This window comes from Paenibacillus alginolyticus DSM 5050 = NBRC 15375 (genome assembly GCF_000422905.1).
Lineage (GTDB): Bacteria > Bacillota > Bacilli > Paenibacillales > NBRC-103111 > Paenibacillus_E > Paenibacillus_E alginolyticus.
This window is the reverse complement of sequence record NZ_AUGY01000034.1, coordinates 1-57,671: the sequence shown is the minus strand read 5'-3', so window position 1 is coordinate 57,671 and position 57,671 is coordinate 1. Positions and strand designations below refer to the sequence as shown.

Sequence of the window (57,671 nt, the reverse complement as noted above, 5' to 3'; positions counted from 1 at the left end):
CCTCTTTTCAATAATCCTAGTATGGAGTGATATCACTGCATGAAGCCTTCTGACACCATTGTTCGCATATTCCGTGGAAGCATAACAGAAAGTATTCACCGCGTCCATCTCGCGGTCGTTAACACTGGGGGGACGCTGCTGCATCAAGCTGGCGACCCGCAGCTGCTCACCTTCGCTCGTTCGACAGCGAAGCTCATTCAAGCATTGCCGGTAATAGAATCCGGCGCGGCTGATCATTTCGGCCTCACCGATGCCGAAATCGCCTTATGCTGCGCTTCCCACAACGGGGAAGCTGAGCACGTGAGCACGGCCCAGGGTATCCTGGGCAAGCTCGGTTACCACCATGAGCACCTGCAGTGCGGTGCACATGAGCCTTACCACGCGCCGACCGCACAGGCGATGCGCGTGCGAGGTGAATCCCCGAGCACCTTGCACAACAATTGCTCGGGCAAACATTCGGGCATGCTGGCGCTTAGCGCACATCTTGGCGCATCGCCGGATACGTACATGAGCATCCAGCATCCTGTTCAGCAGCTTATGCTGGATGCCGTATGTGCCATGACCGGCGTGCCGAAGCCGGAGATGCAGCTCGGGATTGACGGTTGCGGGGTGCCCGTATTCGGCATGAGAATTGACCAACTGGCACTTGCCATCGCCAGATTAGGCCGCCCTGACGAATTGGCGCAAGCACGTGCAAACGCTTGCCAAAGAATTGTCGCCGCGGTGCGGAAATATCCTCAATTCCTCGCGGGAAGCGACCGCTTCGATACGCGATTAATCGAGGTAACGGGTGGCCGTATTATCGGCAAGATGGGAGCCGAGGGCATCTTCGCCGTCACGATTCCTGAGCAAGGACTTGGCTTCGTCTTAAAGATCGAAGACGGTCATGTTCGGGCCTTGTATCCCGCTGTCGTCGAAGCTTTGAAGCAGCTAAGCTTGCTCTCGGAGTCTGAAGTAAGCGAACTTGCCTCCTATCACACCCCTACCATTCATAACTGGCAGGGAACCGAGGTCGGAATCATCCGCCCCGATTTCCAGCTTTAGTTCTTACCCGCAATTCCCGCTGCAGCTTCCACCGGAACTGCAGCCTTTGCCAGTTGGAAGTGGATTATTGCTTGGGACTTTAATCGTATCGGAGACCGCATGCGCGATCGTTGTAGAAACGGTAAACAGCAAATCGTCCAAACGGTCTTCTGCTTCTTTGAATCTACGCACCGCTTCCACAGCATGCAGCTTCTCCTGAATCTCATTCACTGCGGCTAATGCTTCGTGATAGCTTGGGTGGTAATGCCCGAAGCGTTCGCATTCCTCGAAAGCATCTTTCTTTCTGGCGAAAACCGCTTTAAGATCCCGAACTTCTGCGCTGTTCTCCACAGCGATCTTCCAATATAAATAATCTGCCACTTCAGCAGAGGAATTAATCATATCACCCATGTCATAAGCCTGCATAAGAACGGCCGACATATCTATTGTTTCTGCTTCCATTGTCTGTAACATAACTAAGATCAACATCCTTCCTCTCAAAAAATATATAACATCTCTACTATACCACAGTTCCTCAAGAGTTTCTTCCTTTTCTCTTTGCAGCGAAATCCAGGTCCATTTGCTCTCTGGCTCATTTAAGCCTACATGTAGACACCTTCATCGTTAATACCAGGCAAAATAAGCTTCATTTCCTCCCAGTCCTCGCTCGCCAATGAAATTTCCTGATATTCCTCCAGCCCTTCCAATATCCAGCCCGATCGTTCTTCGCGTAGAATTCGGGGGATAATCAAGCGATTTCGCCCTTCTTTTCGAAGTTGCAGAACGCTTTTCCATTCGATAGCTTTACGGATCATCTCTTTGCGTGTTGAGCCGTGATACGCTCGAAATTCCTTAATCCAGCTTACAGGAATATCCTGCATATCCGGATACAATTCGTCCCGCACCGGCAAATGGGTATCCATTTCATAAAGCTGGATGGTATCCCTTGAATAACAAAGGCCACCTGTCTGATTTTCGGACGAAATCAACGTATTGGAAACCTCTGCATGCTTGTCTTTTCGGCTGCTTCTTGGATTGAAACCCATTTTCTCTAGACACTTCGTGAGCAATGTCAAATGTTCACGCAAAACAATAAAGTCTGAGCCACCGACGCGTTCCCCTAGAAGTGGAAGGCATTTCTCATTTCTAAGCAAAGCCTCCGCAATATTCTCGGAGCGGCAGCGAAGCAGCGTTACTTCTTCGATATACAGCTTACCTGCTTGCTCTCCCCATTGCTCTAAAGTAATCGTTATATGTGCTGGCACTTCGTAAAGAGCATTCTCGTGCAGCATCCGAACCATCTCTTCGCTGCTCATCCCCTTTTCCCAAGCACGGCAGCAGCTTTCTTTGGTTATGCGATAGGTTCGAACAAGATCAGTCGTTTGGAGATCAGCGAAAGCAGCGATATTCCACTCTGTGTGAAGTGATACGTCCGGAGGGAGCAACATTTCGAAATCTGGCTGCACATAAAGCGAGGGACGCACCTCAACATGCGTTTCTGACGATCTGAGGTCATTCTCCTTATTATTATGTGAGGCCTGTTGAATCGGGGTGATTAACCAGCGAAACCATAGATGATCTTCCTTATCGATACCCAACTCTATGAAACGGAAAACAGATAAAGGAACCATCCATGTTGTCATGATAGCTTTGCGAAGTGACGCTTCATCCGTTACCTGCCCCCCTAAGGAACAGCAAGAACGAATTCCCTTCACAATAATGTCCACCTCATACCACTGCCCGTATTCCCCCCTCTCCATCCATGATATGCCATGTTCAAGCCAAACAGGTACAGGAACCAACAACTGACGCCAAATCTGGTATAATTGCCCCTGCTGCCTGTCGTAGGAGTCCTGAAGCCATTTTAGACAGGACTGTTGATTAAAGAGGTAACCGTCACCTTGGCTATTTATGGATAGGAAACCCATACGAATAGCTATTTCAATCATTAGCGCGGTAGGTTCGTCATAAACGTCTCTAAATGCGTAAGTAAGCCCAGATGAGCGTAATATGTCATTCGGCAAGGCCAGATGTTCCGTTAGCTTTTGCAGCTGCTTTTTATGTAAAGTCCCTTTATTCGTGAGCGGAAGAACTAATTGTTGGTTACAAGCCACCAGAAAATGAAACAGCTGCTGTGCCAAGCCTCTAGGATGAATCGATTTTGCTGGATCTGATATGTTTAATTGTCCTGCGCTCCCGGCTTCCCACAACTCAAGAGCCATATCTTCTTTACCTGATTGAAGCTGATCGGACGGAAACAACAACAGCTGCCATGCTGCAAAAGCATCCTCAGGCAGGATAAAAAGCTGCTCCCCCCATGCTTTGCGAAAAGCCGCAATAGCGCCAGCTCTTCTAAGTCCAACAAGGCCAAGAGCGACTTGCGCACCGGACATACGAAGAGCTGCTTGCTTTTCCAACGCCTCTCTTGTAAACGGTTCACAGCCAAATGCGGATACGATGAGACGCAGCGTATGCTTTTCATCCAATAACAAATGCCGGTTCAACTCAGCAAGGTACTTCTGATCCGTCATTAAATCAAGGAATGCCACGCCTTGCTCCAGGAAAGATGAGCACCATTTTTGTTCCATAATGAGCTCTTTTAGTTCTCGAGGCATTTTCCTATCGATATGTTCAAATCTCATCCTATGCTCCTTCTCATCATTTCGTCGTTTGATTCCAACTTGTTATGCTATATTCATAGCCCTGCTCAACTAGAAATAACTGCCTTTTCATAGCAAAGTCCTGCTCCTTCGTATCCTCACTAATCAGAGAATAGAAAACCGCTGCGTTCGTGCCGCTGCTCTTAGGACGAAGGATACGCCCAAGCCGCTGCGCCTCTTCTTGCCGCGAACCATAACTGCCCGACACCTGAATAGCTACGACGGCGTCGGGCAGGTCGACAGCAAAATTGGCAACCTTGGATACAATAAGGAGAGGCACCTGACCTTTTTTGAATTGGTCGTATAGCTCCTCTCGGATTTCATGCGCTACTCCGCCGCTGATCATGGGCGCGCCGGTATGGGCAGCGATAAGCTCTAACTGACTAATATATTGACCGATGATTAACGTCTGTTCGTTCGCATGAAGCCGCAATAAGTAGTCAATAACCTCTAGTTTAGCGGTATTTTCTCCAGCAATCCTGAACTGCTGCCTAGCACCCGAGGCTCCATAACGATCCCGATCGAAAGCCGATAGAGACACTCGAAATTCCTTACAGGCGACCTTTGCTATCCAGCCCTTCGACTCAAGCTCTTTCCAAGCCATATCATATTTCTTCGGCCCCACAAGTGAGAAAACATCTTCTTCTCGGCCGTCTTCCCTAATTAAAGTAGCCGTTAATCCGAGCCTGCGTGTCGCTTGTATCTCTGCTGTAGCCCGAAAAACGGGGGCTGGCAAAAGATGAACCTCGTCATAAATAATCAGACCCCAGTCTCTCTGACTAAACAGCCGCATATGCGAGAACTCGTCTTCTTTCTTCCCGCGATGCGTCAAAATCTGATAAGTTGCAATTGTAATAGGCCTTACTTCCTTCGTAGTGCCGTTATATTCCCCTACCTGATCTTCCGCTAAGCCCGTTTTGCTCAAAATCTCACGCTTCCACTGCTTCACCGAAGTCACATTTGTTGTCAGAATCAACGTTGCACAGTTGCATCTGGCCATCGCAGCTATGCCAACCACTGTCTTTCCCGCTCCACAAGGAAGCACTAACACACCGCTGCCGCCTTCTCCGACACGGTTAAAAGCATCTACAGCATGCTTTTGGTAATCTCGCAGTTGGAACGGGGCTTCCATCGTATCTTCCTTCCGAAGCTGAATCGGAAGAAACTCGCCGCTGCGATAAGCGGCCAAATCTTCTACGGGATACCCCAGCTTGATAAGCTCCTGCTTCAAGACACCGCGTGAAATCGGAGAAATAGCAATAGCGCGCTCTCCGCGAGTATCCTCTAGATACCTCTTCAACGAATCGTAAGCGCTAATTTCTTTTAACACGACTGTATCATCGCTAACTAGATAGAGCTCATTTCCAACATTCTCCATACGCAGTATGCCATACCGCTTCACATATTTACGTATGATGCTTAGTACCCCGGTAGGAACACCAAATTTGGCATTTCGTTGTAAAAAATCCGACATTTCTTCTATTGGCATCCCAGCAGCTGATGCATTCCACAGCGATAATGGCGTAATCCGATACGTGTGAAGATGCTCCGGGCTTTTGATCAAATCTGCGAACCGGGATATTGTCCCTCTAACCGTATCAAATTCAGGGTGATTCGTTTCCACTAATATCGATAAATCGCTCTGAACAATCAGAGGACGGGTAGGATCCATGGCAATCATGTGCTGCCTCCTTTTTTCCTAGTATGAAAGGAAAGCACTTGATTTAAACATCCCCGTCATGCTAACGTCTAAAACATACTTAAAGAAAAACACAGTTTATGCTTACGAAGAAAGTTTTCTTACGAAAACTCAGTCAATGCTTACGATGCAAGTTTTCCTAATGGAAAACTCTTAGGAGGTCATTCATGCGCAAATGGAAAATCTCTCTTGCTGTACTGCTTAGTCTAGTCATCTTGATGACGGCTTGTGGGACTAAACCCGCAGCTGTAGCTGGCAGAGAGCGTGTAAAAGTGGAACGTATCGTGGACGGAGACACACTTGAGGTCACAATGAAGGGGAAGAAAGAGAAAGTACGATTAATTGGTGTGGACACACCGGAGACGAAGAAGCCAAATACACCCGTTATGTTTTATGGAAAAGAAGCAAGTGCTTATACGAAGAAGCGATTGGAGAAGGAAACCGTCGAGCTTGAATTTGATGTAGATAAAAAGGATCAATATGACCGTTTGCTCGTTTACGTATGGATCGGTGAAGAACTGTTCAACCGTACCCTGGTTCAAGAGGGGTATGCGCGCATGGCTACATATCCTCCGAACGTCAAGTACGTAGATGCTTTTAAGAAAGATCAAGAATCAGCCCGTAATAAGAAGAAAGGCATTTGGCAGGATTACGATAAAGCATTCGATACCAAGAAATAACCGATTATTACCAAGGCAAGCGCCGATAGAACAAAACGGGCAGCTAGCGATAATACCGCTAAACTACCCGAATTTTATGCTAAACGTACAGTTGTGTTATCACGCCAAAAGGCAATTATCGATGCCTATGAGAGCTTTTGTCCATTTAATGTGCAAGCCTACTCCACACGGATTGCATTCGCCTGAGCAATCAAGCACAGCTCTGCTGCTTTGAACGTATGCGCCTGTGTCATGGCATGCTCGGTACGATTCAGACAGTCCAAGATCAACTGGCCGAAGAAAGGAAAGCCTACTTGCCCATGGAGGCTGTAGTGCTTTTCTCCTTGCTGGTTGACCAGGTATAACTGATCTCCCTGCGGATCGCGAGCGATGTCAATATATTTACGAAGCTCAATATAGCCTTCTGTTCCTAGAATAACTGTCCGTCCATCTCCCCAAGTCCCCAAACCACTCGGTGTAAGCCAATCCACACGGAAATAGTTTGTCGCCCCGTTGTCCCCAATCAGTGTTGCGTCACCGAAATCCTCCAGCTCCGGATAATCCTTCGCATGGTAATTCGCCACTTTGCTGCTTACAACAGTAGCATCCTTGCACCCTGCATAATGCAGAAACTGTTCGATTTGATGACTGCCGATATCACAGAGAATACCGCCATAATTTTCTTTCTTGAAAAACCAATCCGGGCGATTCGAATGACCCAATCGGTGCGGCCCTAAACCAATGACCTGCACGACACGGCCAATTGCACCCTCTTCAATGAGCTGTCCCGCGAAAACAGCGCTTTCCACATGGAGACGTTCACTGTAATAGACAGCGAATTTGCGCCCCGTCGCTTCAACTGTTGCCTTGGCAGCAGCCAATTGATCTAACGTTGTGAAAGGAGCTTTATCTGTAAAATAATCTTTACCATTCTCCATCGCTCGGACACCTAGCGCTCCGCGTTCAGAAGGTACAGCAGCTGAAGCGATTAGCTTCACTTCGGCATCGTCAAATATTTCTTGCTCAGACGCCGCTACTTTCACATGAGGATACCTCTCAACAAATGCCTTTACCTTAGCAGGGTCCTGATCATAAACCCATTTGAGCTCTGCTCCTGCTTCCTGCAAGCCATTACACATGCCATAGATATGACCATGATCCAAGGCAATAGCAGCGAAAACGAACTCCCCTTTTTGAACAACAATGTTCGGCTTCCCTTTTGGCGCGTAATTCATTCCATCACTTTTCTGCATGTCCCAATTCCTCCACCATCTTACCCCATGTACGCATTAGCGCGAGGTGTTCATGTTTTTAGACTACAAGTGTTTTAAAACCAGCCTCTTTATTGACAGTGGAATTTTTAATTTTATCTTGCAAATGCTGCTCGAACAGTTCCTCGTCGATCGGCAGATCTACCCAATTGTCTGTCCACGTCGACAACAGCATAGCATTGGATAGCATCAGTCCTTTGATTCCTTCTTCCCCTGGAGCGACCAATGGCGTGCCATGCAGAATGGCATCCACCCAGTTTTGCGTGATGCCTTTGTGGCCTGTTTCTTGCCCTTCAATTGGAATCTCGCATTTCCAGCACTCCGGTTGACCAAATCCACCCTTATAGGTTTCATTAAATTCTCTCTCGGATACACGCAAACGCCAAAATGTCAGCTTGCCATCCTCGATCACAATTTTACCGCGGTCACCAGACAATTCGAACCGGTTCGTTCCTGGAGCTTCGCCTGTTGTTGTAACGAATAAACCTGTAGCGCCATTCTCATATTCTACGAATGCGGTTACATCGTCCTCTACTTCGATGTTGCGATGCTTTCCGAAATAACAAAATGCACGAACCCGTTTAGGCATCATATCGATCGTCCACTGCCACAAGTCAAGCTGATGCGGATCCTGGTTAATGAGTACACCGCCGCCTTCGCCTGCCCATGTTGCACGCCAGCCGCCTGAATCGTAGTAGCTTTGGGATCTGTACCAATTCGTAATGATCCAGTTCGTTCTGCGGATTTCACCAAGCTCACCGGAAGAAACAAGATCCTTCAACTTTTTATATAATGGATTTGTACGTTGATTGTACATCATACTGAATACTTTTCCTGAAGCTTGCGCCGCTTCGTTCATTTGACGAACTTGTTTCGTGTAAACACCTGCTGGTTTCTCACACAACACATGGAGTCCGGCTTCAAATGAGCGGGCAGCTACCTCTGGGTGATCATAGTGAGGAGTCGCAATCAATACACCGTCAACGGTCCCAGAAGTAAGGAATGTATCGAGATTGTCGAATAATTGGACGCCTTCACCTAGGTTTTCTTTTGCCCATTCCAAGCGGTCAGCTCTGAACTCGCATATTGCGGTTAGCTGAGCACCCTTCACTTCATTGTTCACCAAATATTTGGCATGTCCGGTTCCCATATTGCCCAGACCAATAATACCAATCCTTACTTTCTCCATATGGTTATCACCTTTTTCTCGTTAGATTCACAATTATTGAACACGTTATCAATGTAGCATATTTAGAAGACTGCATCTTGTCGCAGATTGACCTCCTTATTGCGAACTTTGACAGTTACACCATATATACAAATGGAAAAAAGACCAGTTTCCTGGTCCATTCCCTCCTTTTTTCACGAAAAAGCTGGCAGTTGGATAAGGACCGTGGTGCCAACGCCAAGCTTACTTTGATATTCGATATGTCCTTGATGTTCATCGATAATCGCGAAGCTCACCATGACGCCAAGCCCAGTTCCCTTCTCTTTGGTCGTATAAAAGGGTTCCCCTATGCGCGGCAGCCGCTCCTCCGATATACCCAATCCCTGATCTGCGAAATAGAGCGCTACACCGCCAGCAGCCTTTTTCACAGAAACATCCAGGCCGCCTCCATTTGGCATCGCCTCAATGGCATTTTTAATCATATTCACGAAAACCTGCTTCAATTGATTTCGCTCACATTTAACCAGAGGAAGATCAGGTTCACAATCTAGTTCGATGATCACATCGCTCATGATTGCCTCTGTATTCAGTAATTCAATGACTTCACTTAAAATAGCCTTCGTATCGTGAGGTTTGAACGCTACGACCTGTGGCTTAGCTAGAATCAGAAGCTCGCCCAAAATCAGCTCGATACGGTTAAATTCTTCCTGCATGATCTGAAAATACCGAAGCTTGCTTTCTTCGTTTGCTTGACACATCAGCTTGGCAAAGCCTTTGAGTGCCGTAAGCGGATTACGAATCTCATGTGCGATTCCAGCAGCCAATTGTCCAGCAACATTCAATTTTTCCGTTTTGCGAAGAAGCTCTTCTGTCTGTTTTTGTATGGTGATATCCTGCATCGTTCCAAAGAGGCGCAGCGGTCTCCCCCATTCGTCATAGGTCGTTTTGGCCATGGTATGAATCATTCGGACCTCAGTCTCATTCACAATAATGCGATATACCAAATCTAGTAAACCGCCATGCAAAGAATCACGAATGGCCTCTTTCACTTTAACTGTATCATCCGGATGAACCGCATTAAAAAAAGCTTCTATTGTATTCCCAAAATATTCACGGCGCATATGGAACAGCACAAACAACTCATCTGACCAATACAAATCATTCCTGATCACATCCCAATCATAGTGACCCAATCCAGCTATTTCTTGCGCAATTTCCAAATTAGCTTTGCTTCTTTTAAGCTCTGTTTCAATTTGTTTATACGTTGTAATATCATGAATGAGTCCCCGTACAGCCGTGCGACCGTTATCGCGAATGACTCGCTCGATTTGAGATTTCAGATGGCGCACCTCTCCATCATTTCGAACAATCCTATACTCGACTTCTGATATTCCAACCTGAATCGCTGTTTCAAAAGCAAGGGCTACTTTATCGCGATCATCCGATACGATTGGCTTAATAGCTTCGCTTAATGCCATGGAATCTAAAGGATCAAGACCGTGGATACGATACATTTCCTCGGACCATATGCAATACTCATCGTTTAGATATCGTTCAAAGCTGCCAAATTGTCCAAGCCTTTGGGCTTGAACAAAACGTTCCTCGACCAGCTTACGTTCCGTAATATCGCGCCAAATGCCCAAGATCTGACTTCTTTTGCCATCCTCATCTAACATCCATTTGTAATTTTTCTCAAACCACACGTACCAACCTTTTTTATGTAAAAAACGACAGGTGATCATCCCTTGGTCTGCAGCAGTTGCATGGTTTTCATCCATTAAAATACTCCTCAGAATCTCCGTGTCATCTGAATGACAATACGTCAAGATCCGAGTACCGACCATTTCATCGACCTCATAACCAAGCAGAGGTTGAATTGCAGGGGATAAATATCGAAATTTACCATCTACGGAAGTCACTGTGATTAAATCTTGAAAATTCTCTGTATATTTTAGGTAATACTCACTTTCTAGCAATGAACTAATTTCAGCAAAATCCGGTTTATGGAGTGCAATATGCAAGCTCCCGCCAAATGGATATGCACTCACCCTTACCCACTGATTGGACGATTTTATGTATTCTTCAAAATGAACCTCTACCTTATTTTTAAAGGCTTTATGTAATTGGTCGTAACAAGCGTACCGTATCGCAGCTGGAAATTCTGCCCAAGCGACTTTACCCAACAATTCATCGGGCGTACGATTTAAAATTTTTGCTGCATATTCGTTGATATATGTATAATGCCAACCTGCGTCTAGAATAATTACACCAATAAATGCGCTGTGTTCGACCCTATTCATTCTAAGCTGTTAACCTCCCCTACCCTTTCGCATCATTATCTCTCATCACTTATCGGTAGTAAAGATGACAATTTTTTCTGACAAAAAAAGCAACCTACCTCCATCGAATGGAAACAGGTTGCTTACTTTTATATATGGATCATTCTTATTTACTGCCGACTAGTATTCTGTCAGATGAAATTTTACTAAGTGCTTCCCCTGCCTCATCCTCAAAGCTGCCGCGAACCGCTAGGTCACCGATGGCTACTATTCCGACAAGCTCGCCGTTCTCTACTACAGGTAAACGTCGAATTTGATCTTTGGCCATCATTTTGGCGGCTTCATCAACAGTTGTATCAGGAGTTATTGTCGCAATATCCTTCGTAATTACCTTCTCGACAGCAGTAGAACCAGAATGCTTTTCTGCGTATCCGCGAACAACAAGGTCCCGGTCTGTTACAACACCAATGAGCTTCTTGCCCTCTACAACGGCAACGAATCCGATATCGTGCTGTTTCATTTTCAAAGCGATCTCGTATACATTATCTTGAAGAGTAACGGTCACGCAATCTTTACTCATGATGTCCCTTACTGTTTTACCTGCCATGTCCCATAATCCCTCCTTGGAGTTAACTTACCTCTATAGCATTCTCCAAAGGAAGGACGACATTCATGCCATATAATCCAAAGCCATTCCTAATAATAAATTTGCCGCATTTAGCATGGATTTCTCGTCAATATCAAACTTCGGATGATGGTGAGGATGAACGATACCAGCCTCAACATTACCTGCACCCACAAACATAAAACAACCTGGTCGGTGATTCAAATAATAGGAAAAGTCCTCTCCGGCCATAATAAGTGGGGATTCGTGCACGGCTTCTGCCCCGAACAACTCGGTACCGACTTTGAAGAAACGCTCAGCTTCTTTCCCGTCATTAACAACTGTAGGGTAACCTAATTTATAGTTTATCTTATAGGAAGCCTGATACATCTCACAGGTGGCATGTACAATCCGTTCTAGGCGTTCCTTCACATCTTGTCTAAGTTCTGCATTGAAAGTACGCACAGTGCCATTCAACACACTCGTTTCGGCTATGACATTGAAGCTAGAGCCTCCGTGGAAGGATCCAACGCTTACCACACATGGTTCTATCGGATCTACTTGTCGACTTACGATCGATTGAAGATTTACAACTAATTGAGAAGCTACATAAATGCTGTCAATGGTTTGATGAGGCAAACCTCCATGTCCGCCTTTTCCTTGAATGTGAATGGTGAATTCGTCGGGTGCCGCCATTAAGGGACCTGCTTTGGAATAAAAATGGCCGACAGGAAATGGTGTCCATAAATGAACGCCGAACACGGCATCCACACCTCCAAGAGCCCCGTGTTGAATCATGGAATCAGCGCCACCGGGCGTAATTTCTTCAGCATGCTGGAACAGGAAAACCAGATTCCCTTTCAGTTGAGAGCGATGCTGACTCGCCACTTTGGCAATACTAAGCAGTGTTGCGGTGTGTGCGTCGTGTCCGCATGCATGCATAACTCCCTTCGTAAGTGAAGCGTATGCACAATTCATCTTCTCATCTTGAATAGGAAGTGCATCCATGTCTGCTCGAAGCGCGACCGTAGGACCTTCACTGCTGCCGCGGAGCAGTCCGACAATCCCATTGCCTCCTACATTTGTGCGAACTTCAATGTCCCAACTTTGCAAATGATTCGCCACAAATTCAGCGGTGCGATATTCATGGAATGAGAGTTCTGGATGTTGATGTAAGTAGCGTCTCCAGGCAACCATTTCTTCATAATTCGCTTGTAAGCTAGCTTGAAAATCGTTCATAAGGAAAATCCTCCGCCCATCCTTGTTTCTTAACTTTTCACGCTTGCCCGTGTCATTGAACCTATTCTACCAAATAAATGATCATGTTTCATCTGTAAAGTGCCATCAAATATTAGAAAATTGACGTTGCTATCGACTTGCAGAACCTTTGGAAACATACTATCATGAATAAAGAATGCATACGTACAATATGGAGGCGTTAAAAGTGATTATTGAAGCAACTGGCCTAAAAGGCTTAAAAAGCGATTTGGCTCACCTGGATGAAGTAACGACTAAACTTGGTTTCGTGCGTTGGCAGTGGGAATACACGCGCGCTACTTATGATTTTAAATTGGAAGATAAAGCAAGCAAATCCGTGTATTTCTTACGTGTAAATGCTCGTGTTGAATCCGGTAAACTAGAATCTCCTTATGCAATCTTATTCTTAGAAGATGCGTACATAGGTAAAGAAACGTTCCCGCATGGCTTGGATTACAATTCTCCAATCCCTGAGTCCGTTCTCAAAATTTCCAATCAAAAATTAGCACAACTGCAGCAATTATTAGCAGACTAGGCGAGGAAACAGCATGAATCCCCCTCGAAGAGGAACGCCGGATTTTCTGCTGCTTTTTTTAACCTTTGTACTTGTTTGCTTCGGTCTTGCCATGGTCTTCAGTGCAAGCTCAATGACGAGTGCTTTTTATGAAAAATTTAACAATGATCCATGGTTTTTTACAAAAAAGCAGCTCATGGCCGTAGGAATAGGAACGGTCGGCATGCTTTTTTGCATGAACCTCCACTACAGCAAGCTGAAAAAGTTGGTTCTTCCTGCTTTTTTTGTTATCGTAGTGCTGCTCGTTCTCGTTATTTTTACATCAAAAGCAAATGGTGCAGCCAGTTGGTTTAATGTAGGTAAATTTGGCATTCAGCCAACGGAATTCGCCAAGTTAATCGTTATTCTTTACTTGGCTTCTCTCATTAGTAATAAAGAAGAGAAGTTCCGTAATTTCAAGAAGGGGCTGCTCCCTGCACTACTTATTGTTGGGTTTGTATGCTTTCTAATCATGCTGCAGCCAGACTTTGGCTCCTGTATGATTTTACTCATTTGTGCAGCCATTGTCATTATGGTCGGCGGCTCCAATTTGAAGCATATTTTCTTTATTGGGACAGGCTCTGTTGCCATTGCCGCTATTGGGGTTGCCCTTTACCTGCTCAAAGGAAACACCAATAATAATTACAGGATAAACCGTCTGACCTCCTTTCTCGACCCTTTCTCTGATCCTCAAGGGAATGGACTTCAAGTTGTGCAATCTTTGTACGCTTTTGGTCATGGCGGATTGACCGGTGCAGGATTCGGTCAAGGTATTCAGAAGCTGCATTATTTGCCTGAAGCTCATACGGACTTCATTTTTGCGATTATCGGGGAAGAACTCGGATTCATTGGCAGTGCCTTATTTATACTTATTTTTCTTATCTTCCTATGGCGAGGCATCCTCGTTGCAGTTCGCAGTCCTGATATGTTCGGTATGCTAACTGGTGTTGGTATCATGGTTATGTTTGCCCTTCAAGCCTTTATTAATATCGGCGGAGTAACCAACACAATCCCTTTAACAGGTGTAACCTTGCCCTTTATTTCAGCCGGCGGCTCCTCCATGATGGTCTCACTTATCAGCATGGGGATCCTGCTCAGTATATCTCGGGAACAGACACACAAAGAAGATGCAAAACCCAAAAAAAGACCCAATCGATTTCAGTGAAATCATTGGGTCTTTCTTCTATTTTACACGATGTGGATCGTCTGCTGTCTCTTCTTCTTTGAACGCAACGCCTTCCACCTTGACGTTGACTTCCACCACGGTTAGTCCGGTCATATTTTCAACAGCTTCTCTCACGTTTTCTTGGAGATCCCTGCATACATCCTGAATACGGGAACCGTAATTGACGATCACACGCAGATCGATGGCTGCTTCCACTTGCCCAACTTCAACAGACACACCGCGCTGCACATTCTTTCCACTTAGTCGCTTAGCTAAGCCTTCCGAGATACCGCCTGACATGCCGGCGATGCCTGCTGTCTCCAGAGCTGCAAGTCCTGCAATTGTCGATACTACATCATCAGAAATACGAATTAAGCCAGTTTGATTGTCTTCGGACATACAGATCAACTCCTCATATATAATATAGGGACCTTTAAGTTTAAAGCTCAAAGTCTCTCCACTCTGTATAAATCTATTGTAATAAGTTCACTAGATGAAAGCAAGATCAGCGATAACGGACTTATCGAATTTACATTGGGTTCCAAAGTATGTATATTAAAAGAAGTCAAAAAGTTCCAATAAAAGAATGAGTCGGGGGGTTTACTTTGAAAGGAAAATTGTTTTACATTGGGTTAATCATTTCTTTCGTTACAACGGGTATCGCTCATTACATGCATCTGAATTCAACACTTCAGTTCATTATTGCTTGTATAGCGATCATTTTTGTAGCTGGATTTCTAGGTAAAGCCACGGAAAGCGTTGCACACTATGCAGGTGAGCGCGTAGGCGGATTCCTCAATGCAACATTCGGTAACGCAGCTGAGTTAATTATTGCGTACTTCTTAGTTAGAGACGGATTGTTCGATGTTGTCAAGGCCAGTCTTACCGGAGCCATTATCGGCAATTTGCTGCTTGTACTGGGACTTAGTATATTTGCAGGTGGATTAAAGTTCAAAGAACAGTCATTTAACGTAAAACTTGCTTCACACAATTCTTCCTTAATGATTCTTGGGGTTGTTGCGTTATTCATTCCAGCCATCTTCGCAGGCGGATTAACAACCAAAGAAACGTCAACAATGAGCATGATCGTCGCGATATTACTGATAGCCGCCTATTTGCTCTGGCTCCTATTTTCCATGGTTACACACAAAAGTGTACTTTCTGATGAAGCTATTGAACATGGTGAGGCCGCATGGTCCAAAGGAACTTCCATCCTTTTTCTAATCCTAGCTACCGTCATGGTAGCCTTCACCAGTGAATGGTTAGTGGGTACATTAGAAGAAGTCACCCATAGATTTGGATTATCTGAGCTGTTTGTAGGTGCATTCCTCATTGCCATTATTGGAAATGCCGCAGAGCATAGCGCCGCCGTGATGATGGCCACGAAGAACAAAATGGGCGCAGCCGTAGAAATAGCCATCGGCAGTTCGTTACAGATCGCCTTATTCGTAGCTCCTGTGCTTATACTTGTCAGTTTCTTCGTAAGTGGAACTCCTATGAACATTGTCTTCTCCACCTATGAAATTGCTGCCATCGGAGTCGCCGTCTTTATTACGAAGTCGATAACCCAAGATGGCTCTACCAACTGGTATGAAGGACTTTTGCTGCTCGTGGTCTACATCATTCTAGGCGTCGTATTCTTCCTCGTCTAAATACATAACAAAGACAAAAAAAGTAACCCATTGTGAAGGGTTACTTTTTGTTATTCAACGCTTCATATAGCTGCGCAAGATTACGTTCAAGCTTGCTGAGAATTTGTTTGCCAGGTATTTCGGAAATAAGTCCCGCTCGAATGGCAAAATCAATTTCTCTAGAAAGTCCGTACATTTGCGTATCTAAAACTTCTTCATACAGTGGGCATTGACGCGTTGTCAAATTCTCCATTTGCACTTCGATTAGTTTTTCGATTTTATCTGCATCTTCTTGGAGAAGATTAAGCGCTTTTTGATTCATGTCCAGCAATAGATCAGATGAAGACATTCCCAACTTCCCCCTATACGCATAGTCATCCGTCCTTATATGATCTATATTAAGCGAAATTGGATCAATATACAAGAGAAGGTACCCTCAGAGATTCTGAGAGTACCTTCTTTGAGTATGAACGCTATTCTTGAACTACGTTTACGCCCAAATTGTGCTTAGCGAATACTTCCGCCATAGCGACTTTCGCTTCTTCTGCATCCGGCCCATGAACATGAAGATCATAATTGCTGGAGCTAAGTAATGTAGTAAACAATCCTAAGATACTTTTTACATCGATATACTTATTATCATATTGGAGAACGATTGACGATCTGAATTTATTAGCTGTTTGTGAAATTTCAACAATTGCGGCATTATTAGCACTTGGCATATTTCATTCCTCCATTTATTTGCATCTGAATTGGTCGCCTTGCTCCCTATATGATAACTTGGAAAGGTTACTTAACGCAACTAAAAATTTCCTTCATTCTCCAAGTAAAGGTCTTCACTTCGTCTTTGCTGCAAAGGCTTTCTTCACGCCATTCCCTAATAGGATCAAAACAACGAAAATACCTAGCAACCAAAGTAGTCTTCCCTTATATTTCTGGAAATGAAATAAATCATGCGCAATCATCGATTCCAGAAAAACGATCGGCAGTTTCCCCAGCAAGGTACCCCATAGAAAATGAGTAAATCGCATTCGAGTTAGCCCTGCACCAAAATTAATCGCCGAGGAAGGTAAAATCGGAATCAATCTCCCTAGAAGAACATACAAGAATCCTCGCTTCTCCATTCGCTTACTAAACTGCGTCACTAACGGAAATCGGTCTAGCTTTTTCTCCACCCATGCATGTCCATAATAGCGAGCAAAGTAAAAAGACGAGATTGCTCCCAGACAAGACATTATGTAATTAACAAGAAACCCCATTTTAATACCGAAAATAGCTACATTCGTACCTGCAACAACAACAAACGGAATAAACGGAAAGAACGTTTGAAAAAAAATTAAAGCCATTCCGATGATTTTACCGGGCCAACCAATGTCCCTTAAATGTTCAGATAGCTGTCGCATATTACTATGAGTAAGTTTAATGCCTGTAGGGTTATAAAATAAAAAGGCAATCAGAGCAACGAGCACAATACAAATAAATAAAACTAACAAAATGTTTTTTTTGTTTAACACCGACAAATTTCGACCATCCTTCCCTTAGACCACATCATTGTAACATTTTACAGAAGGTTCAGGAAGAGAAAATTGAGGAGTTGTCTGGTTCTATAATGGTGAAGTACCCTATCATATTTCCATCCTTTGTGTAGTTTTCCCTGCCTCTACAAATTTATTAGATTAGATAACCTTTTATCGACATTTTTTGCACATTGCGCGTCCAGGTTCCTTGATTTGAAAGTGTTACAGCGAAGGAAAAGCACCTGTCCTTAGACAAGTGCTCGTTACTAACCGATTCGAATTTGGTTGCGGCCGTTATTTTTCGCTTGATAGAGAGCCATATCTGCCCGATAGAACAGTGATTCTACACTAATCTTATCTTCTTCCCAATTCCAATCCGAAACACCACAGGAAACGGTTACTTGCGGATTAGTCTCCTCTAGAACACGAATACGTATACGCTCTGCGATTCGAAGCGTTTGAGACTTGACTACTTGCGGTAAATAGACCGCTAGCTCTTCCCCGCCCCACCTTGCTGCAATATCACTATCCCTAATGCTAGTTTTAATAATCTGACTTACCTGGATCAAGATTTTATCGCCTACCTGATGGCCGTAGGTATCATTAACCCGTTTGAAATTATCTATATCAACAACGATTAGTGAGCCGCAAAAATCCTTTTTTTGCATCGAATTAGCCTGCTCGTCCAAATAATGACGTACATATAGTCCTGTAAGATTGTCTGTAATAACCATTCGTTTCACTTCAGCATGCAGGGAAGCATTCGTCATAGCAAGTCCAATATGACCCGAAAGAACCTGCAGCAATTTATAATTATCATAGGAAAAGAAATTTGGCTTGCTATGCACGACTAGAATAACGCCCTCAACTTGTCCATTCACGAGTATCGGCGAACCAATCAGCGAGCGGGAGTTAGTTAACTTCATCAGCTTTGACTCGACCTTGTCATTGCTCCAATAGTCTGAAATAATAATCGGTTCTTTGGAGGTATAGACAGCGCCAGAAAAGCCTTGACCTATGGTAAAGGTCTCATGAAACATGGCTGGCAAATTAGTTGCTTGTACGATTAAATTCTCACTATTTTTATCCGCCTGCAAAATACAACTATAATCCGCGCCGAAAATACTTAAAATCTCGCTCGAGGCTGAATTAAAGATTTCGTTTAAACGCAAGCTCTGATTTAACTGCTTGGTAATATCATTAATTAGTCGAAGCTCGTTAATCATTAAGTTGGACTGCTCATACAATTTAGCGTTTTCAAAAGCTGAACCCGCTGTATCGGCAAGCAATGATATGAATTGCAAATCCGATGCATGAATCAAATCGTTGTTAGAGGTCATATATAACACACCATATACGCCCTGTTTACCTGATAATGGAGCTGCTATTTGACCTGTACTTGGACCACTGCTCTCGGAAGAAGGTTCAAATATGACCTGCCCTTCCATAAAAGCACGCGTTAGAATGTCATCCTCCGCACTTTGGAAATTCAAAGGCTTTACGGATAGATTCGTAGAGTCATTATCCTGTGAAAGCAATAAATCTACTTGTATATTGGGATAAACGCTATGCATGCATTCAATGACTTCGGTCAACACCGAATCGACATCAATTTTGGCATGTAGCTTCTTAGATGCCTCAAATAAAATATCATGCTTCTTAAACTCAAGTTCCCTATTTAGATGCTGCATAAACAAGTGGTCGTACTTGCGACGATCCTCCACGCTCTGCAAACTGCCTTGGAAAGCAAGGGAAATGATATAGAACAATTGCGCAAGTTCATCTGCTTCTGTAATCATATGGGAAAATAGTCCCAAGTAAAGAATTGGAATCCCTTGTGGATCTAGGACTGGAATCGAAGCAGCCAAAACTGACTTCAGTTCTTTTGCGCTCATTTCTTCGCTAGTCATGATATGCATTTTAGGATTTTCAGCACATCGTACCAGCGGATTGTCATTGCGTTCTGCGTAGTTCCATGATGCTCCTACCTGCAGCAATGAATCAGTAAGAGGGGTATCATGGGAGCAAGCATTAACCACTTTCAGATCCGTATCCACGCATAACAGTGCGGTTTGAGGCGGCAGCATCGCTTGCCCGAATTGGTGAATCCATTCATCAAAAGCATCTCGAACGACGTGATGGCCATCGGATTCCCAATAGGAAAAGTTGCTAGAAAGAACAAGTCCTTGCCGAAGAAACTCTTCGAAGTGTTCTGTACGACTTTGTTGTATCAAACTACGAAGTGATTCACTCATAGGCTCTCCTTCACCAACAAACTGTAGTCCTATAGAACCAGGCAAAATCTTAACTCATATTATCATACTATTTTTCCGTGCGTATTGCACGATTTTTTAGAATCACTTTAAAGGATTGAGACTTGACACATGCCCCTGTTTTTAATAAAATTAGAAGTCGAGTAACAACATGATTTCGGTGAATGCCAATTGTGATCACCCTCACTGCTTTTGCTCCTGCCAAGACAGCGGCTGAACTACTCTTGTCAGGGAATCACAGTATGATTCGTAAGCAAAACCAGGCACTTGTCTTCACCCTGACATCTAGATGCTATCTACTAAACTAATTGTTGAAAAGAAGGAGTTTTTCCTAAATGTCACGTTATACAGGACCTAAATTTAAATTAAGCCGTCGTGTTGGTATCTCTTTGAGCGGTAACGGCAAAGACTTGAAACGCCCATTCCCTCCAGGTCAACATGGCCCAGGACAACGCAAAAAAATGAGCGGCTATGGCGTTCAATTAAATGAAAAACAAAAGCTTCGTCACATGTACGGTTTGAACGAGAAGCAATTCCGCAACTTGTTCGATAAAGCTTCCAAACTTAAAGGTATTGCCGGTGAGAACTTCATGATCTTGCTTGAAAGCCGTTTGGACAACTTGGTTTACCGTCTTGGTCTTTCCAACTCCCGCGCAGGCGCGCGTCAACTAGTTGCTCACGGTCACGTAACTGTGAACGGCAAAAAAGTAGATATCGCTTCTTACATCGTATCTACAGGCGACGTTATTGCTCTTCGTGAAAGAAGCAAAGGTCTTTCCGCAGTGAAAGAAGCTCTTGCTAACCGTAACTACCTGCCAACTTACCTTGAGTTCAACGACGCAAGCGTAGAAGGCAAGTACATCCGTTTGCCAGAACGTTCTGAGCTTCCACAAGAAATTGACGAGAAACAAATCGTCGAGTTCTACAGCCGTTAATAAAAGCAAGCCCCTCTGGGATTTCCCTGAGGGGCTTATTTTTCGTTAAGCAAACTGTACAAGATAGTAATTCTTTTTACCGCGGCGAATAATAATGTAAGTCTCTCCGAGTCTACCCAAATCTTTGGCTGCTGCATCGAATTGCGTCACTTTAACACCGTTGACCGTGACAGCTCCACTTTCAATATCTTGACGTGCTTGACGTTTAGACGGTGCCGCTCCTACGGATATCAGCAAATCAACCAACGCAATATCATCTTGATCTATCGTTGTAGATGGAACATCCTTGAACGCTTCTTCAATTTCTGTACGAGAAAGCTCCTGAATATTACCACTGAATAAAGCCGTTGTAATGTTAAGAGCACTTTCTAACGCGTCTCCACCGTGTACAAGCTTCGTAACTTCGCGGGCAAGTAATTTCTGAGCTTCCCTCTTCTCAGGCTGAGCCTGTACTTCTTCTTCGAGTCGTTCGATTTCCTCATGAGAAACGAAAGTAAAGTATTTCAGGAAACGGATGACATCATTGTCGGCAGTGCCTAACCAAAATTGGTAGAACTGGTAAGGAGACGTTTTGCTAGCATCTAACCAAATAGCTCCGCCTTCTGTCTTTCCGAACTTTTGACCATCACTCTTTGTCACAAGCGGCAAGGTTACTCCGTAAGCACGTTTATCTGTGGATTTACCGATAAGCTCAAGACCAGCCGTAATATTGCCCCATTGGTCACTTCCGCCAATTTGCACGGAGCAATTTTTGGTTTCATTGAGCTTCAGGAAATCGTAAGATTGCAGAATCATGTAGCTGAACTCTGTGAAAGAAATCCCTTTGGAGATCCGTGAATCAACAGAATCTTTGGCCAACATGTAATTGACGGTAAAATTTTTGCCTACATCACGAAGGAATTCGATGACATTCAGCGATCCAAGCCAATCGTAATTGTTGACTAGCTCTGCACTATTTTCAATTTCAGTCGAGAAGTCGAGAAATCGAGATAACTGCTTTTTGATGCTTTGTGACCAAGCCTCGACAACTTCAGGTCCATTAAGTGTTCGCTCATTGGCTTTCCCGCTTGGATCACCGATTAAACCGGTTCCCCCGCCAACGAGTGCCAAAGGAATATGACCTGCGAGCTGAAAACGTCTCAGCGTTAGAATAGGCAGCAAGCTGCCGATATGCAAGCTGTCTGCAGTCGGGTCAAAGCCGCAATAAAGCGTAACACGCTCCTCGCTTAGCTTTTTGTCTAAGCCCTCTCGATCCGTAATTTGATGCAGCAGCCCACGAAACTCCAAATCCTTCAAAATATCCATGTTCATCCATCTCCTTTTTCTTTAAACATACAAAAAAAGCCTTCTTATCCACAAAGGGACGAGAAGACTTGACTCGCGGTACCACCCTAATTAAAACAGTAGTTACGTACATCTATAACAGGTGTTATGTGCACGGCTAGCTATTTTCACTCAAGAACCTTTAACGGGGTTTAATCGGCAAATACTACTTGTGCAGCTCATGTAGCTGCAGGTTCCCATCCACTGCTCAAGACCGTAATTCACTAACCTGCAGGTACCGGTTCGCACCCTCCACCGGCTCTCTGAAAGCATCCACAAGCTACCTACTGCTGATCTTTCTACGCATTTGATAAAAATTTATCACATGTTTCTAGGTGTTGTCAAACCATGTCGGCATCGTTTCTTCGGTTCATCATTACCGCATAAGGTGCAATTATGGTATACTATTAGGGTTCATGTAAGGAGGATATTGGAACTTATGCGCAATTTTTTCGCTAAATGGAATCGCCCTTGGGTGAGAACGACATTCAAAGTAACTTGGATTACCTTAAAGTGGACCATCATTAGTGCTTTTTTGGCGGGGATTGTTGGTGGATCCGCCGCATTCGGGTATGTGAGTGCACTTGTCAAAAAAGATCCTGTACGCACCGAAGAATCCATACGTCAGCAGATGCAGGAAAATGCAGTAACAGGTTTTGCTTACTTCAATGACGATACTGTCATAGGGCAATTGCGAACGGAAGAAGACCGTCGTCTCGCTCAGCTAGATGACATACCTCAATTACTGTTAGACGCTGTCCTCGCTATTGAAGACAAAGACTTCTACAACCATCGCGGGATAGATTTCCGCGGACTTTACCGCGCAGTAACTCAGAAGCTGCTGAACGAGGAAGTACAAACAGGCGGCAGTACGATTACGCAACAGCTTGCCAGACGGGTATTTCTAACACTAGACAAAGATGACGGACGTAAAGCAAGAGAGCTCCTGCTTGCGCTGCGGATGGAACGCCTAATGTCCAAGGATGAAATTTTGCTCGCTTATTTGAACAAAATTCCTTATGGCAATGGCGCGACTGGCTATAATCTATATGGAATTAAAGCTGCTGCCAAAGGTCTCTTCAACATCGACGATCTGGATAAGTTAAACGTTGCTCAAGCCGCATACTTAGCCGGTCTGCCGCAATCCCCATCGCAGTACTCTGCCTTCACAAGTAAGCCCGAGTTTGATGAAGATGGGTTCAAAAAAGCGGTTACTCGTGAACAATTAGTACTCAAACGGATGCTGGAAGAAAAGAAAATTACGAACGAACAGTACCAAGAAGCACTTAAGTTTGATCTCAAAGCTTCCATGCCCGCTGCGGCTCAGAAGGCTTATACGACTTATCCTTACCTAATGATTGAAACAGAGCAAGAAGCAGCCGAAATTTTGTTGAAGATCCAAAAGCCTGATCTTGATCCTAAGAAAAATCAGGCCGCTTATAATGAAGCATTAAAAGGCATACATACTCAGCTCTTACGTGGCGGTTATCAAATCTATACAACCATTGATAAGACGATTTATGATTCCATGCATGAAATCTCGAGTAATGAGAAAAACTTCGCCCCTACAGACGATAAAAAGGGCATGGAACAAGTCGGGGCCATCATGATCGATTCTAAAACTGGAGCTATAAAAGGAATGATTGAGGGGCGCAATTTCTTCGAAGAGCAGCTCAATCACGCCACACAAGCATTCAGGCAGCCTGGATCAACCATGAAGCCAATCGCCGCTTATATACCTGCCTTAGAGAAAGGGGCCATTCAACCGGCTAGTGTCGTGGATGATATCCCCATTATTCTAAAAGACGGTGTGAAAGGCTTTCATCTTCCAGAAAACTGGGATCACAAGTTTCACGGATTAATGACAGCCAGAAAAGCTCTAAACCAGTCTTACAACATCCCTGCCATTGATATATTTTTGAATAAAGTAGGCATTAATGATGCCTGGGATTTCGCAAAAAAACTCGGTATCACGTCCATTCAAAAAGAAGATTACGTTGCGCAGACCGGTGTAATCGGCGGTTTAAGCAAGGGAACTTCCGTGCGGGAACTGACTGGCGCTTATGCTTCTATTCCGAATAAAGGCGTATTTAATGATACGTTTATGATTCGAGAAATCAAAGATTCGAATGGCAAAACGATTTATACGCATGATCTGAAGCCTACCCCTGTCTACTCTCCGCAAAGTGCATATCTAATTACGGATATGATGAAAACGGTGATTAGCCAAGGTACAGCGACAGATTTGATGCAAAAATATAAATCATACGGCAAAATTGAGATTTCAGGTAAAACAGGATCTACGCAAGACGATGCCGATGCTTGGTTTATGGGATTCAGCCCGGACATCACAGTTGGCGTGTGGATCGGCTACGATCAGCCGATCAATAAATTGTCATCGTCGTTGAAATCATCGCAAATGCATCAAACCTATCACGCCAAAGATATATGGGCACTCATCATGAATCGAACGATCGAACAAAAGCCGGAGCTATTCCCTACCAAAACTTTCGCAAAACCGGAAGGTATTGTCTCGGCAACCGTTTCCAGCTTGTCAGGTAAGCTTCCGAGCGAATTAACGACGAAGTCCGATCTTTTAGTTACTGATCTTTTCAACAAGAAATATGTGCCAACTGATGTCGACAATGTGATGGTACGGATGAAAATCAGTTCATATGGCGGGCTAAATTACATGGCACAAGATAATACGCCGGCAGATTTCGTGCAAGAGAAAACAGTTATTAAAAGGCAAAAATCGATCAGTCAATTGCTCAAAGAAATCGAAGTAGCCATGAGTAAACTTCCTGAAAAAAGCCGTAAGCCGATCGATAATTATAAGCCTACCGATTATGACGATGACGCACCATCCGAAGTTGACCCTCGGGTTGATGACGGTAAAGAGCCTGCAGCACCAACGAACGTTATAACAACAAAGTCCGGTGATACAGCAACCATTGCCTTCCAGGCAAGTCCGAATCCTGATATCGTCGGCTATCGCATTTATCGTTCCGATAACCGCGGCAAGTTCCAGCTCATGGGCGGCAAAGTGGTCTTGGCAGGGGCTGAGACGAAATTTACCGATCAAATCCCAGGAACTAGCTTAATCGGTTATTATGTAACAGCAGTCGATGTAGCGGGGAAAGAATCGGTACCTAGCCGCTCCTCTTATACAGATGGAAGCTCGCTAGATTCATTGTTCGTACCTTCTGTCGACGGCAATCAAATTCCAGGAGCGACTAACCCTCCTTCAGACTCCAACGGCGGAATCGGTGAACCCATCGGAACCGACAATGGTAACCATGGAAGTGCAAAGGACCTGCCTGCTGCACCAACCGGTATTAAAGCCAAAGCAGATGGCGCAGGTGTGGTTTTAACCTGGAAAGCCAATGCGTCCAAGGATAAAGTAAAGCAGTATCAAGTCTATTTTAGTGATAAAGAAAAAGGCACTTTTAAGAAGCTTGGTTCTGTGAGTGATGCGACCGAGTTTCACTATTACGCAGCAGCTTACAACGGTTATTATAAAGTAACTGCTGTCAATGATGCAGGCGAATCTAAGCCATCAGCCGCTATAGCCTATAACAACTAAATCACGATGTACAAAGACCCGGATAACCGGGTCTTTGTTATTTTCCAAAAGCTTAAATATACAAGGATAAACGACTCCGTCGTCCTTCAGGGACGAGCGCGTTTGTCAAGGTAGATGCGAAGCAAAAGTATATAACTTATTCTATCTTTTCTACTAAAAAAAGCCTCCCTCACACCAAGAAATCTGGTACAAGGAAGGCTTGCTTGCTTATTAGTCTTCGATCGTCGATAAGTCGCCAGTTGGCAAATTAAGCTCCCAAGCTTTAAGAACACGGCGCATAATTTTACCACTGCGTGTCTTAGGCAGCTTGTCTTTGAATTCAATTTCACGAGGAGCCGCATGGGCAGAAAGCCCCTCTTTAACAAATTTGGAAATATCCGCTTTGAGCTCATCAGATGGTGTGAAGCCTTCACGCAGAGCGATAAACGCTTTAATGATCTCTCCACGCATCGGGTCAGGCTTGCCAATAACTCCAGCCTCTGCAACCGCCGGATGCTCAACGAGCTTACTCTCCACCTCGAAAGGACCTACGCGCTCGCCTGCTGTGTTAATCACATCGTCCACTCGACCTTGGAACCAGAAGTAACCCTCTTCATCCTGATAAGCCGAATCTCCGGAAACGTACCAACCTGTCAAACGGAAATATTCTTCGTATTTAGATGGATTATTCCAAATTTTGCGCATCATCGAAGGCCATGGCGTTTTGATAGCTAGGTTCCCCATCCGATTAGGAGGCAGAATGTTCCCTGCATCATCAATAATAGCCGCTTCAACGCCCGGAATTGGACGCCCCATTGAACCAGGCTTGATCGTCATGGATGGATAGTTACAGATGAGTTGTCCACCCGTTTCAGTCATCCACCAAGTATCATGAATACGTTGGTTATAAACTTTTAACCCCCAACGTACAACTTCGGGATTTAACGGCTCGCCTACGCTAAGTACGTGACGAAGCGAAGACAGATCAAATGAAGTGACCACATCATCACCGGCACCCATCAACATACGGAAAGCCGTTGGCGCACTGTACCAAACAGTTACTTTATATTTCTGAAGCGTACTATACCAATCTTGAGGACTGAACCGTCCGCCGCGAATGACATTCGTTGCACCATTTAACCATGGAGCAAAGATCCCGTAGGAGGTACCTGTTACCCAACCTGGATCCGCTGTACACCAATAAATATCATCTTCTTTAAGATCTAATACAATTTTACCCGTATAATAATGTTGAAGCATGGCGTTTTGAACGTGATAGACACCCTTTGGTTTACCTGTTGAACCAGACGTATAATGGATAATTAATCCATCCTCACGATCCAGCCACTCGATGTCAAGTTCTGTTGAAGCGCTTTCCATCTCTTTGTAGAAATCAACTTGTCCTTCAGCTAGCTCCACGTTATCTCCAACGAGAATGACATGCTTCAAATGTGGAAGCTCATTAAAAGGAACACGCGATAGTAAACTTGGTGTCGTAACGATCGCTACGGCTTCACTGTCTTCCAAACGGTCTCTGACTGCCGTTTCCATGAAAGCCTCAAATAACGGCCCAACAACAGCGCCTACTTTGAGGGTTCCGAGTAAGGAATAGTAAAGTTCCGGTGTGCGCGGCATGAAGATGAAAACGCGCTCGCCTTTACCAACGCCAAGTCCTCGAAGCACATTACCAAACTGATTGGACTTTGCTTTCATTTGCCCAAAAGTGATTGCTTCTTCTCGCTGATTATCGCTGTAGTACAGAGCGATTTTGTCCTTTTTGGATGAATCTGCATGGCGGTCAATGGCTTCATAAGCCATGTTAACTTTACCTGTTTCATACCAGGAAAAGCTCTTCTCAATGTCTTTCCAATCAAATGACGCATGTGTTTCTTCATAATTGTTCATGTTAGGATTAGGGGATACAGCTTCAATGAGTTCAACTTTCATTTGATCCATGTACGTAAAACCCTCCTCACGTGGTAAACCGTTTTCATTTTACTGACTATTTCAAGCAAAATGTGATCGATTTTTGACATATTCTATTATATCATACTAGGAAATATTCGCCTACGTTAAAAATTCGTCTTTTAATTCCAACCAAAGTTTGGTATAAGAATACTATGACCTAACGGAAGAGGAAACGTTCATCATGCTGTTTTTTAAAAGGAGGGCTAAGGTTATGCAGCATATCAAAATATACCACTCACACAGCCTGCGCGCAGCTCCTGATCAGCCCGAAATTATCATAGAAGGCCCTGTTTCAGCAGAAAGTTTGCAAGAGCTTATTATGCATACCAAATTAGATGCGTTCCGCAGACCCAAGGAGCAATTAGAGGCTCTAGTCGAAATCGCACAATTACCTGAAGGTCGTATCATCATTGCAAGAGTCGGCTCCACCATTATCGGCTATGTCACCTTTCACTACCCAGACGAAATTGAGCGTTGGTCACAGGGTCATATGCAGGATTTAATTGAACTCGGCGCCATCGAAGTTGCAGACGACTACCGATCCATCGGATTAGGGAAAAAGATGATTCGACTCGCTTTCGAAGAAGAGCAGATGGAGAATGTCATCTGTTTCACCACGGAGTATTATTGGCATTGGGACTTGGAAACAAGCAAATTAACGGTCTGGGAATACCGTCAAATGATGGAGAAGCTGATGAAAAGCATCGACATGATCTGGTTTGCTACGGATGACCCAGAAATATGCTCACATCCAGCCAACTGCCTAATGGTTAGAATCGGTAAAGAGGTGCCGATCTCTTCCATTGAACAGTTTGATCGCATTCGTTTTCAGCAGCGGTTCATGTATTAATTTCTATGTAATCGCAGGATTCTAGAGCTTCAAGCGAAATTGTTAGTCCATTCGGGGGAATTAGGGATATGAACAAGAAGGCAAGTCCTGTCTTTATCTATGATGATCAAGAAATTCAATATAAATTTAATGAAAATCACCCGTTTAATCAAGATCGTCTGACAATGACGGTGGATTTGCTGCGAAAAGCCGGCGCGCTCCCTGACAGCGCGCTATGGGCACCTCGCTCCGCGACAGATAGCGAGCTGCTGCGGGTTCATTCACCCGCTTACATAGAAGCCGTGAAAGCGCTTAGCTGTTCCGCGCCGGAAGCTGCTTGGATCCGAGAAGCAACGCGCTTCGGGCTGGACACAGACGACACGCCCTTCTTCGCCGGGATGCATGATACCACGGCGAAGGTCGTGGGCGGTTCCATCACCGCAGTCGAGCTGGTGATGTCCGGCAAGGCTCCACACGCCCTTCACCTGGGCGGCGGATTGCACCACGCCCTGCAAAGCAAGGGCGCAGGCTTCTGCGTCTACAACGACGCATCCGCGGCGATTGCGCACGCCAAAGAGATGTACGGCGCCAAGGTGCTGTACATCGATACAGATGTGCATCATGGGGATGGCGTACAGTGGGCCTTCTACGCCGATCCACAGGTATGCACACTTTCTATTCACGAGACGGGGAAATATTTATTCCCCGGCACGGGCGCCGTGAACGAACGCGGCGAAGGCGATGCGTTCTGCAAGAGCATTAACATACCGGTGGAGCCCTACACCGAGGATGAGTCGTGGCTGGAGTGCTTCGGCGAGGTGCTTACCGAGACGATTCGAAGCTTCCAGCCAGACGTCATTATCTCGCAGCATGGGTGCGATGCCCATGCTTTCGACCCGCTCGCGCATGTCCATTGCTCCATGCGCGTGTACAAGGCTATGCCCGAGCTGATCCACTCCCTTGCGCACCAGTGGTGCGAAGGGCGCTGGATAGCGCTCGGGGGCGGCGGGTACGACATCTGGCGTGTCGTACCGCGGGCTTGGAGCCTGCTCTGGCTCGTTATGAGCGAGCAGGCGGTCTTAGATCAGCTGGAGACGCAGCCCCAGCTGAAGCTGCCTCAGGCGTGGCTCGACGCCTGGCAGAGCAAGAGCCCGGTCCAGCTGGTGGATACGTGGCTGGACCCCGTAGAGGCTTGGGCGCCGATTCCAAGGCGCCAAGCGATCACCGAGAAGAACCGGCAAACGAAGGAACTCGCCATGATGTATTTGAAGTAGAAAAAAGCTCAGAACCGCCACTTCGGCGACATTCTGAGCTCTTTTTATTTATAGATGCTTCACGATATCCTCAACCATTTTGTACGAATTCTCAGATGCTTGAACGGTAAATTCGGCAAAGTTAACATGAGCTGAACCATCTGCTTTATCGGACATCGATCGTAGCACGACATAAGGAGTGGCATTCATTGAACAAACTTGAGCAACCGAAGCTCCCTCCATCTCAACACAAACACCGCCAAGCTCTTCGTACAGGCTAGCAACCACTTCTCGGCTTGCAATAAACTGGTCCCCCGAGAGTACTCTCCCCTTTTTAACCTTGCCTGCAAACAGCTTTTCACCTGAAGCAACAGCCAGCTCAACAAGCTTGCTATCCGCTTCGAAGATGGATTTCGCTTCATAAGGGATGACGCCACGAGCAAACCCGAGTGCTGTAACATCCATGTCATGCTGCATGCATTCACTCGATATCACAAGATCCCCGATATTCAGCTCTGGATCTAAAGCTCCCGCTACACCCGTAAAAATAACAGCTTCGACGCCGAAGTTATCAATTAGAATTTGAGTCGTCACTGCCGCATTCACTTTCCCTACACCTGTTCGGCACACGACAACTTGCTTGTCAAAATACGTACCTTCACGAAACGTAATGCCAGCTTTGATCGTTTCACGCACATCGGTCATATGCGAAACTAGCAGCTCTATTTCTTCGTTCATCGCTCCGATAAGAGCAATTTTATTCCATGTCATTTCATTATCCTCTTTCCCTTATCTACATGAGAAAACCTCTATCGAGATCACCCCCGAAGGAATGACCTCGCTTAGAGGTTTGATTTGATTAAGATTGTGTAACGGAGTTGCGGTAAATAATTTCGTGCGGCAGGATAACCTGCATATGATCCGTTGACTCTTTATTCATCAACTTCGTTAGAAGACGCATTGACACTGCGCCGATATCATACATCGGTTGTGCAACTGTCGTTAAAGTCGGTCTAACCATGGAAGCCATGCGGATATTGTCCACGCTAATAACGGCGATATCTTGCGGTACTCTAAGTCCATTGTCTTGAATCGTGTGAATGGCGCCAATCGCCATCTCGTCGGTTGCAGAGAAGATCGCTGTCGGTCTTGGTGAAAGCTCCAAGAAATATTTCACAGCGTCTACACTTGATTCATAACGATAGTTCCCAATGCGAACATATTCATCACGCAGTGGAATTCCTGCCGCATCCAATGCTTTTTTGTAACCTTGATAACGCGCAAATCCATTCGCTGGGTCATGCAGAGTTCCGGATATCATGGCAATATCACGATGACCGGCTTCAATCAGTACATTCACAGCATCGAAAGCGGCTTTCTCGTGATCGATATCAACGGATGCCATGGCTTGATTCTCATCCTTCGTGCCGCATAAAACGACAGGTACGGAAGACGTACGGAATGCCTGTGTATGTTCCTCGGTTACAACGCCACCCATGAAGAGCAATCCATCAACCTGCTTCTCAAGCAAAGTGTTAATAACACGAATTTCTTTTTCTTTCTTCTTGTCCGCATTACACAAAATGATATTGTAATGGTACATATTGGCAATATCCTCAATCCCACGTGCTACTTCAGCAAAAATGGAATTGGAAATATCGGGTATGACAACACCAACGGTCGTTGTCTTCTTACTCGCTAAACCCCTTGCTACCGCATTAGGGCGGTAACCGAGACGCTCAATGGCTTCAAAAACCTTCTTGCGTGTTTGCGGCTTAACGTTAGGATTGTTGTTTACAACCCTAGAAACGGTTGCCATAGAAACTCCTGCTTCTCTTGCTACATCATAAATGGTTACGGTCACGGTTACTCTCTCCATTTTCAAAAGTATTCTGCGATCCTAGTATATTATCGTTATGATACGACAAATTAATCCATCTTGCAATGTATATTGAAAATGCTTTGAAAATAATTTCAATGTTTTTTCAAAAGATGTACACATTATGCAAGGATAACCGACATAATCGTCCATTAGGGACCAGTGAGTTCATCAAGTATGATGCAGTTATACGGTTATATCAACTATAAAAAGCCAACCCCTTTGGGATTGGCCAAATACTGCTTATGTCGATATTGCACTCTGCGTGATTTGTGATAACCGCTTGCGAATTTCTTCGGTCCAAGGTTCGTCACCTAGCGATTGCGCTAGCAATAAGATGTCCAAAAGTTCATTGATCCGTTCTTCAACGATCTTTTCCATGGAATCATTCATATGCTCTTTTTCAGTCACCTTCAGCAGTAGAAAGGCAACTTCCGAAAGTTCATGAAAAAAGAGCTGCTGCTTCTCAGGCTTACTCCCCAGCCTACCGATTAAACCGGTAAGTTCGGGTTTGACATGAGGAACAACTTCACTGCGACCACACGCTTCACATGAGTAAATAGGTACATTCTCAATGTCGACTTTGTTCTGATAAATAACCGTACGAAGACGAAGGTTCATCGTGCGTCCGCACTTACAATACTTTTGCATTCTAACACTCCTTCTACTTTGCGGGCGGCATGTACATGAGTTGCTTGTACTATGATATTCTACGATTTTAATCGATTTCCTGCCGAATGAAGAGTAGTAGTTTTTGCCACCTATGGTAGAGGAATGTTACTTTTCCTGTTGTTTATTAAATTGAATAAGCTCATCCACAAATCGCTTGGAAAAAGCGGGAAGATCTGGCGGGCGACGCCCAGAAATGATGTTGCGATCGACAACCACTTCTTCGTCCAACCAAGTTGCTCCTGCATTTTCGAGATCATCTCGAATGCCTGGCGTCGATGTCATCGTATACCCTTTTACGATTTTCGCCGAAATCAGCACCCAACCTGCATGACAGATTTGAGCAATCGGCTTAACTGCCGCGTGAAACTCCTGCGTTAAACGAATCACGTCCGGATAACGACGAAGCTTATCAGGCGCCCATCCTCCTGGAACATAAAGGCCGATGTAATCGGAAGACTTTACTTCATCGAAGGCATAGTCTGTTGTAATAGGCACACCATATTTACCGTGGTACACGGCTCCTGCCTTAGGACCGACAATATCCACAACGACCCCGGATTCACGCAAGCGTAGAACAGGATACCACATTTCCAAGTCTTCAAACTCTTCATCAACAAATGCTAATACTTTTGTTCCTGTCAATTCCATGCTAATTTCCTCCTACAATGGATTCTGTTTGTTCGGTTTGAGCAAGCAGTTCTATGATTTCATCACTTGTTTTGCACACTAGAATTTCATTGACTAACTGTTTGCACTTTTTAGCGTCGCTGCTTAATAAACGGTGTTTCACTTGTAACAGTGTCTGCACGGAAATACTAAGTTCTTCAATTCCCAATCCCAGCCAAATCGGAAGCGCTCGGATGTCACCCGCCATTTCACCGCAAACGCCTACGGGAATTCCTACACTTTTGGCCGAGTCGATCACATGTTTAAGAAGCCTAATAACTGCCGGATGATAGGGATTATATAAATGCGCGATGTTTTCGTTCATCCTGTCCACTGCTAATACATATTGAACAAGATCATTGGTTCCAATGCTCATAAAATTCACTTCACTTGCTAGGACATCCGCGATAAGAGCTGCAGCGGGCACTTCAATCGTTAATCCAACTTCGATGTTTGCATTATACGGCAAGCCTTGTGCATACAATTCCGCCTTAGCTTTCTCGAGCAGAGCTTTAGCCTGACGCACCTCATCTAGTGAAGTGACCATAGGATACATAATTTTCACGTTGCCGTAATGGCTGGCCCTTAGAATCGCTCTAAGCTGCGTCATAAACAGATCTTTACGGTCCAGCGAGATACGAATCGCCCGATACCCAAGAAATGGATTATCTTCTTTTGCAAGCGGCAAATAATCAAGCTTCTTATCTCCGCCAATATCGAGCGTTCGGATGACGATGGGGCGACCTTTAAGCTGCCTCGCTGCATGACGATATACTTCATATTGCTCGTCTTCGCTCGGAAGTGAATCACGGTCCATGTACAGATATTCCGTCCGAAATAGACCTACCCCAGAAGCCCCGTTGCGTAAAACTTGATCGATTTCCAGCACGGAATTGATATTGGCATGTAAATTCACATAGCTCTTATCCAACGTTACTGGAGCAACGTCAGCTATCTCTTGCAAGCTTTCTTTGAACTCGAGCCAATTCTTTTTGCGTGCTTGATACCGCTCAATCGTTATTTTATCAGGATTAATGTATAAGGTACCCTCTTGTCCATCGATAATGAGGAAGTCGCCATTTTGAATAGGCCGCAGAAGCTTCCCTTCCAAACTGAGCACATAAGGTACGGACATTGCTCTTGCCATAATGGAAACGTGCGAATGTGTGCCACCGAGAATCGTTAGCAGTCCAAGCACATTAGCCGGATCCAAGTGAGCCAATTGCGATGGCGTTAGCTCTTTGGCGACTAATATATATGGATGATCGATCGGTGGTACTGTTGAGCTTGTATCGCCGAGCAAGTGTTTCAGAAGCCGGTTTCCGACATCTTTAATATCAAGTGCTCGTTCCTTCATATATTCGTCGTCAATGAGATTGAACATATCGACAAATTTATCGATAACTTCTTTTACAGCGACTTCCGCCGCTTTGTACTGCAGTTCAATAATCCCCTGAATCTCGTTCATAAAAATGGGATCTTCCAAAATCGCCAAATGCGCATCAAAAATATAAGCTTGATCCTGTCCTACTACATCCTTAATCTCTTGCTTAATGATCTCTAGCTCATCTTTGGAAGATCGAATACCATCATACAAACGTTCAAATTCATAAGACAAATCGGTGACATCAATCATTTTCTCAGGAAAATCCCACTCCCAAGTAGGTATGACAAAAGCCTGACCCATTGCGATCCCTGAAGACGCTCCTATTCCTCTGATCATCCATTCGTCCCCCCCGATTGTTTAGTAGGCTTTAGGACAACAGACATCACAGAACCTTGGCCTTTTTTGACAGCTTTAAATGGAGCAAAGCTCCAAGATTTAACAAGATCGGGATTCGTAATAATCATCGGTGTCGCCATCGATGAAGCGAATTTTTTAACTTTATTATAGTTAAACTTAACTAGCAGTTGCCCCGGTTCCACGTGATCGCCTTCTTTAACTACTGCATTAAAGCATTTACCCGGCAAACTAGACGTATCGATGCCAATGTGCAGCAGGACCTCCAAGCCTTCCTCGGTCAGGATGCCAAGGGCATGCATCGTCGGATAAATGTGCATAATGGTCCCGGCAACAGGAGAAACCAGTTCTCCTTTCTCGGGAATAAAAGCAACGCCGTTTCCTACCAAACGCGAAGCAAAGATACGATCAGGCACTTCTTCAATCGGAATCATGCGTCCTTGCATTGGCGAAGTAAATAACACCACATGAATATCTTTGCGCAATACTTTCATAATCTCTTCACGAATTAGCTCTGAGAATGTTCCGAACACGACCTGAACATTGCCTCCTCCAAGACGGATGACGCCTGCTGCTCCTAAGTGTCGTAATGCCGTGATGTCCATCAAACGATCATTGGCAAGTGTAAGACGCAATCTGGTAATGCAGGCTTCAATCTTCTTAATATTGTCTTTCCCACCGAGTGCTTGCAAAATGAGTGGAGATCGATATGGAATATCGCCTGCCCACTCTTCAAGTGAAGAACCTTCTTCTCTACCGGGCGTAGGAATCTGGAACCGCCGAATAGCCCAGCGGAACAAGAAATAGTAGAGAAGCCCATAAACGATACCGATCGGTATGAGCAATAAACCGTTATGCGATAGGTGCAAATTAATGACGTAGTCGATGGCCCCGGCCGAATAAGAAAAACCGTGTTGAATGTTCAATTCATAAGCCAACCACATGGCTGCTCCAGACAAAATCGCATGAATAACAAATAAATACGGAGCTACGAAGAGAAAGGCAAATTCAATAGGCTCCGTGACGCCGGTTAAAAAAGAAGCTAGCGCTGCCGTCAAGAACGTCGCTTTAATCTTCGGTTTCAAATCTTCCCGCGCTTCTCCAATAATCGCAAAAGCGATTGCTGGGAGGGCAAACATCATAATGGGATACAATCCCGCCATGTACATACCTGCCGTCGGATCCCCGGCAAAATACCTAGGTAAATCCCCATAAGCCATATGTCCCGTTGGCGTACGATAAGCACCTACTTGAAACCAGAAAAAGTTATTCAAAATATGATGCAGACCCGACGGTACAAGAAGACGGTGCGCGATCCCATAAATAAAGGCACCCATACCGCCTAATCCAAGCAGCCAATTGGAAAGCTTGCCCATCCCCATTTCTAAGTAGGGGCCAATAGTGATCATAATATAAGACACTACAAGCGTGGACAGCCCCATAATAAGCGGAACTATGCGGGGACCACCGAAAAATTGTATGTATTCCGGGAGCTTGATTTCTTTACAGCGATGATAAATAATAGCAGCAAGTAATCCAATTAATATCCCACCCGGTACACCCAGTTGAAATTGAGTCCCCAGTTCATGTTCAATTAGTCTTGTGAACATAAAATAGCCCAGCATGGCTGATAAACCAGCAATCCCAGCACTTTCCGTAAGGCCTAGCGCCACACCAACAGCGAAAATAATTGGTATATAATCGAAGACCGTATTCCCAGCCAACAGCAGCATATCCCCTAAGCTAGATGCGTGAATGACATCCCAAGGTAGATCCCCTAGACGAAGCAACACAGCAGCGATAGGAAGCGCAATGGTAGGCAGCATTAATGAGCGGCCAAGCTGTTGTAAGTTCCCCATCCAGTTCAAACGTATGCTACCTCCTAAGATTTTGCTTTAGCAAAACAGACATCGTAAGCACAAGCTCAGCGTTTTCGAAGAAAACTACCTCATAAGCATAAGCCCTCTCTTATCAAATCGTAAAGCTTGTTAGCCTGTTTGTCAAAACAAAATAAGCAGGTCGGCGTTCGACCTGCTCGTAATTTCATTCAAAACGGTTCCCCTATTAAAACGAGGAATTATATCCGGATTGTTGCCCCATGCTTGGATTATTAAATCCGGAACTAAAAGATTGAAGCGATTGTTGTGGCATGTTTTGCTGCATGTTTTGCTGTGATCCATAGCCACTTTGGAAGGATTGCTGAGAAGGTGTCGAGGAATCACTACGCCAATTGGCATCATGCCCTGGTTGATTCCCACGATAGTTTGCCGTATGGAAAGCGTTTGGTGACACGTAAGTTTGTCCATATGGTTGTTGATTCGACTGTACAGAACTGCCGTACTGACTCGAAACAAATGGTTGTTGTTGTTGAGCGGATGAATAACCATATTGTTGGGATTGGTTTGATCCAAATTGGTTATTCATTGGGATATAAGAAGAATATCCGCTTTGGAAGCTAGATTGTTGCTGTTGTTGTTGAGATGGCATCGAAGAATCGCTACGTTTGTAAGCATCATGGCCTGGTTGATTTCCACGATAATTCGCAGTGTGAAAAGACTCTTGAGAAATTGCTTGAGATGCTGGAGTATTCATTTGATTAAATCCTTGGTTGGCTTGCCCAGCGTTAGATTGATTATAGAAAGATTGTACAGCCCCTATAGGTTGGTACTGTTTTTGGTAACCTTGGTATTGCGCATTATTCCCCTGAAAACCTTGTGAAAATTGATAACCTTGGGAAGCATTCCCAAAGCTGTTGGTATTGTTGTACATGTGTAAATCCTCCTCGGACTCTCATATTTTTGGACACCTTTTTTGGGGCCTTTTTTATTCTCTCCGCTTGTTGATTTTTTATTTATGGAAGCCATTGGGATGTCCGAAGGAAAATTGACTATGAATTATCAGCTATGCCATAATCCAATTGTATCCCATTCTCTTTGTAGGAGGAGTTACCGTAATGACATACGACGTTATTATTATTGGAGCAGGCCCAGCAGGATCTAGTGCAGCCCTGTTCACAGCGAAAGCAGGTAAAAAGACGCTTGTCATTGACAACAATCAAAGCGTCACTAAACGAGCTTGGGTCGAGAATCATTATGGTGTAGAAGCGATAGCGGGTCCTGATTTAGTGGAAATCGGGAAGAAACAAGCTGCTAAATTCGGGACTGAATTCGTACAAGGCAAGGCGGAGCAATTGGCAAAAACCGAAGAAGGTTTCCAAGTAACAACAGACAACGGAGTGTACGAAGGAAAACATGTTATTCTTGCAACAGGGCTGTCCGTTGAGCTTGCAGAAGCTGCAGGCATTCAAACGAGGCCCGGAACAGAACCACGTATCAAAACAGTCGTTGATGCAGATGCGCAAGGCAACACCAGCCTTAAGGGCGTATGGGCAGCAGGCACTTCGGCTGGCGTCAGTATGCATACAATTGTTACGGCCGGTGATGGCGCTAAAGTCGCAATTAATGTGATTAGTGAGTTAAATGGTGAACGGTACGTCGACCATGATATATTAAAAGCCTAATTCCAAACATACAGAAAACCGCTTCTCCCTTACCTATTTGGTAAAAGAAAAGCGGTTTTTGGGTTTTGTCCAAAGTGCGTTGATTTTTAATTATTTCGAGGATTTAGAATCGCATCTTCCACTTTAATACAGCGGTCCATAATGACTTCCAATCCAGCTTCGCTAGCAATACGTGCAGCTTCTTCATTCACAATATCGAGCTGGAGCCAGAAAACCTTCGCTTTAATTTTAACAGCTTCTTCAGCGACAGGAACCACTTGGTCAGCACGGCGAAACACATTAACGATATCCACAGGTTCTGGAATATCAGATAAAGAAGCGTAGCATTTCTCGCCTAGTATTTCTGTGGCATTCGGATTGACAGGAATAATTCGGTATCCCCTGCTTTGCATTGCCGCGGAAACCATATACGAAGTACGATCTGGTTTGTCAGACAAACCAACTACGGCAATATTACCCGCACTCGCTAGGATCTCCTTAATGTGCTCTCTTGACGGATTTTCAAAAGTCGCCATCAGTTTCCCTCCTATTTTTTCAGGTACGTGAGACCTTGTTTCCCCATTGCGGTCCAACTGTCGATAAACTGAGTTTTGTTTACCTGCAATTGCTTTTTTCCGCTTAATGGATCATTCAAGTATACATTATTCTCATCATATCCTACCAATAATACAGCATGTTCAGCATATGTGGTCTTGATTGGTCCCTTCGGGGTATCCCAAGTTACCCATTTGTAAGGTATGTTGAAATCGATCGTGGTCCAAATAATAACCGGAATATCATTCGCAATTTGCTGCTCATATAATTCGAAGGACTCACCCGTAATGTCAATGGCTTGAGGTATATACGATTTCAACAGTGGAAATAGTCCGGCATGATAGATGCCAAAACCTCTCTGCTTCCGAGTTACATCGCCTACGAAACCTGTGTTAGGATTTCCCCAATAAGCAATAGAACCGTCCGTATTCAAGGTCGCTGGTGTATCATCCTTAGGCATTTCCGCCGCAAGTTCCATTTTGCTTTTTGTAATACCACGATACTGCAGCAGCATCGTTAAACTTGTTATTTCGCAACCTGCTGGCAGTTCAGGCAGTTGTGCGAAGACAGGCGCATCAATCATTGCTGATTTTTTTATCTGGATAACTGGCGACGGAGAAGCAGCCTCATTTGCTTTTATGGATGCTGAAGGCTTGGGAGCAAGTATCGCAGGATTGGACGCAAATATAGCTGGTTCTTTACCAGTCACTTTGGCATACAGCAATACAGCAAATACACTGCTTGCAAACACAAGTCCAGCAACGAGGAAGAAACCGAACGTCACCTTTAAACCCTGCCAAATAATCGTCATGCTGACTCACCCATTCGTTGTTTTGGGAATCTATGTCTCACTCACAAGTTCAACCTGAGCACCAATGGAACGTAAATGATCAAAGTACTGCGGGTAGGATTTAGCCACATGATGGGCATCTCGAATGATCAAACCCTTTTCAGAACGAAGACCAACAACTGTTAAAGCCATAATCACTCTGTGATCAAAATGAGCATTAATTTCGACCCCACCTGTGACACCTTGCGGTTTACCATGCACGATAATTTCACTTTGGCGTTCTTCTACATCAGCACCGGCTTTACGCAGCTCGTTCAAATAATCGGTGATACGGTCACACTCTTTATAACGTAAATTTTCAACATTGTAGAAACGAGAAGTGCCTTCTGCAAATACAGCTGCTGCAACCATTGCAAGCACAGCATCTGTAAAGTGATCTCCATCAAACTCACCAGCAACCAGCTTTTGGTTGCCTTTCACATGCACAACACCATTGTCGTGAGTTAAATTGACACCCATTGCTCGCAGAACATCCACGCAAGCCTTCTCCCCCTGCTTGCTATTCTCTTCAAGTCGAAGAACACGTACATCTGAATTCGTCACTGCCGCAGCTGCTAGAATCGCAGCAGAGCCTGGGTAATCGCCTTGAATGACATATTCTTTGGCTTGGTAGGATTGTCTACCTGGAATGCGGTAATGCATAAGGTCTTCGCTGGCATGTACAATAATACCAGCCTGTTCTAGTACTTCCAGTGTTTGACCTACAATAATTTTGGATTTCAAATCATGCAGTACCTCAATCTCACTATCCTCTTCTAGCAGCGGTGTCATAAATAAGAGAGAGCTAAGGAACTGGGAACTAACATTACCGGATACTGTGAGCTTGCCGCCGCGCGGGTGTCCCCCTTTAATAGTTATCGGCAGACGTCCGTTCGAATGTTGCACTTTCACACCCATTTGTTGCAACGTATCAATAAGGTCATCATGCGGACGCTTGCCCAGAGATTCGGGATATGTGTTTACAAATGTTACATCCGGACAAAAAGCGGCTGTCGACATCAAAAAGCGAAGCACAGCGCCGGCATTCCCAACATTAAGTTCAGACACATGCTTGGGATGCTTACCAAAACCCGTAATAACGATTTTCTCATCATCTTCTTCAATAATAGCGCCTAAATCACGGACACAGCGTCTCATGGCATCACTATCTTCACTATGAGCCGGATAATAGATAGTGCTAGTCCCGTCTGCAAGTGCTCCAATTAGCAAATAGCGGGTTGTGTAATTTTTGGAGGAGAGAGCATTTATTTCCCCTTGTAGATGGGCAGTTGGTTTCACGATGGCTTTCATGTCGTTGATAACTCCTTCGTAAGTGTTTATATGTAATATCCGAGGAATGTCAGTAGAATTCCACCGGTATAACTGAGCAGTGTATATAGGATCCAAGCTTGCCACAGTCCCGCACGGAGCTGCTTAATGCTTTCGAGATTCAATGTGGAAAATGTGGTGAAAGCACCCATAAATCCCGTACCTATCAACAGTTTCCAATCGTCAAAAGCATGATACTTCATCAACAGGCCAAGCAAAAAACTACCTAAAAGATTTATTGTCAGTGTACCATACGGAATAGAACTTGGGAACCTGTTTGCGATGTATGTCCCTAGCTGAAATCGGCAAATTGCACCAAAGAATCCCCCAAAACCTACCAGGCAAATGGGCCATAACCATGTTATCATGAACGACGAACGCCCCTTCGAACAGACTCACCAATACGGACACCAAGCCATGTAGCACCGAGTCCTCCCCATAAACTTCCCAAAACATAAAGAGCAGCAAGGATCATATACCCATGGTTTAGCATGTTCATGGTTTCATAGCTGAACGTAGAAAACGTAGTAAAGGATCCAATAAAACCAGTTGTTATCGGTAGTCGAAGTCTAGTAGGTATGGGAAGCTTAGTGGCGAAAGTTAGAAATCCAAGAATCAGACAGCCAATTAGATTACAGCTGAAAGTTCCCCAAGGAAAAACGGAAGCCGTCGTAGGATTCCATAAGGCGGAGAGCCCAAATCGGGCAATCGCGCCTAATATCCCGGCTAAACCGATGTACAGCATGGTATCACAGCTCCTGTTATTAACCATAGGTTTGACATCTAGACTTTTTGTTTCTATCATTACTTGTAATGGGGGTTTCTTCCCCACATAACAAGCATGGAGGTCCGAAATGGATACGATTTTACCATCCGAAATCAAAAAACGACTGGACCTTGGCGAACAACTTGCGATTGTCGATGTTCGTGAAGATGATGAAGTAGCTGCCGGTATTATCCAAGGCGCTATACATATTCCGCTAGCTCAATTGCCAGATCGCCTCAGTGAAATCCCCCAAGTCGAAGAGCTTATTCTCGTTTGCCGCAGCGGAAACCGCAGCGGGCGCGCAATTAGCTTCTTGGAGGCACAAGGCTATAAAGGTCTTAAAAACATGACCGGCGGCATGCTGGAGTGGGAGGACTAAGCTTCTAGCTTGTCCCCTCCTCCTAAATCTCAGCTTGTTGAATAATAAGTGCCGTAATTTGGTCCGTTGTTAATTGCGTAGTATCAATAACGGAATGTGCGAAATCATAAGCAGACTTACGTTGTTCAAGCAGCAGGTGAACACGTTCATCTAAATTCCCCTGTAGCAGAGGACGACTCGTATCGCTGCTCACTCTTTGAATGATGATCTCTGGTGATGCTTTAAGCGCTACTACAAAGCCATTCTCCAGCATGCAAGCTCGGTTGCACTCGGCCAGCACTGCGCCACCGCCTGTAGCCACAACTTGTCCTTTACGAGCTAATATATGTTCCAGCGCCTTACTTTCCAAAGCGCGAAAATGCGATTCACCATGCAGGCGAAACAAGTCAGAAATGCTTGTCTGATGCGCTTCTTCCAGTGCAACGTCCGAATCTTGAAAGCTCCATCCCAGATGCTCTGCCAGCTTCTTTCCAACCGTTGATTTGCCTGTCCCCATAAAGCCTACAAGTATAATATTGCTTGCTGTCACGTTAATCCCCTTTTCTCATATGCTGTTCATACAAACTTTCCCAACATCATAACATAGCCAAATCGACATGAATACAATCCACCAAAAAATCATATAGTAGTGTGAATAAATTCCAGCACAAACAGTTAAGATTTTAAGAGAGACCATATGCCGACAAGGAGAGATGGAGCTTTGAACCCAACTGTTGCCTATCACAACCGCACAAAAGGCAAACTGGAGCAAATTTTGCACCCAAGCTATACGCTTTGCAAAGAGGATGTTGTGTGGATACTGGAGTTTATTAAGAAAAAAGTGGCTGAAGAAGACCCGCTTATGCAAGGTCTTACTCAACCACGATTATTAAGAAATTTTCGTTATTTTGCCGAAGTCTCCCTGATGCTCATTCACAGACGGAACGGCTTTGATCAAGAAGCCGATCACCTGAAAATGTGGCTGCGTGAAGCGGCATATGGTTTGCAGGAAGAGGCTTAAAAGCCTAATCCTCTTAGTTTTCCATCCAATTGAAGTGGAAGGAACCTTCTTTGTCCACACGTTGGAACGTGTGTGCACCAAAATAATCACGCTGCGCTTGCAGCAAGTTAGCTGGCAATCTTTCCGTACGGTAGCTGTCATAGTAAGCAAGCGCCGATGCGAAAGCAGGAACAGCAATACCGCGAGTAACCGCTTCTGCAATGACTTGTCTCCATGATTGTTGATAGTTATCAACGACACCATTGAAGTAAGAATCAAGCAGCAGGTTTTTGAGTCCAGAATCGCGGTCATAGGCTTCCATAATATTTTGCAGGAATCTAGCACGAATGATACAGCCGCCGCGGAAGATCTTGGCGATGTTGCCATATTTAAGATCCCAGTTATATTCCTCAGAAGCTGCTCTCATTTGAGCAAAGCCTTGAGCATAAGAACAAATTTTACTTGCGTAAAGCGCTTGGCGAACAGCCTCAATAAACGCTTTGCGATCGCCTGTAAAGGCTGGAGCATCAGGTCCTTTGAGCACTTTGCTTGCCGCTACGCGTTCTTCCTTCATCGCGGAGATGAAACGGGAGAATACGGATTCTGTAATAATGGAAAGCGGTACGCCAAGGTCCAAAGCACTTTGACTTGTCCATTTTCCTGTTCCTTTTTGACCAGCGGAATCTAGAATAACATCAACCATAGGCTTGCCGGTTTCTGCATCATATTTGGTGAAAATATCACGTGTAATTTCGATCAAGTAGCTGTCGAGCTCGCCATTGTTCCACTCTGTGAAGATCTCATGAAGCTCTTCTACGCTTACGTTAAGTACATCTTTTAACAACTGGTAAGCTTCGCAAATAAGCTGCATATCGCCATACTCGATGCCGTTATGCACCATTTTCACGTAGTGGCCAGCGCCATCTGGTCCGATATAGGTACAGCAAGCATCGTCGCCTACTTTGGCAGAAATCGCAGTAAGAATAGGCTCAACGAGATTATAAGCGTCTTCTTGTCCGCCTGGCATAATAGATGGGCCTTTAAGCGCGCCTTCTTCACCGCCGGAAACACCCGTACCAACGAAACGAATACCTTTTTCCGCCAGCTCTTTATTACGACGCTGCGTATCTGGGAAGAACGCATTGCCTCCATCGATCAGGATATCGCCTTTGTCCAAATAAGGAACAAGTTGGTTAATGGTATCGTCAGTAGGACCGCCTGCTTTAACCATAATCAAAATTTTGCGTGGAACTTCGAGCGATTGCACGAATTCTTCTATGCTGTATGTACCTACTAATTTTTTGCCTGGGGCTTCTTGCAGAAGCTCTTTTGTTTTTTCCGCAGAACGGTTAAAAACGGATACAGTGAATCCTCTGCTCTCGATGTTTAAAGCCAAGTTTTTACCCATAACCGCTAGACCGACTACACCAATTTGTTGTTTAGACATCTCTCTCATACACCCTTCCGATATATAAATATTTTAAATCGTCATCGCGCCAAAACCGCCATCCACTCTTAAAACAGAACCTGTTACAAAGCTAGAAGCTTGTTCAGAAGCAAGGAACACAGCAGCACCCTGAAGCTCAGACGCTTCACCGAATCGATTCATAGGTGTATGACGCATAATGGACTCGACACGTTCCGGTGACAGTATCTTACGATTCTGCTCCGCTGGGAAGAATCCAGGAATAATCGCGTTAACACGGACGCGGCTCGGAGCGAATTCACGGGCTAAATTCTGCGTGATGTTATTGACAGCTGCTTTCGAAGCGGAATAAGTGAATACACGGGAAAGCGGCGGATCTGACGAAACGGATGAAATATTAATAATACTTCCTCCCTCTCCTCGATCAACCATGTATTTCCCAAACACTTGGCAGGCTAACACGACGCTTTTCAAATTAACCTCCATAATAGAATCCCATTCTTCCATGGAAATGTCAAAGAAAGGCGTGGCACTATTTTTGCCAGGGCAGTTCATTAGAATATCCGCGCCGCCGGACCAAGCGATAACTTCTTTGAGAACAAGCTCCAAATCTTCCCGTCTCGTTGCATCCGCTTGAAAGGTATGTGCTTCCCCGCCAATGGCTTCAATACTCTCACGAACCTGATCACTTTTCTCTTGATTACGACCGACGATGGCCACTTTCGCTCCATGTCCAGCCAAAGCAAGAGCCATAGAACCTCCAAGTGTACTGTTACCGCCAATAATTACTGCTGTTTTCCCTGTAAGATTGAATAAATTCATCGTCATCTTCCCCTCCAGCATTTTGCTTGGCAAACCTTCATAAAAGAATAGCTAAGTTATGTTTGAGGGCTCCGAAGGTGCTGTTGTTGAAAAGCGGTAATCGCATCGAATTGATCTTTTAACTGATGATATACGCTTGAATAAATAGATGTCAATTGTTGATAGACGCGATAATCGTTTTCATTCACCTCGTGAGCCTTTCCTACCTGAATCCATTGATGAGCGTGGGAGAGGTCCTCGATTTCCCCCATTGCTAGCAGGCCTAGCAAAGCTGCGCCGATCCCTGAGCTTTCAATCGAATCTGGCACAGTGACAGATGTGCCGAGCATATTCGTCATCATTTGGCGCCAAAATTCAGATCGAGCAAATCCGCCGGACGCGCGAATCACAGTAGCAGGTCCCATAATCCGTTCCAAGGAAGCGCTAACTGCTTGGATCGAGAACATGACGCCTTCGAGCGCAGCACGAATCATATGCTTCTTCTGATGGCTGAGTGACAGCCCGAAGTAAACACCGCGTGCATTCGCATTCCAATAAGGCGCGCGTTCGCCGGATAGCAGTGGCAGGAACAGCAGGCCATCAGAGCCCGCAGCAACTTGTGACGCTAGCTCCGTCAAATAATCATAGGGATCGATTCCCTGGCGGCGGGCTTCTTCGGCTTCCGCCGTAGCGATCTGGTCTCTCACCCAACGGAAAACGATACCGCCGTTGTTGATCGGTCCGCCTACGACCCAGAAGTCTTCTGTTAGCGCGTAGCAGAACAGCTTGCCTTCGGGGTCGGTTTGCGGCTTGGTGACTACGCTGCGTACGGCACCGCTAGTGCCGATGGTGACAGCAACGACACCTGGCTCGAAAGCGCCTACGCCGAGATTCGCGAGGACGCCGTCGGACGCGCCGATAATGAACGGCGTGCTCTCGGACAAGCCCATTGCAGAGGCTAACTCGGCGCTTAGCCCTTCTACGCGGTGCGTTGTTGGCACCAGCTCAGAAAGCTGCTCCGGCGTTACACCGGCCTGGCCAAGCGCTTCTGCATCCCAATCGAGCTTCTCCAGATTGAATAGTCCTGTTGCACTGGCTAGTGAATGGTCAATGAGATAACGACCGAACAGCTTCGCGAAGACGTACTCCTTGATGCCAATGAACTTGTAAGTTTCCTTGACGAGCCCAGGCTCGTTATCACGAAACCACATCAGCTTAAGTAGCGGTGACATAGGATGAATCGGCGTTCCAGTACGCGAGTATATCTGCTGGCCTAGTCCGGTGCGCTTAAGCTCTTCCGCATATTGCGCACTGCGGTTATCCGCCCATGTGATACATGCGGTCAGTGGCTTCGTCTGCTCATCTACAGCAATGAGGCTGTGCATGGCTGAGCTGAAGGAGACACAGAGCACTTGCTCAGGTGTGATAGTAAGCTTGCGAACAACAGCGCCAATTCCTTGCACAACGGCGCCATAGATTTGTTCCGGATCTTGTTCGGCCCGATCAGCCGCCGGTGTGAAGAGCGGATATTCAATCGAGTGCGAAGCTAGCACTCGACCATCCCGATCAATTACAAGCGTCTTGGTGCTCGTTGTCCCGATATCCGCGGCGACAATGTAAGGCTTATCTCTGACTGCGTCAACTGTCATTTGCTAATATTCCCCTCTGCATCAAATGAAAGTTCATAGGGTTCTGATAAAATTTCAATATCCGGATGCTGACGAGCTGCATCTAACAAATTCACGGAAATTTCAATTTCGCCCAGATGAAGTGTATCTTGAATCCGAACTAGTTTACAGGTCGTGTAATCTAGAATGTTACAGGTTTTAACGGCTGCCTTAATCGCGTAGAAATCATTCTCCAGCGTTGTTGCGATCTTGGTAGGCGCACAAACGGTTGAAGTTAGCCCATTTGCGTAAGTGAATTCTAAATTTGTTTTATCCACTAGTCTTTGTGTGGTGAAATCAGCCGTTCCTACACCGTTGGCATTCCCCTTTGTTTCTGGCGTCAAGTCCAGAACAACCATTTTGGCAACATCTGGGCCGCCATGCGCGTAAGGAGTTGGGTAGCGGCCCGTAACATTGGGATCCATGCCATCGCCGCTAATATTTTTACCAATATAATCAATGACAAGGACATCGATTTCGTCGAATAAAATTTTCGGCAGACGCGATTTAGCTTCAATGAGCAATTGTTCCTCACGCACTTCAATCTCAGCTGCAGGCAGTACTTCCACTTGGCAAGTCTCGTCATAAGCATTTTCTACAAGCGCCACGCCGAACACGATAGGCAGCTTCTCGATCATCAAATTGGCCATGGCCGGCACATTCTCCGCCATATACTTGAAGCCGAGCTGGTGACACGCTTCAGCGCCTTTTTGTTTGCCGAGCCCGATAGCGATCATCTTCATGATCCCGCTCTCTATGCGTCCGCGAAACGCCGTATGCGGCTTCACACGGTTAATAACGACGATAGCATCTGCCTCTGAAGCAACGCGATCTACATAAACGGGCAAACCATTAGGCAGTTGATCGATCTTCACGACTTCCATCGAAGAACGAATCGGCGCTCCCATCGAGGCTTCCGTAATGCCAAAATGCAGCAATACCTCCGTCTGTCCTTCGGCTGTAGCACCGCCATGACTTCCCATACAAGGCACGATGAACGGGAATGCACCTCTATCTTTAATGGCATCAATGGTCGTTTTGGTGAAGCCTGCAATATTAGCAATCCCCCTGCTTCCCACAGCAACAGCAACCTGTTGACCGGGATGTATGCTTTCCATAACCCCACTGCTGGCAAGCTTATTCACTAATTCCAATTCTGGATTTTCCAAAATGGTACGATCAAACTTCTGCCGAATCTTAACCATTTGTGGAATCGGAATATCATTTAATAACTCCCTCAGAATGCTCATCGCTAATCCCTCTCTCCTTTTGGTGTCAATAATCGTACGGATTCCCGCACGATCAACTCTGTTTTCAATAACAACTGCTCCGTTTCGTGCTGCTTATTTTCTATATTTCCAAGAAGCCGCAAAGCGCCTTCTCTGCTAATTTGCTCAATCGGTCTTCGAACGGTTGTCAGCGCTGGCGTCACGTAAGCTGCGAATACCGTATCGTCAAAACCTACCACGGAGATGTCCTTTGGCACGCTCATGCCGGCTTCCGACACCGCTTTCATCGCTCCAAGCGCCATTTCATCATTACAGCAAAATACGGCCGTCGGTCTGTCCTCCAGTGACAGAAACTGTTGCATCGCCTTGTGTCCGCTCTCCAGATCGTACAACCCCGGCATGCGATATGCGGATGGAACGGTAATCAGGTAATGCTTCATCGCTCGTTCGAAGCCGTCTTTCCGATTCTGTGCGGATTTAAACCCTTTGACACCCTCAATAAGAGCAATGCGTTTATGTCCCTGCTCAATCAAATAAGAAGCTGCTAGAAAAGCGCCTTGCTCCTCATCGGAGAGAACATTCAGCACGCCTGAAGTTTCAACAGGCCGATTCAGCACAACTTGCGGGATCCCTTTGCTGGCAATGTGGTCAATGATGGCTTGATCATCATCACTCTGACTGACAACAACAATGCCGTCAAAGCTTTTCCGAGTAATCGAATGAAAACTAGTGTAATCGTCAATCCCTTTAACAATCAATTGGTATCGATCCTGTATGACACTATTAACTCCACGGATAGCTTCATAGAAAAAGCCGGCGGAAGTTCCTTTACTTAATGTGGTAAAAAACAGCCCCATGTTATACGAACGATCGAGTACCAAGCTCTTCGCACTGTAATTAGGCGTGTAATCCATCTGTTCTGCGATGATTCGGATGCGCTCCTTCGTCTCCTCCTGAATGAGCGGACTGTTGTTCAGTGCTCTGGAAACCGTTGTATGAGACACACCTGCAAGCTTGGCAATATCTTTAATGGTAACGCTCATACCCTCACCTCATTCAAAGCATATCACATCTATGCACACGTTAACAATAGTCTTTTTAACAACAAAAAAGCTCCCCTTTCAGGGAGCTTTCTCATCTTGCATTATTTGAAAAAAGCCGGTAGATACGCTTTATTCTTCTCCAGCATTTCCTCCATAATCGTCTTGGCTACTGCCACTGACGGCACCAAAGGATGATGAACCAGTGCTTGGAGGACGAGATCTTTACTGCCAGTAACGGCTGCTTCAATGGTGAGGCGTTCATAGGTTTTGACTGCATGAATAAGACCTTTGACATGTTCAGGAACTTTGGTCAAGCCCATCGGAATAGGGCCACCCGCTGTAATGACGCAATTCACCTCAATACAAGCATCCTTCGGCAAAAAGTCGATGATGTTATCATTCATAACGTTCAGCGTTTGAATATCCCGCTTGTCATTGTAAATGGAGTCCATGAGATTGACAGCTGCCTCGGAATAATAAGCGCCACCACGTTTCTCCAGCTGCTTAGGCTTCTCCTGCAAGTCAGGATCTTGATAAAGCTTAAACAATTCATCCTCAACGCGTTTCACTACTTCAGCACGAGTACCGTTTTCCTTGAGCGATGCGAGTTGTTCTTCAAGCATGATATCCGTCATGTAAAAATATTTCAAATAATAGGAAGGCAGGGCTTGCAATGAACGTAAGAAATCCGCATCCCATTCGCTTGCCGGTACGTTTTTGCCGCTATATTCTTCTTTGCGATCCAGCAATTCTGCTAATTTATCCTCGCCTCTGATTTCAGCGCGTGTTACCCAGTGAAGATGGTTTAACCCAACGAACTCGGTGTATATCTGTTCAGGGGCAGCCTCATACTTGTTCATTAACCATTTGTGCAAGCCGATAGGCGCATTGCAAAGGCCAATGCTTTTCACGTTGGAGTACTTATGAATGGCCTCCGTCACCATACCTGCGGGATTCGTGAAATTCAGCAGCCACGCATTAGGGCTCAGCTCTTCGATATCCTTACAAATATCAAGCAGCACAGGAATCGTGCGAAGTGCTTTCATCATCCCGCCCGGGCCGGTCGTTTCTTGACCGATAACACCATATTTATTAGGAATATGCTCATCCCATTTGCGGGCTTCCAAAAGACCTACGCGCATTTGGGTACTTACGAAATCCGCATTTTCGATTGCCTTTCTGCGATCCAAGGTTAAATGAACCTCAATCGGCAAACCGGATTTCTCGATCATTCTTTTTGCCAAATTACCGACGATCTCCAACTTGTGCTTGCCCTCTTCCACATCCACAAACCAAAGCTCTTTTATGGGCAGCTGGGCATATCTTAAAATAAAACCTTCTACGATTTCCGGCGTATAAGACGAGCCTCCGCCAATGATGGCAATTTTCAATGCATCTCTCATAACACTCACATCCTAGTCTTATCTAATAATTGTATGGTTTGATAATCGGACACGGTCCGGAGTTTCTCGTACACTTCAATTGTAACGGGATTGCCTGCGGCTTCCATAGCCATCCAAACAGCGCCAATCACAGGTTCGACGTTCAACTTCACAATTGTGGCTTTGGGGGCAACTTCGCTTACTGCCTTTTCAATATAAGAATAAATAAAAGGCCCATCACCTCTGGCAATAACACTGCCCGCAAGGACAACTTGAAAAGTCTCTTGCTCCATATTTAAGCGTTTAATTACCGCTGCGGCTGACTTGCCTAGCTCTTCCCCTTGCACCTTGAGAATGCGGCAGGCGACCTCATCACCCTGCTCTGCGGCTTCGAACAACAGTTTGGTCGTATGGAGCGGTACCGATTTGTTGTTATCCAGAAAATCGTCAAACATCTCCTGCACCGAATTATAGCCAAGAAATTGGATCAGCAATTCAGTCAGCATCGTAGGTTGCTCCCTGCCATCCCATGACCGAATGACAGACCGAAAAGCCTCTACAGCGAGTGTGCCTCCACCGCCAAAATCTCCAAACTGATAGGTGTAGCCTCCACATTGGAAAAACTCACCCTGCCTGTTCTTTCCTGCACTGTTCGTTCCGCTACCGCAGATTAGAACAACGCCAAAAGGCTGGGAGGTACCAGCACGCAAGGCAATCATGGTATCACAATCAATCCCATAATTCGTGAATCCCAGTCCGCCAATTAGCGGGCGAAGGATCGTATAATCAATCGGTCGATCAGCACCAGCTAGGCCAAAAAAAGCATATTCAATATCGCTGTGTGCTAGACCTGCCTGTTGTAGAGCCATGGCTACGGAGTTTGTAATATTTCCGAGTGCTTGTTCTACACCAAGTTGATGATTGCCGTTGCCGCTGTGCCCTTTCCCGATGATATGTCCATGTTCATCTGTTACGAGCGTGTAGGTCTTACTCCCGCCTGCATCTACACCCAAATAATATTTCATTCTTTCAACTCCTGTATATATCCATCAGCTCTAGTTTCATTTTCTTGTGGTGGATTCTCGAATGATTAATTCCGGTTCCAATTGCACCGTTATATTGCGTTTGGCTGTACCATCAATCCACTTGAGCAAAATATCGACGCCATGCTGACCCATTTTGTCCGCCGGTTGACGTACGGTTGTTAATCTGGGGCGGAATTCCTCCGAGAATATCTGATCATCAAAGCCGACAATTGACATATCACGCGGTATTTTGTAGCCCTCATTTTTGAGCGCGTCCATCACACCAAAAGCTGTTAGGTCATCTGCAGCAAAAACCGCACTCGGAAGTTTTCCCGACTGCATCCAGCGACTTGCCGCTTGATAACCGGAGGTGATGCTGAAATCACCTTTTTCAATCCAAGAAGGATCCAATCCTGCCTCCTGCATCGCACTGACGAAACCGCGCCGCCGCTCGCTGCTGCTTAAATACGGTTCAAGCCCTGATATATGGGCAATCTCCTTATGGCCTAAGTCAATTAAATGCTTCGTGGCTTCGTAGCCGCCTTTATAATTATCAATGATGACAGAGGATATCGATGGATGAATATGCTGATTATCCAGCATGACGAAAGGGATTTTCTTCTTTTTCAATTCCATCACATAATCATCCTCATGAACCGGCGAGAGCATAATGACACCGTCCACACGGTCCTCTTGAAACATAGAATTATCGAAAGATGCAAACACGTCTGTAGATATCGAAAGCGCTAAGAAGTAACCTTTTTCAGCAAGCCGATCGTTAATCTCTTTGACTACTGCATCCAAGAAAGAATCGTTCAAAGTGGTAATGCCGAGTCCAATGATACCCGTCTTGCCACGAGCTAGGCTTCGTGCAGCAGCATTCGGATGGTAATCTAACTCTTTCATCGCTTGCAGCACTTTTTGGCGATTTTTTTCTCTTACAGTGCCAGCTTGATTAATGACACGTGAAACGGTAACGACTGACAAACCGCTTCTCTTGGCGACGTCAAAGATGCTTACTTTCATATCAAACAACTCCTGTAGCTCTATAATTGCAGTAATCAAGTCGATTTACAGCATGTTTCCAAAGTACCACAATTAGCGTTTCAAATATACAGGAGGAATGCAAATGCAGTACCCGCACGCAGCATTCCCCCTGCTTGAGATGACTAACTATTTATTCACACGTTCCAACAACTTGGTTAATTTATCTTGAATACCTGGTAAAGCCTCTTCGACTTTCTTGTCGCCATTTTCAACGCTAGCCAGCTCGTTAATGAACAGCTCATTAATTTGCGAGTAGTTTGAAATCATATGGTTGTAAGATTCGAAGCCATTTTTGTATGCACCCTCATACACTTGTTTAATTAGTTTAGGGTCGATGCCTTCGAAGTTCCCATAGTACTTCTCGGCCGCTTTTTGATTGACAGGCGGGTTGCCGCCGCTGAGCTCAATGGATTTCTCCTGCACATCTGTCGTAATTAAGTATTTGATCCATTCGTATGCTTCTTTCGGGTGCTTGGAATCCTTCAGGACGAACAACGGATCAACGTAAAGTACACTGCGAATCTTCTCGTTAGGACCTTGCGGCACTGCAGCGACACCGACTTTGAAATTAAATTCACTAGACGCTGCCAAGCTCCAAGACCCGACTACGGACATACCGATTTTGCCAGAAAGGAACGGATCGCCGAATTGTCCGGATACCGACTTGGAAAACGCTGGCGTCGGGGACACCTTTTTATCCCAAATCAACCCATAAATCTTCTTGTACGCCTCAATGACTTCAGGTTTGTTCAAATTGATTGCGGAAGGCTTTCCGCCGTTCTTCCAAGTATCGTCCGAGTAGACGTTGGCTCCAAAATATTGCGGTTTCTGATCACGTTCGCCCCAACCGAAATCCAAACCATATTGGGCCTTGTTCATATCCTTCGAATCCACAGTCAGTTTGGCTGCATACTCCACCATTTTGTCATACGTCCAGCTTTTATCGTTGTAATCCGTTGGCGGGTAGGCCAGTCCGGCTTTGTCAAATAAGTCTTTGTTATACAGCATGACAGTGACATAGCTATTTAGTGGAATGCCATAAGATTTACCGTTAACTTTGTAAATGTTCATCACGTCATCCGGAATGCTATAATCGGAAGCTTTGAATCCATCCGCCTGCATGATCGAGCTGAGGTCAGCGAGCATCCCTTTGTTGTAATACTCCATAAATCCGCCATAACCCCAGTGAGATGTGACATCAGGTGAATTATTGGCAGCAATCGAGGATTGAAGCTTGGAATCAAATTGCTCGTAAGGGGTTTTCGTCACTTTGACCTTAATGTTTGGATGTTTCTTCTCAAAGTCTGGAATCAATTTCTCCACAAACGTTCGATCCGGCGAGTCGATTGTGTAATGCGTGATCGTGACTGGCTCACTGCGCTTCCCATTACTATCTGCATCTGAACAAGCGGACAGCACCGATACACTTGCTAACGTTAGGCTTAATGCGTAGATGACTTTCCTTTTTCCCTGTTTCATCCTTCTTCCTCCCCATGTTAACCTTTTATCCTATGAAGATTTACTTAATACCCGTAAGCACAATACCTTCAACAAATCGTTTCTGAGCAAACGTAAATAGTGTGATAATCGGTAACACGGACAAAATGGAAGCAGCCATCAGTAAATTCCACGGTGCAATACGGAACTTGGAAGAAAGCATAGCAGCCATGCCGATAGGAAGTGTGAAATGCTCTTGCGAATCCAAGTAAAGGACAGGAGCTAGCAGATCATTCCATGACCAAATGAAGGTGAAAATAGATACCGTCGCTAATACCGGACCTGAGAGCGGCAATGTCAAGTTCCAGAACAAACGAAACTCACTGCACCCGTCAATTCTTCCTGCGTCGAACAATTCATTCGGTAATGAATAAAAGAACTGTCTCAGCAGAAATATCATATACGCAGAGCCAAAAAATGCAGGCAATATGAGCGGCAGCAAAGAATCATGCAGGCCCAATTGACGAAATAATAGAAATTGCGGAATCATAATGGCTGGATATGGCAGCATCATTGTGCTCAACAAGAGCATAAAGAATAGCGACTTCAAATGAGTGTTATACCGCGAAAAGCCAAATGCAACCAGACTGGATGATATCGCGGTTCCAATTACGGAAAGACCGGCAACGATGAAGCTATTCATATACTGCTGACCAAATTTCAGATCCTGATTCGTAAAAAGCGTCTTGAAATTACTGAAAGCAAACGTTTTCGGAATCCAAGTTGGAGGAAAAGTCAACATCTCTTTGGTTGTCTTGAGTGCTGTCGAGACCATGAACCATAAAGGAGAGAGCATAATAAATGTGATGGCAATCAAAATCAAAAATCCAATGATTTGCATGGGATCAAACATGACTTTCGTTTTATTCATTCATTCGTCCCTCCTTCATAGTGCACGAAACGTTTCGAACTTTTCATAATGAGGAAGGTGACGAACATAACGGCAATGAGCAGCAGCCACGACATCGCGGAGGCATAGCCATAGCGGAAGTTTTTGAAGGCGTTCACATAAATGTTATACACATAAAACCAGGTAGAATAGTTAGGTCCGCCTTGCGTCATCGTGTAGGCCTGCGTGAACACTTGGAAGGAATCGATCATGCCTATAATAAGTTGAAATAAGAAAACGGAAGAAATAATGGGAAATGTTACGTTCCAGAATGATCTCCAGCGTCCAGCACCATCAAGCCTTGCTGCTTCTAACAAACTGGTCGGAACACCTTGCAAACCTGCTAGGAAGATGAGCATCCCCGCTCCCATCCCCCAGAAAGACATGATAATTAAAGCCCACATCGCATACTTCTGATCAAGAAGCCAGTGAATCGGCTCAATGCCGAAGAAGGAGAGTCCATAGTTGAATAATCCAGCCTGCGGGTTAAATACCCAGAAAAACAACAATGACATGGAAACACCCGAAATCATGCTTGGAAAATACATGGCCGTCCGAAAAAAGCCGCGGAACGGAACTTTTTGATTAATGAGCAAAGCAAAAACCAAGGAAAGCAATAACGTTAGCGGGACACTAAAAAACGTATATTGCAGCGTGACTTTAAACGAGTTCCAGAACTGCTCGTCTTTGAAAAGTTCTGAATAATTGTTCAAGCCCACGTATACCGGAGCATGAATGATATCGTAGTCGGTGAAGCTGTAATAGAGCGATGCCCCAATCGGAAATAAAGCGAATACAATGAAGCCGATGATCCAGGGTGAAACGAACAGGTAGAAATACTTGCTTTCTCGACGACTACCTCTGCTTGTGCCCAGCGAAACCGCTCCTTTCATTGTTTTCTTTTCAAGTGAATTCTCATAAAGTTTAACCGCTTTAACTTTTGGCGTTTACTACCCCCTTAACTTTAGAAAGTGAATACATTTTAGGTTGGTTGAAAAAAAAGATCCCCCTTCAAAAGTTAAAGTGCTTTAACTTTCATAAGTCGATTATATGCGATGACGTTCGGGTTAACAAGCGTAATTTTACAATAAATTTAAAGAGAGACCCCCTATCTATTCACTAGATAAAGACTCTCCCTTTATTTGATTCCAATATTCATTTTCACATCTCCAATAAGAGCATTTCTTGTCTCAATTCGATCAGCTTGGTTTTGCTCTCCATGACAGCTTTGACATCGCCAGAAGCCATAGCATCATGCAGGGTAGCTAGTTCGTAATCAAGCTCCATACGCAAAATAGGAATCCGATCGTCGGTACGCTTGGATCGCAGCGCTTGCATGACTTCCTCTACGGTCACGGCAGGCTCCTTCTGATACAGCACTTTATGTTCGATACCGCTAATCTCGACCATTCGAATAATTTCACCGAACATAATATTCTCAATGAGAATTTGCCGATCCTTGAATCTTTTTACTACAGCATGACCACGTGTATCACCAATCAACTTCTCCATCATCTCGGCGAGCTTCTCATCTTTGAAGGAATAATTGCCTACGATTTTATACTTTTCACCGATTCGTTCGAATTTCAGCTTAATCAGCTTGCGTCCTGTACGAATGGAAATGATGAACTGCAGCTCGCTTTCGTTCCAATACAGAGAATAACCTTCCTGAATGAGTGCTTTAATGAAGTTCCGGATTAGCCGGCGATCAAATCGTAACTCTAGGTTGCAATACTCCACTTCATGACTCTTACTCACGGCAATCCCCTCCATAATTGGCGCATATAATTTTGTTTAAATATTCAGACAACTTATCTGCTTACTCTTATCTTATTATGAATTCTATGTTTTAGCAACTTGGATTATTGACATTTTTTTAAGGAAAAACGTACAAAAAAAGCTGATGCCTGTATCCTAACGGCTTCAGCCCTAAACTGGAAGAAAACAGCCTCTGCCTATGCAATAACTAATATAGGGATCTTTGAGCGTAGCTCAAAGTCTCTCCGCTGTGTTAATGCCATCCCCAGAAAAATCCATCGCGCTCCCAAGCAGCTTTACCGCCATGAAGTTTTTTGAAAATTTTCTTCACATCTTTGGAAATCGCTTGATTCCCATTTTCATTCACATAGATGAAGGATTCCCCAAAATGTTGAATTATATAGTCCACCGCTTCTTTCTGATATAAAATACCCGCGGATTTCAACTGCTCCATCATCCATTCCGCAACTTCATTCGCCGTAACGGCCATTTGCATTCTCTCCCTTTATTCCTATGATTCTTGAGCCTGTGTACAGGCGAGTGACGCTATTGTACCATTGTAACATAATCTTTTCGAATCCTCGTCCGAATAGGTAAAGGAGAATCTCTTGTACTTTCTTTATCAATTACACGTAAAATAAAAAGGACTATCTGCAGAAGCGAGGCCACTGAAAAACTTGCGTCCTCCTAAATCAAGTTAATGCTCTACAGAAAAAGACGGCGTTACTCCCACATTCCGGGAGTAAACGCCGTCTTTTTCCCTCTGTAAAGCCCTGTTGGGTCATGGTTTTTAGTCGTTCAGTTTCAGAATTCTTTTTAGATTCACTGCGAATATCGCCATTGCCCCTTGCAGTTCCATACCTAATAGACCCGCGGAAGTGGCTACATCATACCCGTGCCTGTGCTTAAGTTCGCTATTCTTCGCCTCGATCTTGTAGCGTTCTTTGGACTTCTCCTTGAAGTACTCACTTTCCTGAAATG

The 57,671-nt window shown here is 45.0% G+C and carries 54 protein-coding genes and 1 other annotated feature; of the genes, 12 read left to right on the top strand and 42 right to left on the bottom strand.

Features of this window, described 5'->3' with window-relative positions; genetic code table 11:
• Positions 1-39 precede the first annotated feature (39 nt).
• Positions 40-1,044, top strand: a complete 1,005-nt coding sequence (locus G519_RS0116215; RefSeq protein WP_029195609.1) for an asparaginase — start codon at positions 40-42, stop codon at positions 1,042-1,044.
• A gap of 3 nt (positions 1,045-1,047) precedes the next feature.
• On the opposite strand, the gene G519_RS0116210 is transcribed toward G519_RS0116215, so the two are convergent.
• From G519_RS0116210 to G519_RS0116200, 3 genes are all read right to left on the bottom strand, one after another.
• A complete protein-coding gene (locus G519_RS0116210) occupies positions 1,048-1,497 on the bottom strand; it encodes a YlbF family regulator (protein ID WP_029195608.1) in 450 nt (149 codons plus the stop codon).
• A 128-nt stretch (positions 1,498-1,625) separates the two neighbouring features.
• Positions 1,626-3,665, bottom strand: a complete 2,040-nt coding sequence (locus G519_RS0116205; RefSeq protein WP_029195607.1) for a helicase-associated domain-containing protein — start codon at positions 3,663-3,665, stop codon at positions 1,626-1,628.
• A 16-nt stretch (positions 3,666-3,681) separates the two neighbouring features.
• Positions 3,682-5,364, bottom strand: a complete 1,683-nt coding sequence (locus G519_RS0116200) for a DNA repair helicase XPB (protein WP_036633116.1) — start codon at positions 5,362-5,364, stop codon at positions 3,682-3,684.
• A gap of 185 nt (positions 5,365-5,549) precedes the next feature.
• Between G519_RS0116200 and G519_RS0116195 the strand changes: the two genes are divergently transcribed.
• Positions 5,550-6,062 carry a thermonuclease family protein gene (locus G519_RS0116195; RefSeq protein ID WP_029195605.1) on the top strand — a complete coding sequence of 171 codons (513 nt, stop codon included), beginning with the start codon at positions 5,550-5,552 and terminating at the stop codon, positions 6,060-6,062.
• A gap of 158 nt (positions 6,063-6,220) precedes the next feature.
• On the opposite strand, the gene G519_RS0116190 is transcribed toward G519_RS0116195, so the two are convergent.
• From G519_RS0116190 to G519_RS0116170, 5 genes are all read right to left on the bottom strand, one after another.
• Positions 6,221-7,294 carry a Gfo/Idh/MocA family protein gene (locus G519_RS0116190; RefSeq protein WP_029195604.1) on the bottom strand — a complete coding sequence of 358 codons (1,074 nt, stop codon included), beginning with the start codon at positions 7,292-7,294 and terminating at the stop codon, positions 6,221-6,223.
• Between the two features lie 58 nt (positions 7,295-7,352).
• Positions 7,353-8,501 carry a Gfo/Idh/MocA family protein gene (locus tag G519_RS0116185; protein ID WP_029195603.1) on the bottom strand — a complete coding sequence of 383 codons (1,149 nt, stop codon included), beginning with the start codon at positions 8,499-8,501 and terminating at the stop codon, positions 7,353-7,355.
• A 173-nt stretch (positions 8,502-8,674) separates the two neighbouring features.
• Positions 8,675-10,780 carry a PAS domain-containing protein gene (locus G519_RS47560; RefSeq protein ID WP_051253435.1) on the bottom strand — a complete coding sequence of 702 codons (2,106 nt, stop codon included), beginning with the start codon at positions 10,778-10,780 and terminating at the stop codon, positions 8,675-8,677.
• 145 nt (positions 10,781-10,925) lie between these two features.
• On the bottom strand, positions 10,926-11,366 hold the full coding sequence (locus tag G519_RS0116175; protein ID WP_029195602.1) for a CBS domain-containing protein: 441 nt from the start codon (positions 11,364-11,366) through the stop codon (positions 10,926-10,928).
• Between the two features lie 63 nt (positions 11,367-11,429).
• Positions 11,430-12,602, bottom strand: coding sequence for a M20 family metallopeptidase (locus tag G519_RS0116170; RefSeq protein ID WP_029195601.1), 1,173 nt, complete (start codon positions 12,600-12,602; stop codon positions 11,430-11,432).
• Positions 12,603-12,807: 205 nt separating this feature from the next.
• Here G519_RS0116170 and G519_RS0116165 point away from each other — a divergent pair, with 205 nt between their 5' ends.
• Positions 12,808-13,155 (top strand): YugN family protein, encoded by a 348-nt coding sequence (locus G519_RS0116165; RefSeq protein WP_029195600.1) that lies wholly within the window; start codon positions 12,808-12,810, stop codon positions 13,153-13,155.
• Positions 13,156-13,168: 13 nt separating this feature from the next.
• Entirely contained in the window at positions 13,169-14,338 is a 1,170-nt protein-coding gene (gene ftsW, locus G519_RS0116160) for a putative lipid II flippase FtsW (protein WP_029195599.1), read from the top strand.
• Positions 14,339-14,356: 18 nt separating this feature from the next.
• Here the strand turns inward: ftsW and G519_RS0116155 are convergent, their stop codons facing one another.
• Positions 14,357-14,737, bottom strand: coding sequence for an Asp23/Gls24 family envelope stress response protein (locus G519_RS0116155; protein WP_029195598.1), 381 nt, complete (start codon positions 14,735-14,737; stop codon positions 14,357-14,359).
• A gap of 206 nt (positions 14,738-14,943) precedes the next feature.
• On the opposite strand from G519_RS0116155, the gene cax reads away from it, so the two are divergent.
• Positions 14,944-15,990, top strand: a complete 1,047-nt coding sequence (gene cax / locus G519_RS0116150) for a calcium/proton exchanger (protein WP_029195597.1) — start codon at positions 14,944-14,946, stop codon at positions 15,988-15,990.
• 40 nt (positions 15,991-16,030) lie between these two features.
• Here the strand turns inward: cax and G519_RS0116145 are convergent, their stop codons facing one another.
• From G519_RS0116145 to G519_RS43260, 4 genes are all read right to left on the bottom strand, one after another.
• The gene (locus G519_RS0116145) at positions 16,031-16,318 is read right to left on the bottom strand and encodes a YlaN family protein (protein ID WP_029195596.1); all 288 of its coding nucleotides are present in this window, start codon (positions 16,316-16,318) and stop codon (positions 16,031-16,033) included.
• Positions 16,319-16,442: 124 nt separating this feature from the next.
• A complete protein-coding gene (locus G519_RS0116140; RefSeq protein ID WP_029195595.1) occupies positions 16,443-16,691 on the bottom strand; it encodes an HPr family phosphocarrier protein in 249 nt (82 codons plus the stop codon).
• Between the two features lie 114 nt (positions 16,692-16,805).
• Positions 16,806-17,483, bottom strand: a complete 678-nt coding sequence (locus G519_RS0116135; RefSeq protein ID WP_244280135.1) for a TVP38/TMEM64 family protein — start codon at positions 17,481-17,483, stop codon at positions 16,806-16,808.
• A 269-nt stretch (positions 17,484-17,752) separates the two neighbouring features.
• A complete protein-coding gene (locus G519_RS43260; protein WP_051253434.1) occupies positions 17,753-19,741 on the bottom strand; it encodes a diguanylate cyclase in 1,989 nt (662 codons plus the stop codon).
• A 353-nt stretch (positions 19,742-20,094) separates the two neighbouring features.
• Here G519_RS43260 and rpsD point away from each other — a divergent pair, with 353 nt between their 5' ends.
• Positions 20,095-20,694 carry a 30S ribosomal protein S4 gene (rpsD, locus tag G519_RS0116125; protein ID WP_029195593.1) on the top strand — a complete coding sequence of 200 codons (600 nt, stop codon included), beginning with the start codon at positions 20,095-20,097 and terminating at the stop codon, positions 20,692-20,694.
• Between the two features lie 45 nt (positions 20,695-20,739).
• Here the strand turns inward: rpsD and tyrS are convergent, their stop codons facing one another.
• Entirely contained in the window at positions 20,740-21,999 is a 1,260-nt protein-coding gene (tyrS, locus tag G519_RS0116120; protein WP_029195592.1) for a tyrosine--tRNA ligase, read from the bottom strand.
• A gap of 51 nt (positions 22,000-22,050) precedes the next feature.
• Positions 22,051-22,328 (bottom strand) — a binding site (T-box leader).
• Between the two features lie 128 nt (positions 22,329-22,456).
• On the opposite strand from tyrS, the gene G519_RS0116115 reads away from it, so the two are divergent.
• Positions 22,457-25,603 (top strand): transglycosylase domain-containing protein, encoded by a 3,147-nt coding sequence (locus G519_RS0116115; RefSeq protein ID WP_029195591.1) that lies wholly within the window; start codon positions 22,457-22,459, stop codon positions 25,601-25,603.
• Positions 25,604-25,813: 210 nt separating this feature from the next.
• Here the strand turns inward: G519_RS0116115 and acsA are convergent, their stop codons facing one another.
• Positions 25,814-27,538, bottom strand: a complete 1,725-nt coding sequence (acsA, locus tag G519_RS0116110) for an acetate--CoA ligase (RefSeq protein WP_029195590.1) — start codon at positions 27,536-27,538, stop codon at positions 25,814-25,816.
• Between the two features lie 223 nt (positions 27,539-27,761).
• Between acsA and G519_RS0116105 the strand changes: the two genes are divergently transcribed.
• Positions 27,762-28,400 carry a GNAT family N-acetyltransferase gene (locus G519_RS0116105; RefSeq protein ID WP_029195589.1) on the top strand — a complete coding sequence of 213 codons (639 nt, stop codon included), beginning with the start codon at positions 27,762-27,764 and terminating at the stop codon, positions 28,398-28,400.
• A 68-nt stretch (positions 28,401-28,468) separates the two neighbouring features.
• On the top strand, positions 28,469-29,653 hold the full coding sequence (locus G519_RS0116100; protein WP_029195588.1) for an acetoin utilization protein AcuC: 1,185 nt from the start codon (positions 28,469-28,471) through the stop codon (positions 29,651-29,653).
• Positions 29,654-29,701: 48 nt separating this feature from the next.
• Here the strand turns inward: G519_RS0116100 and G519_RS0116095 are convergent, their stop codons facing one another.
• The 7 genes from G519_RS0116095 to G519_RS43255 form a co-directional block, all read right to left on the bottom strand.
• A complete protein-coding gene (locus G519_RS0116095) occupies positions 29,702-30,403 on the bottom strand; it encodes a 5'-methylthioadenosine/adenosylhomocysteine nucleosidase (RefSeq protein ID WP_029195587.1) in 702 nt (233 codons plus the stop codon).
• Between the two features lie 88 nt (positions 30,404-30,491).
• Positions 30,492-31,496: a catabolite control protein A gene (ccpA, locus tag G519_RS0116090; RefSeq protein WP_029195586.1), complete on the bottom strand. Its 1,005-nt coding sequence runs from the start codon at positions 31,494-31,496 to the stop codon at positions 30,492-30,494.
• A 258-nt stretch (positions 31,497-31,754) separates the two neighbouring features.
• Positions 31,755-32,162: a hypothetical protein gene (locus G519_RS0116085; RefSeq protein ID WP_029195585.1), complete on the bottom strand. Its 408-nt coding sequence runs from the start codon at positions 32,160-32,162 to the stop codon at positions 31,755-31,757.
• Positions 32,163-32,288: 126 nt separating this feature from the next.
• The gene (locus G519_RS0116080) at positions 32,289-32,831 is read right to left on the bottom strand and encodes a type 1 glutamine amidotransferase domain-containing protein (RefSeq protein ID WP_029195584.1); all 543 of its coding nucleotides are present in this window, start codon (positions 32,829-32,831) and stop codon (positions 32,289-32,291) included.
• 1 nt (position 32,832) lies between these two features.
• Positions 32,833-34,572 (bottom strand): phosphoenolpyruvate--protein phosphotransferase, encoded by a 1,740-nt coding sequence (gene ptsP, locus G519_RS0116075; protein ID WP_029195583.1) that lies wholly within the window; start codon positions 34,570-34,572, stop codon positions 32,833-32,835.
• The gene (locus G519_RS0116070) at positions 34,569-36,458 is read right to left on the bottom strand and encodes a glucose PTS transporter subunit IIA (RefSeq protein WP_029195582.1); all 1,890 of its coding nucleotides are present in this window, start codon (positions 36,456-36,458) and stop codon (positions 34,569-34,571) included. The genes ptsP and G519_RS0116070 overlap by 4 nt, the downstream gene beginning before the upstream one ends.
• Before the next feature lie 196 nt (positions 36,459-36,654).
• The gene (locus tag G519_RS43255; protein WP_051253433.1) at positions 36,655-37,359 is read right to left on the bottom strand and encodes a hypothetical protein; all 705 of its coding nucleotides are present in this window, start codon (positions 37,357-37,359) and stop codon (positions 36,655-36,657) included.
• A gap of 184 nt (positions 37,360-37,543) precedes the next feature.
• On the opposite strand from G519_RS43255, the gene G519_RS0116060 reads away from it, so the two are divergent.
• Positions 37,544-38,110 (top strand): NAD(P)/FAD-dependent oxidoreductase, encoded by a 567-nt coding sequence (locus G519_RS0116060; protein ID WP_029195581.1) that lies wholly within the window; start codon positions 37,544-37,546, stop codon positions 38,108-38,110.
• An 86-nt stretch (positions 38,111-38,196) separates the two neighbouring features.
• Here the strand turns inward: G519_RS0116060 and G519_RS0116055 are convergent, their stop codons facing one another.
• Genes G519_RS0116055 through crcB (G519_RS0116035) form a run of 5 tightly spaced genes read right to left on the bottom strand, consistent with a single transcriptional unit; the run spans position 38,197 to position 41,547 of the window.
• On the bottom strand, positions 38,197-38,625 hold the full coding sequence (locus G519_RS0116055; RefSeq protein WP_036633115.1) for a CoA-binding protein: 429 nt from the start codon (positions 38,623-38,625) through the stop codon (positions 38,197-38,199).
• Between the two features lie 11 nt (positions 38,626-38,636).
• Positions 38,637-39,455, bottom strand: coding sequence for a C39 family peptidase (locus G519_RS0116050; protein ID WP_029195579.1), 819 nt, complete (start codon positions 39,453-39,455; stop codon positions 38,637-38,639).
• A 30-nt stretch (positions 39,456-39,485) separates the two neighbouring features.
• Entirely contained in the window at positions 39,486-40,784 is a 1,299-nt protein-coding gene (gene aroA / locus G519_RS0116045; protein ID WP_029195578.1) for a 3-phosphoshikimate 1-carboxyvinyltransferase, read from the bottom strand.
• A 26-nt stretch (positions 40,785-40,810) separates the two neighbouring features.
• The gene (gene crcB, locus G519_RS0116040) at positions 40,811-41,170 is read right to left on the bottom strand and encodes a fluoride efflux transporter CrcB (protein ID WP_029195577.1); all 360 of its coding nucleotides are present in this window, start codon (positions 41,168-41,170) and stop codon (positions 40,811-40,813) included.
• On the bottom strand, positions 41,167-41,547 hold the full coding sequence (crcB, locus tag G519_RS0116035) for a fluoride efflux transporter CrcB (protein ID WP_036633112.1): 381 nt from the start codon (positions 41,545-41,547) through the stop codon (positions 41,167-41,169). The genes crcB (G519_RS0116040) and crcB (G519_RS0116035) overlap by 4 nt, the downstream gene beginning before the upstream one ends.
• 109 nt (positions 41,548-41,656) lie before the next feature.
• Between crcB (G519_RS0116035) and G519_RS0116030 the strand changes: the two genes are divergently transcribed.
• Entirely contained in the window at positions 41,657-41,947 is a 291-nt protein-coding gene (locus tag G519_RS0116030) for a rhodanese-like domain-containing protein (protein ID WP_029195575.1), read from the top strand.
• Between the two features lie 22 nt (positions 41,948-41,969).
• Here G519_RS0116030 and G519_RS0116025 read toward each other — a convergent pair whose 3' ends face one another.
• On the bottom strand, positions 41,970-42,476 hold the full coding sequence (locus tag G519_RS0116025) for a shikimate kinase (RefSeq protein ID WP_127528168.1): 507 nt from the start codon (positions 42,474-42,476) through the stop codon (positions 41,970-41,972).
• Between the two features lie 171 nt (positions 42,477-42,647).
• Between G519_RS0116025 and G519_RS0116020 the strand changes: the two genes are divergently transcribed.
• The gene (locus G519_RS0116020) at positions 42,648-42,947 is read left to right on the top strand and encodes a hypothetical protein (protein ID WP_029195573.1); all 300 of its coding nucleotides are present in this window, start codon (positions 42,648-42,650) and stop codon (positions 42,945-42,947) included.
• 13 nt (positions 42,948-42,960) lie between these two features.
• Here the strand turns inward: G519_RS0116020 and gndA are convergent, their stop codons facing one another.
• The 14 genes from gndA to G519_RS0115950 form a co-directional block, all read right to left on the bottom strand.
• Positions 42,961-44,373: an NADP-dependent phosphogluconate dehydrogenase gene (gene gndA / locus G519_RS0116015; protein WP_029195572.1), complete on the bottom strand. Its 1,413-nt coding sequence runs from the start codon at positions 44,371-44,373 to the stop codon at positions 42,961-42,963.
• Between the two features lie 33 nt (positions 44,374-44,406).
• Positions 44,407-45,174 carry an SDR family oxidoreductase gene (locus tag G519_RS0116010; RefSeq protein ID WP_029195571.1) on the bottom strand — a complete coding sequence of 256 codons (768 nt, stop codon included), beginning with the start codon at positions 45,172-45,174 and terminating at the stop codon, positions 44,407-44,409.
• Between the two features lie 56 nt (positions 45,175-45,230).
• On the bottom strand, positions 45,231-46,802 hold the full coding sequence (gntK, locus tag G519_RS0116005; protein ID WP_029195570.1) for a gluconokinase: 1,572 nt from the start codon (positions 46,800-46,802) through the stop codon (positions 45,231-45,233).
• Complete coding sequence (locus G519_RS0116000; protein ID WP_029195569.1) at positions 46,799-48,070, bottom strand: nickel pincer cofactor-dependent isomerase, group 22; 1,272 nt, start codon at positions 48,068-48,070, stop codon at positions 46,799-46,801. The genes gntK and G519_RS0116000 overlap by 4 nt, the downstream gene beginning before the upstream one ends.
• A gap of 2 nt (positions 48,071-48,072) precedes the next feature.
• Positions 48,073-49,092, bottom strand: a complete 1,020-nt coding sequence (locus tag G519_RS0115995) for a LacI family DNA-binding transcriptional regulator (RefSeq protein WP_029195568.1) — start codon at positions 49,090-49,092, stop codon at positions 48,073-48,075.
• 101 nt (positions 49,093-49,193) lie between these two features.
• On the bottom strand, positions 49,194-50,495 hold the full coding sequence (locus tag G519_RS0115990) for a 6-phospho-beta-glucosidase (RefSeq protein WP_029195567.1): 1,302 nt from the start codon (positions 50,493-50,495) through the stop codon (positions 49,194-49,196).
• Between the two features lie 5 nt (positions 50,496-50,500).
• On the bottom strand, positions 50,501-51,499 hold the full coding sequence (locus G519_RS0115985; RefSeq protein ID WP_029195566.1) for an N-acetylglucosamine kinase: 999 nt from the start codon (positions 51,497-51,499) through the stop codon (positions 50,501-50,503).
• A gap of 36 nt (positions 51,500-51,535) precedes the next feature.
• Positions 51,536-52,525: a LacI family DNA-binding transcriptional regulator gene (locus G519_RS0115980; protein ID WP_029195565.1), complete on the bottom strand. Its 990-nt coding sequence runs from the start codon at positions 52,523-52,525 to the stop codon at positions 51,536-51,538.
• A gap of 147 nt (positions 52,526-52,672) precedes the next feature.
• Positions 52,673-54,025, bottom strand: coding sequence for an ABC transporter substrate-binding protein (locus tag G519_RS0115975; protein WP_029195564.1), 1,353 nt, complete (start codon positions 54,023-54,025; stop codon positions 52,673-52,675).
• Positions 54,026-54,065: 40 nt separating this feature from the next.
• On the bottom strand, positions 54,066-54,914 hold the full coding sequence (locus G519_RS0115970; RefSeq protein WP_127528166.1) for a carbohydrate ABC transporter permease: 849 nt from the start codon (positions 54,912-54,914) through the stop codon (positions 54,066-54,068).
• Positions 54,911-55,825 carry a carbohydrate ABC transporter permease gene (locus G519_RS0115965; RefSeq protein WP_036633110.1) on the bottom strand — a complete coding sequence of 305 codons (915 nt, stop codon included), beginning with the start codon at positions 55,823-55,825 and terminating at the stop codon, positions 54,911-54,913. Before G519_RS0115965 ends, G519_RS0115970 begins: the two co-directional genes overlap by 4 nt.
• A 268-nt stretch (positions 55,826-56,093) precedes the next feature.
• Complete coding sequence (locus G519_RS0115960; RefSeq protein WP_029195561.1) at positions 56,094-56,690, bottom strand: hypothetical protein; 597 nt, start codon at positions 56,688-56,690, stop codon at positions 56,094-56,096.
• 253 nt (positions 56,691-56,943) lie between these two features.
• Positions 56,944-57,180: a DUF6953 family protein gene (locus G519_RS0115955; protein WP_029195560.1), complete on the bottom strand. Its 237-nt coding sequence runs from the start codon at positions 57,178-57,180 to the stop codon at positions 56,944-56,946.
• Positions 57,181-57,480: 300 nt separating this feature from the next.
• A partial coding sequence (locus G519_RS0115950; protein ID WP_029195559.1) for a transposase occupies positions 57,481-57,671 on the bottom strand: 191 nt, incomplete at its 5' end.

Bases quoted from the DNA above. Each gene is read 5' to 3' on its own strand.
- G519_RS43255 (WP_051253433.1), bottom strand. From the start codon at position 37,359: ATGTACAACAATACCAACAGCTTTGGGAATGCTTCCCAAGGTTATCAA.
- G519_RS0116095 (WP_029195587.1), bottom strand. From the start codon at position 30,403: ATGACATGGAATAAAATTGCTCTTATCGGAGCGATGAACGAAGAAATA.
- G519_RS0116205 (WP_029195607.1), bottom strand. From the start codon at position 3,665: ATGAGATTTGAACATATCGATAGGAAAATGCCTCGAGAACTAAAAGAG.
- acsA (WP_029195590.1), bottom strand. From the start codon at position 27,538: ATGGATCAAATGAAAGTTGAACTCATTGAAGCTGTATCCCCTAATCCT.
- G519_RS0116170 (WP_029195601.1), bottom strand. From the start codon at position 12,602: ATGAACGATTTTCAAGCTAGCTTACAAGCGAATTATGAAGAAATGGTT.
- G519_RS47560 (WP_051253435.1), bottom strand. From the start codon at position 10,780: ATGAATAGGGTCGAACACAGCGCATTTATTGGTGTAATTATTCTAGAC.
- G519_RS0115980 (WP_029195565.1), bottom strand. From the start codon at position 52,525: ATGAAAGTAAGCATCTTTGACGTCGCCAAGAGAAGCGGTTTGTCAGTC.
- G519_RS0115995 (WP_029195568.1), bottom strand. From the start codon at position 49,092: ATGAGCGTTACCATTAAAGATATTGCCAAGCTTGCAGGTGTGTCTCAT.
- crcB (WP_036633112.1), bottom strand. From the start codon at position 41,547: ATGCTGTACATCGGTTTAGCCGGGATATTAGGCGCGATTGCCCGATTT.
- rpsD (WP_029195593.1), top strand. From the start codon at position 20,095: ATGTCACGTTATACAGGACCTAAATTTAAATTAAGCCGTCGTGTTGGT.
- G519_RS0116055 (WP_036633115.1), bottom strand. From the start codon at position 38,625: ATGGCGACTTTTGAAAATCCGTCAAGAGAGCACATTAAGGAGATCCTA.
- G519_RS0115990 (WP_029195567.1), bottom strand. From the start codon at position 50,495: ATGAGAGATGCATTGAAAATTGCCATCATTGGCGGAGGCTCGTCTTAT.
- G519_RS0116195 (WP_029195605.1), top strand. From the start codon at position 5,550: ATGCGCAAATGGAAAATCTCTCTTGCTGTACTGCTTAGTCTAGTCATC.
- G519_RS0116200 (WP_036633116.1), bottom strand. From the start codon at position 5,364: ATGATTGCCATGGATCCTACCCGTCCTCTGATTGTTCAGAGCGATTTA.
- G519_RS0116050 (WP_029195579.1), bottom strand. From the start codon at position 39,455: ATGACGATTATTTGGCAGGGTTTAAAGGTGACGTTCGGTTTCTTCCTC.
- G519_RS0116175 (WP_029195602.1), bottom strand. From the start codon at position 11,366: ATGGCAGGTAAAACAGTAAGGGACATCATGAGTAAAGATTGCGTGACC.
- G519_RS0116105 (WP_029195589.1), top strand. From the start codon at position 27,762: ATGCAGCATATCAAAATATACCACTCACACAGCCTGCGCGCAGCTCCT.
- gndA (WP_029195572.1), bottom strand. From the start codon at position 44,373: ATGTCTAAACAACAAATTGGTGTAGTCGGTCTAGCGGTTATGGGTAAA.
- ptsP (WP_029195583.1), bottom strand. From the start codon at position 34,572: ATGATCAGAGGAATAGGAGCGTCTTCAGGGATCGCAATGGGTCAGGCT.
- G519_RS0115955 (WP_029195560.1), bottom strand. From the start codon at position 57,180: ATGGCCGTTACGGCGAATGAAGTTGCGGAATGGATGATGGAGCAGTTG.
- crcB (WP_029195577.1), bottom strand. From the start codon at position 41,170: ATGATAACATGGTTATGGCCCATTTGCCTGGTAGGTTTTGGGGGATTC.
- G519_RS0116145 (WP_029195596.1), bottom strand. From the start codon at position 16,318: ATGTCTTCATCTGATCTATTGCTGGACATGAATCAAAAAGCGCTTAAT.
- G519_RS0116030 (WP_029195575.1), top strand. From the start codon at position 41,657: ATGGATACGATTTTACCATCCGAAATCAAAAAACGACTGGACCTTGGC.
- G519_RS0116060 (WP_029195581.1), top strand. From the start codon at position 37,544: ATGACATACGACGTTATTATTATTGGAGCAGGCCCAGCAGGATCTAGT.
- aroA (WP_029195578.1), bottom strand. From the start codon at position 40,784: ATGAAAGCCATCGTGAAACCAACTGCCCATCTACAAGGGGAAATAAAT.
- tyrS (WP_029195592.1), bottom strand. From the start codon at position 21,999: ATGGATATTTTGAAGGATTTGGAGTTTCGTGGGCTGCTGCATCAAATT.
- G519_RS0116115 (WP_029195591.1), top strand. From the start codon at position 22,457: ATGCGCAATTTTTTCGCTAAATGGAATCGCCCTTGGGTGAGAACGACA.
- G519_RS0115970 (WP_127528166.1), bottom strand. From the start codon at position 54,914: ATGAATAAAACGAAAGTCATGTTTGATCCCATGCAAATCATTGGATTT.
- G519_RS0116190 (WP_029195604.1), bottom strand. From the start codon at position 7,294: ATGCAGAAAAGTGATGGAATGAATTACGCGCCAAAAGGGAAGCCGAAC.
- G519_RS43260 (WP_051253434.1), bottom strand. From the start codon at position 19,741: ATGAGTGAATCACTTCGTAGTTTGATACAACAAAGTCGTACAGAACAC.
- G519_RS0115985 (WP_029195566.1), bottom strand. From the start codon at position 51,499: ATGAAATATTATTTGGGTGTAGATGCAGGCGGGAGTAAGACCTACACG.
- G519_RS0116185 (WP_029195603.1), bottom strand. From the start codon at position 8,501: ATGGAGAAAGTAAGGATTGGTATTATTGGTCTGGGCAATATGGGAACC.
- gntK (WP_029195570.1), bottom strand. From the start codon at position 46,802: ATGACAGTTGACGCAGTCAGAGATAAGCCTTACATTGTCGCCGCGGAT.
- G519_RS0115975 (WP_029195564.1), bottom strand. From the start codon at position 54,025: ATGAAACAGGGAAAAAGGAAAGTCATCTACGCATTAAGCCTAACGTTA.
- G519_RS0116010 (WP_029195571.1), bottom strand. From the start codon at position 45,174: ATGAATTTATTCAATCTTACAGGGAAAACAGCAGTAATTATTGGCGGT.
- G519_RS0116080 (WP_029195584.1), bottom strand. From the start codon at position 32,831: ATGGAATTGACAGGAACAAAAGTATTAGCATTTGTTGATGAAGAGTTT.
- G519_RS0116100 (WP_029195588.1), top strand. From the start codon at position 28,469: ATGAACAAGAAGGCAAGTCCTGTCTTTATCTATGATGATCAAGAAATT.
- G519_RS0116155 (WP_029195598.1), bottom strand. From the start codon at position 14,737: ATGTCCGAAGACAATCAAACTGGCTTAATTCGTATTTCTGATGATGTA.
- G519_RS0116000 (WP_029195569.1), bottom strand. From the start codon at position 48,070: ATGAGCATTCTGAGGGAGTTATTAAATGATATTCCGATTCCACAAATG.
- G519_RS0115965 (WP_036633110.1), bottom strand. From the start codon at position 55,825: ATGAAAGGAGCGGTTTCGCTGGGCACAAGCAGAGGTAGTCGTCGAGAA.
- G519_RS0116215 (WP_029195609.1), top strand. From the start codon at position 40: ATGAAGCCTTCTGACACCATTGTTCGCATATTCCGTGGAAGCATAACA.
- G519_RS0116085 (WP_029195585.1), bottom strand. From the start codon at position 32,162: ATGCAAAAGTATTGTAAGTGCGGACGCACGATGAACCTTCGTCTTCGT.
- G519_RS0116210 (WP_029195608.1), bottom strand. From the start codon at position 1,497: ATGTTACAGACAATGGAAGCAGAAACAATAGATATGTCGGCCGTTCTT.
- ftsW (WP_029195599.1), top strand. From the start codon at position 13,169: ATGAATCCCCCTCGAAGAGGAACGCCGGATTTTCTGCTGCTTTTTTTA.
- G519_RS0116140 (WP_029195595.1), bottom strand. From the start codon at position 16,691: ATGCCAAGTGCTAATAATGCCGCAATTGTTGAAATTTCACAAACAGCT.